At 69.3% G+C, this 53,592-nt stretch carries 38 protein-coding genes and 1 pseudogene; 26 read left to right on the top strand and 13 right to left on the bottom strand.

The window, feature by feature from the left end; all coding sequences use genetic code 11:
- Nucleotides 1-555: 555 nt before the first annotated feature.
- Nucleotides 556-1,737, top strand: a complete 1,182-nt coding sequence (locus IF04_RS0134425) for a hypothetical protein (protein ID WP_051831825.1) — start codon at nucleotides 556-558, stop codon at nucleotides 1,735-1,737.
- Nucleotides 1,738-1,826: 89 nt separating this feature from the next.
- Here the strand turns inward: IF04_RS0134425 and IF04_RS0134420 are convergent, their stop codons facing one another.
- Complete coding sequence (locus tag IF04_RS0134420) at nucleotides 1,827-2,624, bottom strand: hypothetical protein (RefSeq protein WP_030267297.1); 798 nt, start codon at nucleotides 2,622-2,624, stop codon at nucleotides 1,827-1,829.
- A gap of 518 nt (nucleotides 2,625-3,142) precedes the next feature.
- Nucleotides 3,143-4,300: a hypothetical protein gene (locus IF04_RS0134415; protein WP_030267296.1), complete on the bottom strand. Its 1,158-nt coding sequence runs from the start codon at nucleotides 4,298-4,300 to the stop codon at nucleotides 3,143-3,145.
- Between the two features lie 138 nt (nucleotides 4,301-4,438).
- Here IF04_RS0134415 and IF04_RS40200 point away from each other — a divergent pair, with 138 nt between their 5' ends.
- Nucleotides 4,439-4,570 carry a hypothetical protein gene (locus tag IF04_RS40200; RefSeq protein WP_281179746.1) on the top strand — a complete coding sequence of 44 codons (132 nt, stop codon included), beginning with the start codon at nucleotides 4,439-4,441 and terminating at the stop codon, nucleotides 4,568-4,570.
- Between the two features lie 281 nt (nucleotides 4,571-4,851).
- Here the strand turns inward: IF04_RS40200 and IF04_RS0134405 are convergent, their stop codons facing one another.
- On the bottom strand, nucleotides 4,852-5,883 hold the full coding sequence (locus IF04_RS0134405) for a hypothetical protein (RefSeq protein WP_157847756.1): 1,032 nt from the start codon (nucleotides 5,881-5,883) through the stop codon (nucleotides 4,852-4,854).
- Nucleotides 5,884-6,190: 307 nt separating this feature from the next.
- Here IF04_RS0134405 and IF04_RS38960 point away from each other — a divergent pair, with 307 nt between their 5' ends.
- The 11 genes and pseudogenes from IF04_RS38960 to IF04_RS0134355 all read left to right on the top strand — a co-directional run bounded on the left by IF04_RS38960 (nucleotide 6,191) and on the right by IF04_RS0134355 (nucleotide 17,886).
- Complete coding sequence (locus tag IF04_RS38960) at nucleotides 6,191-6,361, top strand: hypothetical protein (RefSeq protein WP_157847755.1); 171 nt, start codon at nucleotides 6,191-6,193, stop codon at nucleotides 6,359-6,361.
- 125 nt (nucleotides 6,362-6,486) lie between these two features.
- Complete coding sequence (locus IF04_RS0134400) at nucleotides 6,487-7,041, top strand: hypothetical protein (RefSeq protein WP_051831824.1); 555 nt, start codon at nucleotides 6,487-6,489, stop codon at nucleotides 7,039-7,041.
- A 51-nt stretch (nucleotides 7,042-7,092) separates the two neighbouring features.
- Nucleotides 7,093-8,700, top strand: coding sequence for a Mu transposase C-terminal domain-containing protein (locus tag IF04_RS0134395; RefSeq protein ID WP_051831823.1), 1,608 nt, complete (start codon nucleotides 7,093-7,095; stop codon nucleotides 8,698-8,700).
- Nucleotides 8,591-9,406: pseudogene (locus IF04_RS40305) on the top strand (AAA family ATPase); the annotation flags it as partial. The gene IF04_RS0134395 and the pseudogene IF04_RS40305, both read left to right, overlap by 110 nt.
- Nucleotides 9,407-9,770: 364 nt before the next feature.
- Nucleotides 9,771-10,544 carry an AAA family ATPase gene (locus IF04_RS0134385; protein WP_051831822.1) on the top strand — a complete coding sequence of 258 codons (774 nt, stop codon included), beginning with the start codon at nucleotides 9,771-9,773 and terminating at the stop codon, nucleotides 10,542-10,544.
- A complete protein-coding gene (locus IF04_RS39190) occupies nucleotides 10,541-11,689 on the top strand; it encodes a hypothetical protein (protein WP_169746165.1) in 1,149 nt (382 codons plus the stop codon). Before IF04_RS0134385 ends, IF04_RS39190 begins: the two co-directional genes overlap by 4 nt.
- Nucleotides 11,690-11,761: 72 nt before the next feature.
- Entirely contained in the window at nucleotides 11,762-12,331 is a 570-nt protein-coding gene (gene tpg / locus IF04_RS0134375; protein ID WP_030267286.1) for a telomere-protecting terminal protein Tpg, read from the top strand.
- Nucleotides 12,332-12,533: 202 nt separating this feature from the next.
- On the top strand, nucleotides 12,534-14,093 hold the full coding sequence (locus IF04_RS38955) for a MerC domain-containing protein (protein WP_063829572.1): 1,560 nt from the start codon (nucleotides 12,534-12,536) through the stop codon (nucleotides 14,091-14,093).
- Nucleotides 14,094-14,275: 182 nt separating this feature from the next.
- Complete coding sequence (locus tag IF04_RS0134365) at nucleotides 14,276-14,866, top strand: helix-turn-helix domain-containing protein (protein WP_030267282.1); 591 nt, start codon at nucleotides 14,276-14,278, stop codon at nucleotides 14,864-14,866.
- A 26-nt stretch (nucleotides 14,867-14,892) separates the two neighbouring features.
- Entirely contained in the window at nucleotides 14,893-17,157 is a 2,265-nt protein-coding gene (locus tag IF04_RS39430) for a coiled-coil domain-containing protein (RefSeq protein ID WP_030267278.1), read from the top strand.
- Nucleotides 17,158-17,886, top strand: coding sequence for a hypothetical protein (locus IF04_RS0134355; protein ID WP_030267274.1), 729 nt, complete (start codon nucleotides 17,158-17,160; stop codon nucleotides 17,884-17,886). It abuts the gene before it with no gap.
- Between the two features lie 135 nt (nucleotides 17,887-18,021).
- Here the strand turns inward: IF04_RS0134355 and IF04_RS0134350 are convergent, their stop codons facing one another.
- Both IF04_RS0134350 and IF04_RS36840 read right to left on the bottom strand, forming a co-directional pair.
- Nucleotides 18,022-18,306 carry an MFS transporter gene (locus tag IF04_RS0134350; RefSeq protein WP_030267269.1) on the bottom strand — a complete coding sequence of 95 codons (285 nt, stop codon included), beginning with the start codon at nucleotides 18,304-18,306 and terminating at the stop codon, nucleotides 18,022-18,024.
- A 2,187-nt stretch (nucleotides 18,307-20,493) separates the two neighbouring features.
- Nucleotides 20,494-20,835 (bottom strand): hypothetical protein, encoded by a 342-nt coding sequence (locus tag IF04_RS36840; RefSeq protein ID WP_051831819.1) that lies wholly within the window; start codon nucleotides 20,833-20,835, stop codon nucleotides 20,494-20,496.
- Nucleotides 20,836-21,138: 303 nt separating this feature from the next.
- On the opposite strand from IF04_RS36840, the gene IF04_RS0134325 reads away from it, so the two are divergent.
- Together IF04_RS0134325 and IF04_RS0134320 are read left to right on the top strand one after the other, a co-directional pair.
- Nucleotides 21,139-22,860: a hypothetical protein gene (locus IF04_RS0134325; protein WP_157847753.1), complete on the top strand. Its 1,722-nt coding sequence runs from the start codon at nucleotides 21,139-21,141 to the stop codon at nucleotides 22,858-22,860.
- A gap of 238 nt (nucleotides 22,861-23,098) precedes the next feature.
- Nucleotides 23,099-24,316 (top strand): hypothetical protein, encoded by a 1,218-nt coding sequence (locus IF04_RS0134320; protein ID WP_030267257.1) that lies wholly within the window; start codon nucleotides 23,099-23,101, stop codon nucleotides 24,314-24,316.
- A 206-nt stretch (nucleotides 24,317-24,522) separates the two neighbouring features.
- Here IF04_RS0134320 and IF04_RS0134315 read toward each other — a convergent pair whose 3' ends face one another.
- The 4 genes from IF04_RS0134315 to IF04_RS0134305 all read right to left on the bottom strand — a co-directional run bounded on the left by IF04_RS0134315 (nucleotide 24,523) and on the right by IF04_RS0134305 (nucleotide 27,101).
- Entirely contained in the window at nucleotides 24,523-24,702 is a 180-nt protein-coding gene (locus IF04_RS0134315) for a hypothetical protein (RefSeq protein WP_157847752.1), read from the bottom strand.
- Nucleotides 24,703-25,396: 694 nt separating this feature from the next.
- Entirely contained in the window at nucleotides 25,397-25,534 is a 138-nt protein-coding gene (locus tag IF04_RS38950) for a hypothetical protein (RefSeq protein ID WP_157847751.1), read from the bottom strand.
- A gap of 73 nt (nucleotides 25,535-25,607) precedes the next feature.
- Nucleotides 25,608-25,766, bottom strand: coding sequence for a cell division protein SepF (sepF, locus tag IF04_RS40470; RefSeq protein ID WP_425428490.1), 159 nt, complete (start codon nucleotides 25,764-25,766; stop codon nucleotides 25,608-25,610).
- 312 nt (nucleotides 25,767-26,078) lie between these two features.
- Nucleotides 26,079-27,101, bottom strand: a complete 1,023-nt coding sequence (locus IF04_RS0134305; RefSeq protein ID WP_030267250.1) for a hypothetical protein — start codon at nucleotides 27,099-27,101, stop codon at nucleotides 26,079-26,081.
- 428 nt (nucleotides 27,102-27,529) lie between these two features.
- Here IF04_RS0134305 and IF04_RS37950 point away from each other — a divergent pair, with 428 nt between their 5' ends.
- Together IF04_RS37950 and IF04_RS40195 are read left to right on the top strand one after the other, a co-directional pair.
- A complete protein-coding gene (locus IF04_RS37950) occupies nucleotides 27,530-28,384 on the top strand; it encodes a DUF6083 domain-containing protein (protein WP_078601172.1) in 855 nt (284 codons plus the stop codon).
- Between the two features lie 1,421 nt (nucleotides 28,385-29,805).
- A complete protein-coding gene (locus tag IF04_RS40195) occupies nucleotides 29,806-29,937 on the top strand; it encodes a hypothetical protein (protein ID WP_281179745.1) in 132 nt (43 codons plus the stop codon).
- Between the two features lie 69 nt (nucleotides 29,938-30,006).
- Here the strand turns inward: IF04_RS40195 and IF04_RS0134295 are convergent, their stop codons facing one another.
- Genes IF04_RS0134295 through IF04_RS0134280 form a run of 4 tightly spaced genes read right to left on the bottom strand, consistent with a single transcriptional unit; the run spans nucleotide 30,007 to nucleotide 34,874 of the window.
- Nucleotides 30,007-31,344, bottom strand: a complete 1,338-nt coding sequence (locus tag IF04_RS0134295; RefSeq protein WP_030267245.1) for an AAA domain-containing protein — start codon at nucleotides 31,342-31,344, stop codon at nucleotides 30,007-30,009.
- On the bottom strand, nucleotides 31,334-32,842 hold the full coding sequence (locus tag IF04_RS39425; protein ID WP_030267243.1) for a hypothetical protein: 1,509 nt from the start codon (nucleotides 32,840-32,842) through the stop codon (nucleotides 31,334-31,336). Before IF04_RS39425 ends, IF04_RS0134295 begins: the two co-directional genes overlap by 11 nt.
- A complete protein-coding gene (locus IF04_RS0134285) occupies nucleotides 32,839-33,996 on the bottom strand; it encodes a hypothetical protein (RefSeq protein WP_030267239.1) in 1,158 nt (385 codons plus the stop codon). Before IF04_RS0134285 ends, IF04_RS39425 begins: the two co-directional genes overlap by 4 nt.
- Before the next feature lie 35 nt (nucleotides 33,997-34,031).
- On the bottom strand, nucleotides 34,032-34,874 hold the full coding sequence (locus tag IF04_RS0134280) for a hypothetical protein (RefSeq protein WP_030267236.1): 843 nt from the start codon (nucleotides 34,872-34,874) through the stop codon (nucleotides 34,032-34,034).
- Nucleotides 34,875-34,971: 97 nt separating this feature from the next.
- Here IF04_RS0134280 and IF04_RS0134275 point away from each other — a divergent pair, with 97 nt between their 5' ends.
- From IF04_RS0134275 to IF04_RS36835, 9 genes are all read left to right on the top strand, one after another.
- Complete coding sequence (locus tag IF04_RS0134275; RefSeq protein ID WP_030267233.1) at nucleotides 34,972-36,294, top strand: metallophosphoesterase family protein; 1,323 nt, start codon at nucleotides 34,972-34,974, stop codon at nucleotides 36,292-36,294.
- Entirely contained in the window at nucleotides 36,291-39,470 is a 3,180-nt protein-coding gene (locus IF04_RS0134270; RefSeq protein WP_030267231.1) for an AAA family ATPase, read from the top strand. Before IF04_RS0134275 ends, IF04_RS0134270 begins: the two co-directional genes overlap by 4 nt.
- 171 nt (nucleotides 39,471-39,641) lie before the next feature.
- Complete coding sequence (locus IF04_RS0134265) at nucleotides 39,642-41,081, top strand: hypothetical protein (protein WP_245654600.1); 1,440 nt, start codon at nucleotides 39,642-39,644, stop codon at nucleotides 41,079-41,081.
- Nucleotides 41,078-41,884: a hypothetical protein gene (locus tag IF04_RS0134260; protein ID WP_030267227.1), complete on the top strand. Its 807-nt coding sequence runs from the start codon at nucleotides 41,078-41,080 to the stop codon at nucleotides 41,882-41,884. The genes IF04_RS0134265 and IF04_RS0134260 overlap by 4 nt, the downstream gene beginning before the upstream one ends.
- A gap of 6 nt (nucleotides 41,885-41,890) precedes the next feature.
- Nucleotides 41,891-46,390, top strand: coding sequence for a coiled-coil domain-containing protein (locus tag IF04_RS0134255; protein ID WP_030267225.1), 4,500 nt, complete (start codon nucleotides 41,891-41,893; stop codon nucleotides 46,388-46,390).
- Nucleotides 46,387-47,469, top strand: a complete 1,083-nt coding sequence (locus tag IF04_RS0134250) for a Wadjet anti-phage system protein JetD domain-containing protein (RefSeq protein ID WP_245654599.1) — start codon at nucleotides 46,387-46,389, stop codon at nucleotides 47,467-47,469. Before IF04_RS0134255 ends, IF04_RS0134250 begins: the two co-directional genes overlap by 4 nt.
- A 166-nt stretch (nucleotides 47,470-47,635) precedes the next feature.
- The gene (locus tag IF04_RS0134245) at nucleotides 47,636-49,879 is read left to right on the top strand and encodes a DEAD/DEAH box helicase (protein ID WP_030267219.1); all 2,244 of its coding nucleotides are present in this window, start codon (nucleotides 47,636-47,638) and stop codon (nucleotides 49,877-49,879) included.
- Between the two features lie 162 nt (nucleotides 49,880-50,041).
- Nucleotides 50,042-51,580 (top strand): AAA family ATPase, encoded by a 1,539-nt coding sequence (locus IF04_RS0134240; protein WP_030267216.1) that lies wholly within the window; start codon nucleotides 50,042-50,044, stop codon nucleotides 51,578-51,580.
- A gap of 62 nt (nucleotides 51,581-51,642) precedes the next feature.
- Nucleotides 51,643-52,458: an HNH endonuclease gene (locus IF04_RS36835; RefSeq protein ID WP_051831818.1), complete on the top strand. Its 816-nt coding sequence runs from the start codon at nucleotides 51,643-51,645 to the stop codon at nucleotides 52,456-52,458.
- Nucleotides 52,459-53,592 lie beyond the last annotated feature (1,134 nt).

Here is a 53,592-nt window from a genome sequence, read left to right as displayed (position 1 = left end):
GCTGTGAAGTGCCACTGGAGTGCCACTAGAAAACCGTCATTTACGTGTCACCTGTGACGACGGTGTGATCGCCCTCTGAGCTGGCACGATGCTGGTTCTGGTGGTGGCGGGTAGTGAGAATTCTCGGTGGCGTCAAATGGCATCCTGGCAGGACAACCTCTGCGACTTCCTATGTGCTTCGATGTGCCGTTTTGGGGTGGTTCGTTTCGTGGGTGTGTGGAAGGGATGGCCGAGGTGCCGAGCAACTGCGTTTAGCCTGCCCACCGTTGACCGTCGAGGGTTCGAGGCCAGTTCCCGGGCATCCGGCCACGATTCCTCCGGTCCGCCGACAAGGGGCCGATGCTGGCGCGGCAGAGTCAAGAGGGTTCGGTGCCCTGCAGACGCATCTCTTCCTTGAGCTCGTCCAGGTCCCGCAGCGCTCCCTCATCGGGCATCCACGTTGTCAGTGCGACCTGCGAGCATGATGAGCTAGGCAGCTGATGAGCAGCATGCCTCGTGTGAGGTAAGGGAGTTGGAGCAGTGAACACCGTGCGGGCTCGGGTATGGCGATTCTCGGTGGAGACGCAGACGGTAAGGGCTCAGTCGATCGGGGAGGGCGCCCTGCCGGTCTCGCTTGCCCGCCTGCTCCACATCAACGCCATGGCCTGCGACCCGCACCGCACGCTCAGCTACTGGACCCGACGGTCCGAGGTGCGCTTGATGGCCAGCTATCTTCACGCGCCAGACGGCGGCAGTCCGCTTCTCGTTGACCACCAAGCGTTCGAGGCCAGCTCCCGGCACATACGCAGCTTCGTCAACGAGGGCTCGGGGCTGGGAATGCTGACGGCGGCGGGGGAGTCCCTGTTCGCCTGGAAGGACGGAGCGCACGACCTCCACAACTTCGACGCGCTGCCCAAACACCTGCTCGGCCACTACCGGCCGACCGGAGTCCGCCCCGACCTGCTGTTCCACCTGCCCGCGGGCCCCGTGGCCGGTGAGGCTCGCGGCAGACACCGCCGTGCCGCGCAGCTGCTGCCCGAACGGCTGCTTGCCGGCCAGAAGCAGCGGCTGCGCGAACTGGCCTCTTGGTCCGCCGCGCACCGTGACCACACCTACTTCATGAGCTGGGTGTGGATCGGCCCCTCCGGCATCGCGGTCGACATCTTCCTGCCCGAAGGCGGCCCGTGGAACGGTGCGCTGGATGCCCAGTGGATGAGGGAGCACGCACAGGAAGGACCGGCGACGCGGTTCCCTTTGCACGAGCCGCGTGAGCAACGGGCGGCACGACGGCGCGCACCACAGGATCCGGGGGCGGCAGAGGAGCGCATCGCTTACGTCGGACAAGCATCGGATGATGGTCCGCGCGAGTTGCGGACGGCACTCAACATCTTCTCCGAGGTCTACCAGACGCACGAGGGCGGTGCCCCGATTCCTCCAGGCTCGCCGCAACAGCAGGCCGCGGGCGTGATGGAGTGGCTCTACGAGACGGCTCCCGCGGGTGACGGGGCCGCGCTGGCCGGCATTCTCGTCCGAGGAACCTGGGCGGCGGCGGACGCTGCGGGCCCGGCCCGGCACGCGGTCCTCCTGGGCGTCCTCGCCGAGCAGCCGCCACGGCAGGCCGCAGTGCGCGATCGCCTGGCCCGCGCCGAGGGCCACTTCGACGCCTGCCTGGACGGCCGCCTGCTCACCGTCGTCCGCCCTGCCGCCTCGCCCGTCCCGTCCTGGCGGGACCTGGAACGGGCGCTGCTGGAGGAGTGAAATGCGGCTTCCACGCCGCCACGACCTCAAGCGGGCGAAGGCGGAGCGGCTCGTGGCCGGTGTCGGTGCCCGGCCGGCCGTGCCGCCGGCTAGGGCGGCGTCGGCCTGTCCGGCCCGACCAGTTCGCTCCAGCCTTCGGGGAAGGGCGCCGCGGCGTCGGCGGGGGGTGGCGTTCCCACCGGAGCCGTGTACACCTTCGCCTCTTGGGCGAAGGTGGTCTCCTTAAGGACCACGGGCTGGTCCAGCGCCGCGGGGCTGAGCTCCAACCTCTGCGCCGCGTGCAGCGCGCGGATGCTGTCCAGCAGCTCGATCGTGGCGAGGGTGGTCCATGCGATCAGCGGCACGGCCGCCCGGAACCGCTCCTGGAGCCCGAAGGGGTCCGCCCCTGCGCGTCTGCCGGCGTCGTGGTGGACAACGTCTCCGTAGATCCACGCGTGCGCGAGGGAGATGTCATTCATCTCCCCCCGCCGGCCTGTCGCCGGGTCGTGCACCGTCACCTGGTAGCCGCCGTCTGCCTCGGCATCAGTCTCCTCGACGCGTCGCCTCCACTGGGCCCGCAGCGCCTTCATCTGAGCTGGGACGGTGCCCTCGCGGACGAAGTACGCGATAGCCGTCAGCGCCTTGTCGTAATGACACTGCTCCCCTTTGAGCAGCAGCGGCCGGACGCGTGCCGCCGCGGACTCCACGACTTCTTCGGGAGGCAGTTCCTGCCGAACAGTGATCTGCTGACTGTCGGAGACGATGCTCCACTCGCTGTTCGCCAGACTCCGCAACGCCTCGCGGTCCTGCACCAGAGAGTGAGCTTCGATACGGCGGGCGCGCACGACAAACGCCTCGAGACGAGCGCGGTGCCTGGCATCTGCCGTCTCGTTGCGATCATTGGCCATCGGGATCCTCAACATTCAGGTCAACGACACAGACACTCACCGCGGGCACGGCGGAAGCGCACAGACGCCCCGAGCCGCAAGACCGGAGCATCGGGCCGCAGGCCATGGCCTCCCCTGTCGGGCGGCGCGATCACCGGCACCCTTTCGCTCTCATCGGACAATCATGACAGATGCCTGAAACCTCCCCAGGCTGCCTGGCCTGCCGCCGGCCGCGCCCGGGCGGCCGGGGAGTGCGTCGACAGCCGGGCCGTGGCTGTGTTCGGTGGGCGGCGTGGCGGAGTCCAGGGCCCGGCGCCCCCGTCGACACGGCGCGCCGGGCGGCGCTGGACTGGTACCGGGTACGCGAACGCCCCAGGCGCCGACGCCGGCCGAGGCACCCCCTCCCGCCGCGGCCGGCGCCCACCGGGCCGCCGGCCGCGGCGGGAATAGGGGCGACCTCGTGGCAGGCCCTGTACGTGTCCCGCCACGCATGTGCGGGACTGCTGCCTGCCCAGCTCGCGTCCAACGGGCGCAGACGATTACCGCTCAGAGCTGGGTGCACAATCCGGGCCCGCGTCCGCCGACGTCGGCGCGAGACGGGCGAGTGCGCGCCGTCCCAGGGCTTGGACATCATCGAGGGCCGGATCCAGGGCGGTCACCTCACCCTGGAAGGCCTCCAGCCTTCCGGGCTCGGTGCAGACGGCGATCAGCAAGGGAATGAACACCTTCCAGGCCTCGGCCGGAGGGCGACGGCTGATGGAAGCAGCGCAGTCCAGGTAGTCGCGCAAGCGCGGGCTTTTTGCCCGGGCCCGTTCGACATGCTGCAGTGCGGGGTCCTGCAGCCCGGTGCGAGAGGCCAGGCGCAGAGGTAGCGCAGACTCCACCAACACGGCGAGCACGTCGCGCACTGTGCAGAGGGTGTCGAAATCCACCTCGTTCAGCCGGCTGGCTCTGGCGGCGGTGAGCCCCCAGGCCGGCAGGGCCCACCCGTCACCGAGACGCTCGTCCTGCACGGCCGCGGCCGTCATCTCAGCGAATGCCTGTGCGGAGAAAAGTGCGTCTTCTTCTGTCCCGTATGAGTTTTGGAGGGACGCCATCAGCACATCCACGCCGAGCTCTTCCGCACTTGAGACTGCGGCTGCCGCGAACATTGCCAGTCCACGTGCGTCGGCACGACTGTGCGGATCAGAGGGATCACGGCGACCATCCGTGCGGCGCCTCACCCGGTGATGCCGCCTCAGGAAATAGGCGTGTGCAGCGGCGAGTGCGGCCTCCGCCCGTCGGTCGGGATCGTCCCCCGCGCCTTCGGCCGCCCGCTCAGCGAAGGCTACGGCACTGCCGCGGTCCTGGCTCACGTACCACAGCAATGCCTTCTGGACTCCGCGTTCAGGAAGCGGGACCCAGGTGGCAACGAAGGCCTCGGCACACCGGGGATGCACGGTGAACACCTGCAGGACAGCCTTCTCAAGACGCTTCTTCCCCGTCGTGACCAAGGCCAGAGCCTCGGCCGCCACAGCCGAATCAGGCGTGAGCCCCGACACCGAACCGGCGCCCCTGCCCAGCCCGCGCGCGGGCTGCCAGGGAAGGGCCCCGAACTCACGCCAGCGCCGGATCTTGGCCCAGCTCACGTCCAGGCCCCGGGCCGACAGCAGGTCCGACAGCGCCCCCTCAGCCGCACTCGGCTCCTTCCACGCCACAAGGCCACCTTAATTAGAACCCCGCGATTTCACCGCCTGGTTGCCGGGACCCGGGATGGCCTACTGGGGCACGCGACCGACGCCCCGCCAACGGCTCGGGAGCGACGCGCTGTCAACTGCCCCTCACCAGGAGGACCCATGCCACGACCTCTGTCCCACACCGGCCGCCGCATGCTGCGTGCCGCAGGCTTCGCAATGCTGCGCGGCGCCGCCTACGCAGCCGGCAGCGCCGTCACGACCGGCGTGCTCGTGTGGCTGGCCTCGCGCTGAAGTCTCCGGCGGGAGACGTTCTCACCGCTCGCCCGCGGTAGGACTTCCTCTCCTACCCGCCGGCCGTAAGGCCAGGCCGCTGCCCGTAACCCGCGGCCCGTCCGACCGCGGGCCGGTGCGGCGCCGCGGGGTCGCGGACGGGCGTTGGGCCATGGCAACGTCACGCGCGGAGGCGTGGCGCACGGTGTCGTGAGGCTGCGGCAGTGGAGTGCAGCGGCCGGTTGCGAAAACGTTGCCGCAACCCGGACAGGAGCGGCGGCGCGCATGAGGCCGCTGCGGTGTCAGTGCAGGTCGTCGAAGAGGGAGCCCTGGGAAGGAGGTGCGTTGCGTGGGCGGGGGAGGGGCTTGCGCTGGTGCGGAGGCGGGGGAGGAGTGCCGGTGGCGCCGTCGGTCAAGGCGTACTGGCAGGCGGCCCGCAGGTCCGGCAAGTGCATCTGCGCACCCATCAGGCCGAGGAAGTCCGCGACGCTCCAGTCGATGAGAGCGCCCTGGCGCGAGAGATAGAGCCCCACGGTGCCGATGCCGTAGCTGTCGCTGTAATCCAGCAGAAGGTAGCCGGCCAACTGGTAGAGCTCGGCGCGACCGAGGCGCTCGGGGCGGATGGTGGCCTTGCAGTCCACCAGCGCTCCGGCCAGGACGAAGTCGGCGTCAGCTCCGCCCACGTGCAGGCTGCCCTCGAAGACCGGTCCGCAGACCCGCTCCGGCGCAGCCAGCTTTCGCAGACGCTCGAACGGGCCGGGCTGCGCCGCCAGTTCCATCTGCCGGCGAATGTCGTCGACGATGTAGGACGGCACGGCACCGACCATGTCCTCCAGGGAGGCGCCGGGCGGGGTCAGGCCCAGGGTGTTGCCGCGTACCCAGCCCGCGTGGCGGAAGATCGCCTCGTAGCTGGAGGCGAGGTGGCACAGCCGAATGAGACGATCCTCGGCCTCGTCCTTAAGAGCCAACGGCTGACCGTCCTCGCTCTCGTACGTGCGCAGCTCTTCCAGCAGCACCGCGCCCGCGGCCTGCACCGTGTCGATGACCTCGCGACTGGGCCACCCGTCATCATCGAGGACCGCCCGCACCACGCCCTCGCTGATCGGTGCGCCGGTGGGTGCTCCGAGACTGATCCTCAGCCGGTGATCAATGGTGTGGCCCAGCATCCGGTACTCCGGACGCTGCCCCGCACCAGCCACCGGCTTCACCGGCGCGGCATAGCGCGCCAGACGCGCACGGTAGTCACTCAACACGTCCTCGGCTAAGGGCAGATGCTCGGCCAGGAATCGGGACATCGCCGAATTGGGGTCCTTGAGACAGGAGGTGAGGCTCATGCGTGCATCGTGCCGCACACCGCCGACACCGCGTCCGACAGTCGCAGAGGGTACTGGAGGGTAGCCGAAACTTTGCGTCATCCCTTCTCAGGTGGCGCCACCCCCGTTGTCAGACCCTGCCCCTACAGTGCCCCGCCCCTGCCGCGCCGCAGGGCAGGCGGACACGAGAACACCTCGACTGACTCACACGCTGACGTGGTAAGACTCTTCAACAGGCGGCGCTGGAACACCACTTCGTGAATGGCCCCGCCCCGGTCACTGGGCGGGCGCTACACGCGTTGCATCCATGCCGGTGCACGACGATCGAATGACCGGAAAGATCATGCAGGGGCCGGTCGCGCCCTACGTTCGAATCGCTCGACGCACCACCCGCGTCCCGCGCATCTGGCCGGACACCGCCTGCAACACCGCCCAGGCGCAGGCCATTTCGCCTCTTGCCGCCGCCCTCACCGGGGCAGCCCGGGGGCGGACCGCCTGACCGTGCTGCGCTCCCCCTCTCGGGCAGCGCCACAAGAACGGAACCCAGTCAGCCCCGGCCCTGTCGGCACACGCGCTGTGCCTGCCATGACGCCGCACGGGCTGCCGGACGAACCAAGGAGGACCATGGGCTTCGGCAAATACGGTGCGCAAGGCGTACACGGCGCCACGGCACTGGCCAGCGCACTGGACAGACGGGTCTTCGCAGGCGACCACTGGAAGACGCCGGAGGAGAAACACCGACGCGCACTGATCTACCTCACCCGCTCAGCGGCCGGCTACCGGGCCATGGAGGACGCAGGCATCACCGCCGATGCCCGCACGCTTCTCGCGTGGCTGTCCCAGACCCGCGCCCCCAGCCGGGACCGGCAGGCCCGCCTGGAGACCGCCTACCAGACGCTGCGGCGACGCAACGTCGCGCCGGCCCTGACCCGGTCGCTGAACGCAGGCGGCGGCACCCGCATCGAGATCTACCCCGTCGATGAGACCGAGGTCCAGATGTGCCACCGGCGCGTCGTGCCGTGGCGCCGCAAGAACATCTACCGCTGGAACACCATCGTGGCCGCGTGGTCGGTGGGGGACCAGATGCGCTTGGCCGCGGCGTGGGAGGACACCATCTGCGACCTGGACTCGGACTGGCGCAAGTACGAGTACGGCTCCTACATCGGCATGCCCATCTGACGCGGCCGGCCCACGCTCACAGCCCTTCTTGTTCTCAGGAGCAGCCCCCTCATGGATGAGCAACCACCCGACAGCGCGTCGGCCGCCCACCCCCAGGCCGCCACACGCCGCCGGGAGCGGCAGATGCTGACCACCCCGGCGATCCGCCACCTGATGACGCTGGACGCCCGCGGTGAGCTCACCACCGCCCACGTCCGGCTGGTGGCCCAGACCCTGGACCTGCACATCCGCACCGTTTGGAAGCGCCTGGCCGACGCCAAAGCCAACGGCACCGCCGAACGCCTCGGCCGCGCCCGCTTCGAGATCACCGAAGACCTCCGCGTCCAACTCGCTTACCATCGAGGCAACATCAAGCGCCTGCACGAGGCACTGCGCGCCGAAGCCGAAGAGAACAACACCACCGCACCCAGCCTGGCCACCCTCTACCGCGCCATTCGCCGCGACCTCGCCCCGGGCGACCTCGCCGGCCTGCGCCAAGGCCTGCCGGCCTCCCGGGGCCACGACCCGCACCTGCGCCGCTCGCCCGTCTGCCGCAACGAGGAGTGGGAGGGCGACCACAAGCAGGTACCCGTCTGGGTGCTGGCCGGCGACCGCCTCCTCAAGCCCTGGGTGACCTGGTTCATCGACTGCTCCACCGCCATGACCATGGGCTGGGCCCTCACCCCGCACTACCCCCACCGCGGGTCCATCCTCGCCGCCCTGCGCTCGGCCATCCTGCGTGATGACACCCACGGACCGGCCGGCGGCCTGCCCCAGCGGCTGCGCATCGACCGCGGCCGCGACTTCCTCGCCCGCGCCGTCCAAGAAGCCCTCGGCGCCTTCGCCGTCGACGTCTACGTCCTGCCCCCCTACACCCCGCACCTCAAAGGCAGCATCGAAAACCTCAACCGCGCAGCCACCAGCATGTTCTTCTCCACCCTGCCCCGCTACACCGGAGCCCAGCGCCTGGATGCCCGTCACCACGCGGGCGAGAACGACCCGCCACTCACCTTCGAAGCCTTCGTCGAGCTGTTCGGGCAGTGGGTGCGCCGCCGCAACGCCGAACACCGCATGACCGCCCGCGGCAACCTCACCCCCCTGGAGCTGTGGAACGAGGACGACACCCCCCTGCGGGAGGCCGCCCCCGAGGACCTGCACGCCTTCCTGCTCGAGGCCGACCGCTCCACCCGCAAGATCCAAGGCCACGGCATCCGCTGGCGCGGTCGCGACTACATCGGCCCCTGGATGACCGGCCGCACCGGAACCGACGTCCGCATCCGCTACCAGCCCCACCACGAGGACACCATCGAAGTCTTCGACCTGCATACCCACCGCCACCTGGGCACCGCCCACCTGTCCGACCAGGCCGACCCCGACCAGATCAACGCCGTCTACCAGGCACGCAACGAACGCGCCCAGCGCCTGCGGCGGGACCTGCGGGCCGCCGAGCGGCTGCGCCGCCGCCGCTTCAAGGCCGCCACCGCCCCCGCACCCGCCCAGGCCGAAGGCGCCATGACCCGCAAGGCGGCCACCGAAGAACTGCGCACACTGCGCGCCCCGGCCCACCCCGATGAGCTGCCCGAGAACTACATGCCGCGCCGGCTCGCCCCTGGCGCCGGATGGGTCATCCCCACCACCCCCTGTAAAACCACCTCCGAAGAGGACTCTTATGAGAGCTGAGCTCCCGCCCGGCACCCACTCCCGGATCCTGCGCCCGAAGGGCATCCACTGGCGCGGCCGGCTCCACCACGCGAGTTGGATCACCGGCCAAGTCACCGCCCAGGTCCTGGTGCGCCCCCGCACCTCCCCGGGAGACGGCATCGACGTCTATCACCCCAGCGGCCGCCTCTTGGGCACCGCCGTGCCCCTCCCCCCTGCCTCAACCGAAGGAGCATCCATGACCGACACCGGCAGCAGCCCTGAGACCGACCCCGGCACCGGCAGTGAGACTGCGCCCGTGGCCGCCGACACAGGCGGAGCCGAGCCCGACTTCTACCTCAACCTGGCCGACGCCCGCGTCGTCGCCACCGAGGCCCTCCTGGAGGCCGGGGAGAACATCGCCGACACCATCGACGCCCGCGCCATGTCCTGCATCTACGGCGACGCCGGCCTGGGCAAGACCTTCTCCGTCCTGGCCGCCTTGAAGGAAGTGGCCGCGGACCTGGTGCTGTTCTTGCAGTTCCGCTCCCGGCCCACCCCGCGTGACATCCGTTTGGAACTGTTCAACCTCCTCAACCTCGACGGCAAGGCACCCACTCACCCCAGCGAGTTCGACACCCTCCTCAAAAACTCCCTCGCCCGCCGCCCCTACGTCCTGGCCTTCGACGAAGCCCAGCAGTTCAGCCGCGAGTGCTTCGAATTCGTCCGCCACCTGTGGGACACCGGTAAGGGAGCCAACCGCCCCGCCGTCCTCTTCATCGGCGGCGAGGAGTGCTACAAGACCCTCTACAACGAACCCGCCCTCGCCTCCCGGATCTACATCTGGCAGGAATTCACCCCGATGGAAGCGGAGGAAGTCCTCAAGAACATCCCGCACTTCCACCCCCTGTGGGCCAACGCCTCACCCGAACTGATCAATTACATCGACCAGGAAGCCGGCGCCGGCACCTTCCGCATGTGGTCCAAGATCACCTACCACATCCTCGAGGGCATGAAGCGCCGCGGCCTGGACGAAGTCGACGAGACCATCGCCGCTGGGCCATCCGCCGGGTCCGGCCCCCCAGGCAGCGCCATCGCCGGGACGAAGGCCGATGACCCCCACCGACCCCACCGGGCACACCACGGCCCGGCACTACCTCAACCTCCCCCAGGCCCGCACCGTGACCACCTCACAGGTGCGGGCCGTCGCCCACGCCCTTGCCGCCGCCGTCGAACAGCAGATCATGATGTGCCTGAGCGGCGCCCCCGGCAGCGGAAAAACCTTCACCCTTCACACCCTGACCGCCCAGCACCCCCACTGGCACACCCTGCCCCTGCTCGTCCGCCCCCAGGCCCGCCCCGAAGACCTGCGCACCCGCCTCTACCGCGCCCTGCGCCTGCCCGGCCACGCGCCCAAGAACCCCGGCATCTGCGACGACCTGATCCGCCACGCCCTGCACCACCCCGCCCGGCTGCTGGCCATCGACGAAGCCCACCAGCTCTCCGCCTCCTGTCTGGAATACCTCCGCTTCCTCCACGACGATCCCCACACCCGCCTCGCCGTGCTCCTGCTGGCCAGCGACCACCGCCTCAAAGCCCTGCGCGCTCAGCCCGTGCTGACCAGCCGCGTCCGCACCTGGCACCACCTCCAGCCGCTGACCGAGTCCGAACTCCTCACCGTGCTGCCCGCCTTCCACCCCCAGTGGCACGACGCCGACCCTCAGCTGATCACCGCACTCGACACCGCCTGGGCGCACGGCAACTTCCGCCGCTGGGCCTCCCTGACCCACCGCCTGGCCAGCCTCGCCCACCGCACCGGCCGCCCCCAGCACGACGCACACCTGCTGCTGAAGCAACTCCAGCCCCGACCCGCGACAAGGCCATGACTCCAACTGCACACCCCACCCCCGCCACACCTCTCGTCGACCCCAAGGCCTGGGAGCCGGTGTGGTCACCCGACGAGACCGACCCCGCCCTGCCGCCCCTCACCCTCATCTTCGACCCACACGACCACGCCGCGCTCACCGCCACCGCCCTGGCCGCCCACCGGCCCTCCGCCGGACGCATCACCCTTCACCCCACCCCCCTGTCCACGACCAGAGCCCTCCTGGCCCACGACCTGCTGCGCGCCTATGGCAAACACCTGCCCGCCCCGGAAGACCTCCACCCCGCACCAGGATGGACCCACCACAACGATGACAGCTGGCGCAACACCGCTGCCTGGACCACCGCACTCGGCATCACCCACCTGATCATCTGCCGCGCCCACCGCCTCAGCTCCGGCGACATCCAACACCTGCTGGCCCTGCGCGAACACGCCCGGCTGAAGCTGACCCTGCTCTGCCACGGCACCTTCACCCACAACGCCCAGCAACTGCTCTCCGCCGTCCGCCACCACGACCTCGACACCCCCGAAGCCGCCCTGCAACACCTCCAGCAGCCCCCACCGCCTCCCGCGGCCGGCACCTACCCGTGGTGGCAGGCACATACCTCCTTCCCCGCCCGACCGGAGGAGACCTGGTTCCGCCTGCCGACCCCGCCCAGCGGCCGCCGCCACCGCTGGGAAGACCGGCACTACGCCATGATCGCCACCCAGCCGCCCCCCGACGCGCACATTCTCCCCCTGCCACCGACCCGCTGGGACCACACCCACCCCCACCTCGCGCTAGCCATCGCACGCATCCACAACCGCATCGCCCACCCCGTGCACGCCGCACGAGTCGCCCTGCACCTCCTGACCGGCACGCCCCCCGACCAGCTCAACCACCTCCCTCACACAGACCTCACCACCGCCAGCCCCGACCACGACCAAGCCCCCTCTGCAGACCTGCCCCCCTGGGTACGGCCCCTGACCCAGGCCGCACTCGCCCTCATCGAGCTGCGCGGCTACGCCCACGCCAACAACCCCCTGTTCATCCCTAAATGGGAAGAGCACGAGGTAAGCCAGGCCCTCGAATACTGCCGCCTCCTCCTGCCGCCACCGACCCCCACCCCCTCTGCCGCGCGCAGACGACCAGCCAAACGGCGCTGACCACCGGCCGCACAAGGCCTCCACGGTCACCCCGACCGGCCATCACCCCATCCACCCCGACCAGGAGCCGACATGCACCCCGCCTTCGACCCCGAATCCATCACCGACGCCCTCGACCGCGCTGACATGGACCTATGGACACGCCAACCACCCCGCTCAGACAGCGTCCGCCTGCGCTTCCTCCTCTCCCGTCACACCGGCCACAATGCCCTGGCCGCCCGCCTGCACATCTCACCCGCCGAACTACAGGCAGCACTTCCCGGACGGCGGCGAGCCCCCAGCGAGCAACTGCACCACGCCATCACGCGGGAGGTGGCCCGGCTGTGGCAGCCGCGAGTGCGTAGCGAAGCCCACTCTGTGCTCTCCGTACAAGGCGGCATGACGGTGCACTTCCGAGGATGGTTCGGATTCACCGGAGCCGCCGGCACCTCCGACGCCGGCCGCTTCCGCCTCCTCACCCAACAACTGCCCACCCCCTACATCGGCCGACTGTTCCGGGCGCGGGAGCGTGAGGAGGATGAGGAGACCCTCCGCGGCATCGTCGCGGATGCGGTCGGTGAGGCCTACTTCCGCGTCTCACCCACAGGAGGGCTGCGCATGGTGGAGCTCAAGGGCATCGACTACATCGAGTTCGCCTACTGAGCCCGCCGCCGGTCCGGTCGTTGTCAGTGGGAGCTGGCACGATCACGGGCATGACACCGTTGCTTCTCGCCGACATTGAACGCACTGTGCGCAGCAGTGCGGGTGCCCCGACGTGCACGCCCGGGTTCCGGTCGTACTGGACCAGGGGCCATCCGGCCCGGGACGGAGAAGGCCGCGGGGAGTCGGAGCAAGGGGACGCTGCGTGACGCGGGTGGGATATGACCAGCGGGTCCTGACGCTTGTCGAGGTTCGTGGTGGTGAGGTGGACTGGGCCGAGGCCGAGGAACATTTCGAGGCGCACGGATGGCCCGTGCGAGGCCATCACCTTTGTGGAGAAGGCCCCTGGGAGGAGGTGTTGGAGTCTGATCCGTCCTCGCGTGTGTACGAGGTCGAGGTGCGCTTGTTCGGCTCGGCGCGAGGCTGTGATCGGGGCGCCGCCCAGCGCGTGCGGAAGGCGATGCGGGCTGCACGGCTGGAGGCCTACGTACGCTACGCACAGCCCCTGGTCCGCGACCGGGAGATGATGACGCAGTGGCGCGCCTACGACGCGCGCTGGCGGCATCAGGCGCAGGACCCCGGGACGCGGGACGAGTGGCGCTACCGCATCAAGAGCTGGGCCGCCCGTGGCGGATGGTGGGACACCCGCATCCGAGTCTCCGGCACGCCGAGAGAGGCACTGCACCTGGCCCGTCGCGGCGCCCCGGCTGCCGACCGCACCTCCCATACCACCCTCGCCGTGCGCCCCTTGGACGGACGGTGGCGGAGCCCGGAGAAATTTCGGCCCGAGGATGAGACCAATCGCCGTATCGCCCTGCACTGCGTGGGGCTGTTCGCGTCGATGGCGGCTGCCGTGTTCGCCTTTAGCAGCACCGGCAGCGGATGGTGGGTCTGGGGCACCGTGACGGTGGTGGCCATGGCCGCGGGGCTCTGGACCGGAATCCGGATCCATCGGGAGGGGTGGTGGGCGGGGGCGCTGGGCTCGGTCGCGGCGCTGGTCTTCTTCCTGGCACTCGGCCTGGGACACCTGGGCGAGGACGGGCAGGGGTGGAGCCGCCAACAGGTCTTCTTCACGGGCCTGATCGCGGCGGTCCTCGTCGGCTTGTGGCTGCTCGTGCGCCAGTGGACGTGGGGCGAGTGGGTGGCCTGGGCCGTGCCGCTCGTGGCTTCGCTGGTCGCCTCGTCCTTCATCGCTGCCGGGTCCGTCCTGCACGCCATCTACGCCGATACCCTGGGCCTCTCGCCGGACGACCTCGAGGTGCCGCCCATCTGGCAGGTCGCTGCGGCAGTGAAACTGCTGTCGCTGCTGAGTGTGATCATGCTGCTTCCCGCTTGGTGGGGCTTCGCCAGGCATTGGCATCACCCGTATGCCAGCCCCGGAGAGCGCTTCAATGGCGCCCTGTATGTGCTGTTGCTGCTGGTTTTCGTCCTCGTGGCTGCGGTTCGTGCCACGCATTCCGCGGAGGCGGCCGTCGACAAGACGGTGGCTGCGGCGCAACGAGGCGAGAACCCGCCGGCGTACTTCGGTGTCGAACCGGCGTGGACCTGCGTCGAGAGGACGGTAGCGGCGGGACGACTGTCAGGGGAGGGGCCGCGCCTCACCCCGTCGCGCCCCTATCTCTCCTTCGGCGTCGCCCACGGCACTGCCATCTTGTGGGATCCCAAGACACGCGAACCGGTAAAGCTGTCGGCAAGCCAGGTCCGCCTGCTCCCCGCGCACTCTGGATCGGCGAAGTGCCATGCCGATGGGGGTGAACGCGCTTAAGCCGGTACGCACGGGCGGAGACGCCCCGGGCGACTGCGACCGCACCTCTTGCGCCCGACAGACCCATAAACCTGCAGAGTGCGACAAGGCGCCTGGTCCAGATGCTTTGACGGCGCAGGGAGTACCGGTTAGTGTCGGTCCCTGATCAGATATCAGGTTGCGCTTGAGTGGGGGGTGGGTGTGTGCTGCTGACGACCGGGCAGGCCGCCGAAGCCCTGGGCTGTGCCATCACCACCTTCCGCCGCCTCATCCGCGCCGAGCTGGTGCCGGGCCTGTCCCGCCGCGGTGTACGCGTCATGATCCCGCTGGAGAGCGTCCAGGCGCTCGCCGCCCGCGAGGCGGCTCCGCTGCACCGTCTGCCGGTGCGGGAGATCGCGGTGCTGCGGGTGGATGCGGCAAAGGCGGTGCAGGGGAGCGACCGCGACTGGATCGGCTTCTCCGCCGCATTGCCGCCCGAAGACCTGCGGAAGGCGTTGCGTGGCTGGTGGCGGTGTGATCCGGTGAGCGTGGCGGCCGGGGGAGTGCTGCCGGTGACGCTGTCCGGCTATGTGGTGGCGGTCCTGACCGGTCTGGAGACGTGGGAGAAGGACGACCGCGGCCGCCACGCCTTCCTCGGGGCACGCCTGGCCGGCCACGTCACCGACCTCGCTGCCCCCACCACCCATCTGGCACCCGGGCCCGCGGCCGACCGCGCGCTCGCGGAGCTGCTTCTTGGCACCCGCCTGCCCTCGGACTCCGGCGGTGCCATCGCCTACCGTTCCACCACCCGCTGACCGCACCGTCTTCTTTAGGAACCGACATGGATGCCAAGGCCTACGCCAACGCCCTGGGCGAACTGCGCGCGGTGCGGGATGAGATCAAGAAGGCCCGGGCCGCGCTGGCCAAGCTGGAGGCCGACCGCGACAAGCGGGTCGCCCAGCTGGCGGGCCATGCGAAGGCCAAGGCGGAGCGGATCGCCCCGGCCGCCGGGCTGAGCTTGGCCGAAGTCGTCGCCCTCGCCCCGGAACTGGCCCCCGATCACCTCACCGCCATCCCCGCGGCGTCGCAAGAGCTCGCACCGCAGACTCCCACCGAGGACGTGGTGAACGCCCCCGCCCCGGCGCCCGCGCCGGAGGTTCCGGTTGCCGGAGCTGTGGCCCCGACAATGTATCCCGCCGCTCCTGCCGCCGGCCCAGCAACCGGGAGCGTGCCGCCCCAGACGCCCGGGTCCCTCCCGTCGCCGACGAGCGCCCCGGCCCAGCAGACGCCCCCGGCCGCGCAGGCTTCTGTTCCTGTGCCACCGCCCGCCGCGGCAGCCACCTCGCAGGCCCCCACCATGGCCCCTGCCTCCGAGCCGTCACCGCCGCCTGCCACAGCGCCGCAGGCCCTGGGTGGGCCGCGCACGCTGCCCTCCATTCCCCAAGGCGAGGAGGGGGAGCGGTGGTTCGCCCACACCCCGAACCTGGCCTCCACCCGGCCGAACTTCACTCAGCAGGCCCGCTCCACCGTCTTCCTGGACGCCGCCACCGGACGGATGGTGCACCGCAATCAGACCCACCAGCTGACCCTGCCCACCGCCTCCGCGGCCGAGATCCTCACCGCCGTCTTCCACACCCTGCCTGATGGCGTGGAGCGGATCTACATCACTGCCGGTGATCCCTGGCACCGTGACGCGCACCGTTACCCCTATCTGCGCGATGCGGTCGCCGCTTGGTTGAACGCCCCCACGCCCGGCTGGCGCACCGACACCGGCCGGGGCAAGGACCGGATGGCCGGGCACTTCGTCCACCCCCGCAACCCCGTGGGCCGCTACCAGCGGGAGAACGGCGAGGGCCACGTGGAGATCCGGTCGGTGGGGGAGTGGTTCGACACCGGCGGCGCCGACCCCGAGACCATCCGCGACGCCTTCGTCCTGCTGTGGCAGGCCCTGCGCCACCACTGGAACGACGCCGTGATCATGGGCTCGCCCTCCCAGACCGGCCGGGATCTGTGGACCCGCACCATCCCCCAGCGCGGCCAGTGGGCCGACGGCTACCCGGTCCTCTCCGAGGAACTGCGCGGCCTGCTGCACGCCACCGCCGGCCAGGGCCGCAACGAACTGCTCACCCCGCCCCGCGTCCCCGACCAGCTCCCCGCCCTGTTCGAGTACGACCGCACCTTCGCCTACGCCAAGCACACCTGGAAATCCCCCGTCGGCACCCCCCACCGCATCACCGCAACCACCTTCGCCTCCTGGTCGGAGAAGGAGCAGACCCGCGCCCTGTACGGCTGCGGACACTGGCACGTCCGGGTCACCGTCCCCCACGGCTGGAACCACGTCGGCCTCCTCCCGGCCCCCGCCCCGGGCGAACGCGCCTGGCACTACCCTCACGCCCCCGGCACTACCTTCACCACTTGGGCCGGCGGCGCCGAACTTCACACGGCCCTCACCAACCCCCTCGCCCCCTGGAAGATCGAAATCCTCGACGGCATCCTGTGGGAGGACGGCAAACCCCTGGACGACTGGTCCAAGAAACTCAAGGAAGCCTGGGCAGGCCTGGCCGCCCAGGCCGACCTCGCCGGCACACCCGCCCAGCGCACCGCCGCCCACCTCGCCTCCCGCGCGGTACGGTCCCTGCTGCTCTACGGCATCGGCTCCTTCGCCCAGCGCCCCCGCACCGTCACCGGCACCACGCCCCGCAGCGCCGAACGCGACGTCCCCCCGGACGCCGAGATCATCGGCTTCGACGAGGAGACCATCACCTGGCAACGCGCCACCGGCTTCAGCCGCGACCCCCACGCCCACCCCGAATGGTCCGCCGGGATCTGGTCCGCCGCTCGCGCCGCCCTCCTCACCCAACGCCACCGCGAAGACAACGCCTTCGCCGGGGCCCTGCACACCCCGCCCGGCACCGTCGTCGCCTTCCGCACCGACGCCCTCTACCTCACCCAGCCCCAGAACTGGCCCCACCACGGCAACCCCGGTGACTACCTGCACAAGGGCCACCTCCCCGGCCCCGTGCCCGCCCCCGCCAGCGAAGAGGACCTGCTCTCCCTGCGCGACGCCGGCCGCACTTCCCTCGCCCAAGCCCGCGGGGAGGCTTAAATGCCGCCCCGCTCCCGACGGCGCCCGGCCCGCGGCCGGAAGAAGCCTGAGCTGAACGAAGCCGCGCGCCTGACCGACCAACTCACCGCCGCCGGCTTCACCAAGCGCGACGTCGCCCGCATGCTCGGCCGCGACCCCTCCCTGGTCAGCCAGTTCTACACACGCAACAAAGGCGCCGCCTTCGTCCCCGCCCTCACCCACGTCCTGGCCGCCGTCCAAACCGCCGGCATCATCGAGGTCAGCGAACTCGCAGCCCTGGCCGCACCGCACATCACCCGCCGCACCACCGCCGCCGGCACCCGCGCCCGCGTCCGCTCCAAGGCCGTGCTGGTCACCCCCACCGGCACCGGAACGGGCCGCGTCGGCGCCCAGGCCATCGCCTCCGGCTCCACCCGCCTGCGCCCCCTGATCGCCGAAGCCGCCCGCCAAAACCTCCGCCTGGCCTTCACCGTCCGGATGAACAAGACCGGCTACCTGCACACCTCCGGCAGCCGCACCGACTCACCAGGCATCCGCCGCGACGTCATCCAGCGCACCGACCACACCGAAGAACGCTCCTACGGCTCCGCCGCCACCGGCGGCTTCGCCGCCACCGACGTCGCCGCCCGCGTCGACGCCGCCGGCGGCGACGTCACCGCCGCCATCCACCAATGGCTGACCGAGACCGGCCGCATCGACCCCACCGCGCACATCACCCACCTGGAAATCCGCACCTGGCGCCCTCGCTGACAGCGAGCACGCATCCGCCCACGGCGACGCCTTGGTTGAGAGCCCATAGGCCGGGGCTCACCAGCGCGTAGAGCAGAACGAGGACGTACAGCACGGTGAAGGCCCCGAGGGCGGCACGCATCCCGGCCGCCGGAATCAGCCAGCCGGTGGGCAGGGTCCGAAGGGCGCAGCGGCGTACCCCAGGGTGCTGAAGGTGCCGAACGCCCGGCCCCGCAACTGCTCAGGGGCCACCTCCTGCACGGTGGCGGTGATGAGCGGGTTGAGCGGCCCCGACGCCAGGCCGATCACGAAGGCGACCAGAACCATGGGGACCAAACCCGGCAGCAGCACCATGACGGCGCGCACGGCCAGGACCAGGCTGAAGCAGCCGAGGAAGGTGCCCGGGGGTCGGCGAGCAGCCGTCCGCTCAGCGGCGCGCACAGGAAGGTACCGCCCGCGGCTACGCCGAGACAGCCCGGAAGCAGCCCGGGGAGCTGTGGCCCGGCTGCCTTCCACTGCGCCGCCCCCCCGCTGGACGGATCGCCATACCCGACGTGTTCGCGGGTGCCTGTACACCAGGTCCAGGTGGCACCGCCATGTCACCGGGGGTGCCATCTGCCGGTCATCTCCACGTCTCACATGACCTCGGGGTGTCATCAGAGGTGCCTTCTGCGCGGAGGGCGTTGCGCCCGGCCGCGTCCGAGGTGTCCCCTTCTTCCAGGCCGCGCTGGCGGATCGGATCCGTACAGGTGCGGGCGGCTGGGCGGACGTGGGATCGCGCGTGCCGCCGGACTGCCCTGGGAGAGGAGTCACATGGTGAGCGACACGCCGCCGCGCTCGCCGCTGGCGGGAGCTGAGGCGCGGCAGGGGCCGTGACCTGCGAATTCGAGAAAGGCCGATGGCGGTTTGGAAAACGAACTTTGGTGGTTACCCCCAAACTCTCATGAAAACATGGGCCATTCGCCGACCTCGGCGGGAGCAGGACCAAAAGCGCGCGGTTTCCTGGTGTATATTTTCAGCACCTCCCCGGAGTTGTTGGGGCGGCGTTCAGTCGGCGCCTAGTTGCGAAGGGGGGTGAGGGACAGGTGTGCTCCGGCGATGAAGCCCAGCGGGCGGCAGAGCCGGTGAGGACAAAGCCTCGGCGGTACGCGGACGCGTTACTGCCGGCGGTCCGGGTCGTGCAGATCACGTACTACGTGATCAGGATCTGGCTGCTCGGGCTCTAGGAACCGCCGATGGGCCCGGTCCCTGGCAGGACCGGACCCATCTTGTCCACTCACCGACACGGGCCCCGTGCCTTCTTCGCTGACCGGCGGGAGAGGTGCGGGGCCCTCTTCGTTGTGTGGACCGTCATGCGGGGCGAACGCTTCGTCCGCTCGTTGGTTGCGGTGTCAGACTACACCAGCCCAGTAATTCCGTGAAACAACTCTTTCCCAAACGAGTGCGTTAACTAATTCAGGATCTACCGCGTTCTTCAGTCTTGTTTGAGTTGGCGGTTGTGTTGTGCGTTATGAAGGTAACCGGGCAACTGCTGGTTACTTGATTCGTTTGTCTTTGGTTGAAGAGTCTTGTGTCACTAGAATTACGTAAGTGTTGAGCTGACTGCGGCCCTCGTTCGACGAGCATCCGACAGCGAGTTGACCAGCCCGTTGACCGTTCCGGCAGACGTTGAGCAGTCCTGCTGGCCGCACTCTGTGTCGCACCGTGCTTCGGGCTTGTGTCAACTCGTACCCCCGGCCCGTGCCGCTCTACTCCGCGCGTGTGTCAACCCGTGCCTCCTGTCCGTGCCGCTCGCTCTGCTTCGCGCCTGTGCCGAGCGGCCAGATCGGACCTGGGACGAGCACACACGGTTGAACGGTCAAGGGCGGTCAACGCAGTCAACTGTCCGGTCAACTCTCTGTCCGGTGCTCACGAGACAGAGCTGTGCACCACGCGTCACCTCGCTTGCGCTTCTAGCGACACGAGAGCAATGAAGACTGCCAGCGCGGCGGTAGAAAAGATGGCAAGCAAGCGTTGAGAGGCAGAGAGTTACATTCGCTGCCTCTGGCATTCGGGATGATCGAGGCGCCTCGTGATCGATTTCGGGGCAGGCTCGGACAGGCAACTCGCGCGGTGGTTTGAAGCCGAGACGGGCTCTGCGGGAGCCACATCACCGCTATCAACGACACATGATCAAGAAGCACTGCGGGCTGCCGCCCTGAGCACTCGCGCAACGGTGCCGCTCCTCCTCCTTGCCGCCGCCCGATCCCGCCCCCCCCGCGGGGAGTCGATGACGCCAGCGGACGGTGTGGCGGCACTCCCACCGGCCGTGGAGAACCACGGAAGGTGCCAGCGCACCTCCTTCCACGGGCGGATGGCCGGCCGTCGAGCTGAGCCGGTACCCGCCGCTGCAGCCGCTTGAGATCCCAAGCCCGCCATATGCGGCTGCGGCACGGCAGGTAGCCACCTCGGGTTGCACCTGACCGCAGCTCCCGGCGGCAGCGTCGTTCGGGCTGCCGGGACGGCGGCTTGAAGGCGATGCCGGGCGTATCTACCAGACCTCACGGCCGGCTCCGTAAACCTGCGCCTGCAGCAGGCAGATGCTCGCCCGCGAGCCCTGTACCGGGGGCTCCACCGGCCGCGCCGTCCTCAAGGGGGCGGTTCATGCGGCGGTGAGGGTGCATCGTGCCCCGGTGCAGCGGCGTCGCCGGAGCGCCGTTGCCGATCCGCCTCCTGCGCTGCTGTCAGGGTCTTCCGGTAGGCGCGTTCCTGGGCCAGCAGCTTCTCCAGGTTTCGATTCGCCGCGCCCGCCTCCGCCTCGAAGATCTCCAACCACGCCTGGGCACGCAACCACGGCGGCACGTACCCCAGGACGGCGCAGATGCTGCGCGGCACCGGCCGCAGGGTGAGCAGATGCTCCGCCCAGCCCTGAGGCACGTCTTGCAGAAAGGGATCCGGGCCGCGGTAGGGGGCTTGCCGATCCTCAGCCATCCATCTCTCCTCTCGCGCCTGCACCACGGCATGAGGGATGTCGGGCCGGCTCCGTCTGCCCTGTCCGATCACCAGCGCGCAGTGCGCGGCCGCGTGGCCACCAGCATGCTCTCGTCGGTGGCTCGCTCGGCCGTCGCCCGCAAATGACAGCCGATGGCCTTCTCGCGAACGGCCCTTTGCGCGTGCCGGCCCACGATCTGTTCGTCTGCCGACGGCTCTTGCCGCCGAGCCAGGCGGGAGCAAGAAACATGGGGCATACCCATATATCCCTCAGGTGTCAGCGAGCATCCCTAATATGAACACATGACCGCCCCCTCGCCCTCTCCGGACGACATCGAGCAGGCCAGAGCCCTCCTCGTACGCGAAGGCCACACCCGGCAGCCGGAGCCCCCCGGGCTTGTCCCCCTGGCCGCCGCTCTGCAGGCCCTGCGACGAGCCAAGGAGGCAGGTGAGGGGATCACCGACGAGGAACTGCTCGCCGCGCACGATGCCTTGCACGCCGCCAAGTCCTTCGCCCGGGATGAAGAGACCCTGAGGGCGTTGGCGCAGGCTCTGGTGGAGCGGGGCGTGGTGCCCGCGTCGGAGGACTACGAGGGCCGGTGGTACTTCTGGTGGCCCAAGTACGCGCACGGCCCCTGCCGCGACTGCCGGCAGCCACGCGCCCTGACCCGGTACTCGGGCTTCTACGGCGATGAATACCGCTACCTGTGCGCGCGGTGCCGCCGCGAGGAGCGGGAGGGCAACGCCTGGCTCGCCGCCCGCCAGGAAGCACCGGCTGCGGCACGGGACACCGCCCCGGCCGCACCGGCCCCGCCCAGCGATGACCAGTGGAGCATCTACGCCACAGAACTGCACGAGATGCTCGCCTCACTGGAGTGGGCGGGCTGGGCGCTGCCGGAAGCCTGGGACAGCGAGTGGGACGCCACCGTCGGCCCGCTGTTGTTCGAGACCGTCTGGCGCGGCGATGCCGCCGTCAACGTGGAGTACCGGCCCGGTGAGCAGGTGCTGGAGCTGCAGCCGTGGGAGGACGTCACCGGCGACTTCCCCGAGGCCTTCACCGTGCTGGAAGAGACGGTCTCCCTCCAGACCGCCGATACCCCGGAGGCCGCACAGGTTCGCCTTGCGGAGCGGGCGGGGGAACTGGGCCTGCTGGATGCCACCCGGGTGCGCCCGGCCGAGACCGCCCCCGAGGACGCTCAGGAGTGCTTCGCCCTCCGCCGCCTGGGCCGGCTGTTCCAGCCGGCCGCCGACTACCGGCAGCTCCCGCTGGGCGAGGTCCTTAAAGAGGTCGCTCAGCACCCGCGGTTGAGTGCCTACCTGAACTGGGTGGTCGGCCGCGCCGGCTGGGACGTGCAGCCCGATGTGGTCCCCGACGCCGCCGCTGTGGGGGTGGCGGCCTGGTGCTGGCGCAACGACACCGCGGTGGAAGAACACCACCTGGCTACCGACGTCCTGATGGCCCGGGTCAACATCGCCGTCACCCGGGCGATCCAGCCGCACATCAACCCCGTTGAGGGCATCGACTGGGACGGTATCGAGCAGGCCCTCACCGATCCGCAATGGGCCCTGCCCGATGGCAGCACCATCGCCTCCCTGTTCGGCACCTCCTGGCCGCACGTCCGTAGCACCGTCGTGGCGCAACTGGCCAAGTGGCGGCGCGTGGAGGACGAGCTGCTCGGCCCCGAGACCACCCTGGCCCTGCTGACGATCGGCGGCTCCACCGACTACACCCACAGCTGGTGGGGCCAGGGCCGCTGGCAGACGATCTGCCGACGCATCGTCGACGACGCCCTCCACGGCCAGATCACATTGCCGCAGCCCTACAACTACCAGGGCCCCGAGGCGCTGGTGCGCGACCTGGCCCGCCCCGATCTGCTCTCGGACGAGGTGCTGCGCTGGCTGATCGACATGCCCGAAGGCGGTGCGGGCGGACCGCGCGGCCTGCGTTTCCACCCCATCACCAGCCCGCCGGTCCATGTCTGGGACCCGGGCTGGTGGGAGCCGGACATCGACGCCGCCGGCTGACCGCCGCCGGCTGCTGCCCGGACCGGGGCAGCAGCGGCCCTCCGCGGAATGCCGCGCTCCAGATCTCGGCGCCGAAAACTCTGACCGACTACACACACTTCCTGGGCGAGGGAATGTCCGGCAGCGAGGCCGCTGCCTTCTGCCGGGCCGGGGAACAGCGTGAGACGCAGCGACCGCTGGACGCGCCGCGGACACTCCGGCCAGACCGTCGCCGTAGGAGTCACTACAGGAGCGGGCAATGGATAACGAGATTCAGCTGATCAGCGACGGCGACGGACTTGCGGTCATCGGGAATCCGAGGGATGTCGAGGGCTTCCTCGCCTCAAACAGACTGCTGTCGTTGTCGGAGGATCTCGGACCGCCCCGGCTCGGGCCCGCCCTCCGAACTGGGGCCGCAGTCGCACGGGCAGGTTCTGAGATGGCTGCCAACTCAGGTCGCTGGGTGAAGCTGACCGAGGAGTCCGCAGGGGCCATCAAAAAGTTCGGGTTGAGGGAAAGCTCGAAGACGGGGCTCAGCACCGGAGTGATCAAGGGGAACAAGGGCCAGATCGGGGGATACGTCGAATTCGTGAAGGGGCCCGGAGCGCTGCTGACCAACCCGGCGATGCTTGCCGGTGCCGCAGGAATCATGGCGCAGCTCGCGCGACAGCACGAAATGAACGAGATCAAGAGCTACCTCGCCACGATCGACGAGAAGATCGACGACGTGATCCACCGCCAGAGCGACGCCGAGTTGGCGAGAGTGATCGGAACAGGCCTCGACATCCAGTCCGCCATGATCGTTCGAAAGCGGACGGGGCGGGTCGACGAGCACACGTGGTCGACGGTGCAGGGCAGGACCCACACGATCACAGATGCCCTGGGGTGGGCGTTGCTTCGACTGGGCGCACTGGCAGAGCGGATGGAGAACACGACCACTATCGGTGATCTCGCCAAGGTGGCCGAGGCGGCAGAGTCTCAGGCCCGGGAGCTGCTCGCCGTGCTGGCTCGTTGCTTCGAACTGCAGGACGCGCTCGACGTGCTGCGACTGGACCGGGTGCTGGACGCGTCTCCGGACGAACTGGACGGCCATCGCCTCGCGCTGAATGCTGTCCGGCAGGACCGGCGGGAGCGCATCTCACGGGAGACCGAGCACCTGATGGCCCGCCTGGATGCGGCTGCCGGCACGGCCAACTCCAAGGTGCTGCTGCACTCGACCACGTCCCGGGCTGTTGTGGGCTCGATCAACCGTGTCGGGAGCGCCGTCGATGACTTCCATAGGCCGCTGGGAATCGAGTGCGGGCGACGTTCACTGGAGGCGACACGATGGTGGGACGCTGCCCGGGACCCGCGGCAATTGAAGACCGCGGCCGCGGAGGCGGTGCCCAAAGCGCTCGCCGCAGCGAGCGTGGCAGGCGCGGCGGGACTGGGGGTCCTGGTGGCCTTGGCTAAGAAGGGCGACGAAGAGAGCGAGTGAGCGCCGGCCACCAGCCGTGCGGACACCCGGGTTGGACTGGACGCGTGGGTCTCTCCCGCTGGGCCTGCGGAGAATCTTCCTGGCCAAGCGCCGGAGGCGCGGGCAGAGCACGCTGCCCGGTGGAGTGCAGATAGCGCCGGCTAGACGCGGGCGGGTACCCCGGCCAGACCGTCCCCGTCCTCCCCGTCCCCCCCGGCCGTTTGCGGTCACGGCGGCCCGCCGCCTGGTTGAGCGAAGGTGGCCCATCGAAGACCGTAACCGATCAGGGACGTCAGCAGCGCGACCGTCTCGATGCTGGCCTCTCCGCTCAGCACCGCGATGTCCGTGGTCGCCGGGAACCACGGCTTCTCTCCAGCTTGGGCGGAGGTTTCCTCAGAGGTGTGCACTTGGCGTGTGTACGCCGGGGGCGACCCCCTCAGCGGGATACCGCTCACCTGGGCTCCCCAGCCGGACACGCCGAACCTCCCGTTTTTTCTTTCCCCCCTAAGTGACCATCCCACGTTGGCCCTCCAGGTGGCTGAACCGCAGTTCAGACCGGGTGAGCACGAAGAGCTCGGCGCCGGGTGGCAGGCATAGGCACGTCGGGGTGCATCCGCTCCATGGCGATGATGCCTGCGGGCCGTTCTCCCGCACGGCGCTGAGGACGGCGGGAGAGCCGCTCATCCCGCAGTGCGGCGGGCGTGGGAGCGAGCGACCGAGCATGTCGGGTCTGAGAGTTCGGTTCGGGGCACCGGGCGAGACCGCCGTGGGCCGCATCAGTCTGCGCTCGGAGGCCTCCGAGCCAGACAGGTCGCCAAACGGGGACGGAGATCCCGCTCACAGTCACGGGGCAACGCCGGCTGCGTCAAAAGGCTGGTCACGGTCGTCCCTGCACTGTGCGGCGGGGGGGGCACCCACGGGATTCGGGCGCATGGGGGAGGCGGGAGCAGCGTCGCGGTATCGGCCGGCGCGGCGTCGGGGCTTAGGCTGGTGCACAGGAAGGCCCTGCCGACGCGACAACGACAGACAGGGCCAACCCGCTCGGGAGAAACCCCGCGGCCTCACGGCCCTGGCGTCCTACCGCCGGGGCCGTGCTTGTTCTCAGGCGCCGAACAGGTGCCTGATCGTCAGGTCGATCACCAGCGCTGTCACCAGCGCCAGAAACTGACCGACCGGACCGAGCCTGCTACGGGGTTCCCGGTCGACCGGACTGCTGTCGTGCTGGTCGGGGCCGGGCATCGTCTCTCTCCTCTCCGGGGTTTCATGAGCCCCCTGAGAACCCCATGCAGTGGCAGTGGGATCCCCAGCGAACTCACGCTCCCGGCAAGGGAAGAGCCGTCGTTCTCCGTGATTCGACGTTAGCAGCAGACAACAGGAACACCTTCTGCGTCACCCGCTCAGTGCCCCCGCGAAGGGCGAAGACCAACCCCGCGGCAAAGTCGACATGTTGCCTTACATCAGTGTCGTCCATCTCCGTCAGATTCAAGATCGCCGGAGCGCCTTGGCGGAAGTGTTTCCTGACGGTACGGGGCTTCCTTGCGGCTCGGCCAGACGGAAGCACGGGGTCTGGTCGGCCCGTTCGGGTGCAACCTTGGGCATGATCACCGGCTCGTTCTTCTCCACCGCATGGCGTTCAGGTGTGATGGAAGCCATGCGGACGATTTGGGCCGGTGTTGCGATGCCGCATATGTGGCGAGAGACGCGAGGTGTGCGCGACGTGACGGGTGCCCGGCTCCTTCGCCTGCCGGCCCACAACGTGTCCTCGCGCCCGGGCTGGAGACCGTCACTCGGTCTCCAGCCCGTTCCCGGGGAGTTGCCAGCGCAGTTCGCCGGCCTCTGCTGCGCGATGCCAGCCCGCCAACACGGTCGCGTGCAGGAGGCGGTCGAGGAGGTCCTCGACCTGCGCGAGGGAGAGCCCGCACAGGCGGGTGAGCAGGTCCGCCTCGGCGCTGCCTGACTGTCCCGCGGTGTGCGTGGCCAGCACCAGCGCGGTGAGCTGCAGTGCGGGCGGCGCCTCCCGCGTGGCGCCTAGCGGGGCCGGGTGCAGTGCCCAGTGGGCGGCCTGGGCCCGGTCGCCGCGGGCGGGGGACTGGGCAAGGACGCCGACGTCCAGCAGCTGCGCCGCCACGCCGCCGTGTGCCCCCTGGACGCCGGAGAAGGAGCAGCGCAGCCAGCCGGCGTGCACCAGTTCGTGCCAGGGAGCCGCATACCCGGCCAGGCGCATGCCGCGCAGCAGGCCGCCGGGCAGACGCACCCGGCCACCGCAGTCGGCACGCAGCGCGCACTGCAGGGCGAGCAGGCGGGCGGCGGCGGAGGAGAAGCGGGGAAGCGCGGCAGCGAGGTAGGTGAGCATCTCCCGCACCCGGGCCCGTTCCCCAGGGCCAGGTGCGCGAGACATCCGGCTGCGGCTGCAGCACGCCGGGGGCGCGGTGAGCAAGGTGGCGGGGACGACGGCGGCCTGGTCGGTGGCGGCCGCGCAGGCGGCGCAGGCATCGGCCAGCCGCCACCGCCGCCCGCCGCGGTCACGAGCCAAAACTAGCAGAACGGACCCGCTGCAGCCGCGGTGGCGGGGGTGCCAGGGGCAGCCACGGGCCTGGCACTCGCAGGTGCGCACGTGCTCGGGCACGGCGTCCTCGCGGACGTGCCGGGCCAGATGGGCCAGGGCGGCCGTCCGCGCCGATCCGGCCGCCACCGGGTACGGGCGGCGCGGGCACCGGGAGCAGGCCAGCACCGGCCCGCCCGGCTGGGGGCTGAGTTCCACGGTCCAGACGCGCCGCACCGCGGCATGGGTGGGGGAGAGCCTCATTGGGCCCGCTGTCCTCCTGCTCGATTCGCACCGGTTGATCACGCCCCGCCCCGAGTCGGCCGGGGGCGGAGGTCGGCCGCACCGTAGTGCAGACCCATGCCCCCTCGCAGAGAAGAAAGCCCCGCGCGCAGTGGCCTGTTCCGCCTCCCAGCCAACGCCGATCGCGTCACCGGACCCGTCATGAGAAGGCACTCCCCGCCCGAGGCCCAGGCCTCCGCCCCTCTTGCCGTCTGCCTGCCCGCCTCGCTGTCTCCGTCGGAGCGTCAGCCGCCCCGCGTCCACGCCGCGTGAGCATCACACCAACCAGCGACTCGATATCGAGTATGCGATCGGCCTTCGCTCGAATATCCCGGCGCATTGAGCCGCCCGTGCGAACCGCTCGGGCGCCACTCCGTCCTCCCGGCGCGGTGGCTGGCACGGTCACCGCCATGCACTCCACCCGCGCGACCGGGAACCGTCACTGGGACGGCAGCCCCCGCCACCTCCACCCCCGCCGACCCCTGCGCGTCGCTGCCGACAGCCCCAGCCGCCTGCTGCGCGCCGGCCAGGGCGGCAACTGCCAGCACTGCAGTCATGGCCTGGAATGGTTCCACACCAGCACCGAGGAGCCGATTGCCCTGCACCCTGCCGAAGTCCCCGTCGCGCTCGTCCCCGCCTCCTCCCGCTGGCACCTGAGCTGCGGCACCGCCTACGTGGGCGACGACGGCAGCGCCTGGTGCCGCATCCCGCACCGCCTCCTGTGCCCCCACCACCCCGCCCCCGCTGTGTTGAGCGCCGCCTTGCAAGCGGCACGTCGCCAGCTCGCCATTCGCACCCGCCGTCGCCTGGATGCCGGCACCTTCACCCCGCCACCTCCCGCATCCCCCCGCTCCCAACAGCCCCTACAACCCTGCCGGCCGGCCCGCCCGGTCGTGCAGATCCTCTACACCCGCTACCTCGCTCCCCAGCCCCTGGAAAAGCTGCGTTGCGTGGCCCAGACCCGCCACCGTCACCGTTGTCCCCACTCCGTCCTCGGCGCCCTGCCCGGCATCTGGGTCCTGGTGCCCACTGGCCCCGTACGTGGCCAGCTCGCTCTTCCTCAACAGCTGATGGCTGTCTACAACCTCAGCCACCTGCCCTACGCCGAGCAGCTGCGCTGGCGCAGCCAGCGCTGTCCCGCTCATGTGGTCGCCCTCGGTGCCGCCGACGTCGCCCTGCCCGGCTGGGAGATCTTCGACCCGCTCCTCCACCACGCTCACATTCACAACCGGCTGCCGAACGTTGCCCGGCACCGCACCCACTGACGACATGGAGCCGGCCACTGCACCACCGAGCTGCTAAAGCTGGGCAAGCGTCGGCACAAAGGAGCGAAAGCCTGCTTCTGATCAGAAGCGGCCCGCAAACACAGCTGTCTCGCACACCACGACATGCAGGAGCCGCTGGCCTGCCTGGAAGGCCAACCGCTCGACCTGGTAACTGGCCTTGGTCAATCACCACGCGGAACGCCACTCGCGCAGCCCAGCATGCACTGCGGCCAAGCGGTACTCGCCCTGCCTCCACCACTCAACCCACCCACTCACCGGACGGCCGAAGCGGCAAGAGGCGGAGGCACTCGTCCTCTGTGAGCAGGTTCACACGATGCGCATGCGCTGCGGCTGGGGACAGCGAAGGAAGAACGATCCCCAAATCCAACAGGGGCGAGTTGGTGATTAGTTCAGCCGCTGCCAGCAGCGTTCCGAGGCTGCCAGAGGAGGCGGCGATGGGGATCCGGGCGGCCGTTGTTTGTGGGCGACCAGGAGAGCCTCGCCGGAGGCGGCCAGCCCACTGCCTCGATGAGACCAGTGTCTTCAGCACTTCCTCGAGGTGCTCAGACAGCATGTGTTCTGCGCAGCACAGTTGGTGGGGAGGCAGGGTGAGTTCGGCTGTCTCAGCCTCAGGAGGCGTCGCCGCTTGTGAGCTCACCCCGGGAAGCCCGCTAGAAGAACCGGCGTCCTTCTCCAACCACCACGTATGAAGCCTTGCGGCCGGCGTGGTGCTTCGGCAAGCCCAGCAGTTTGTCCGCCGGCAACTGCTGCCCGCAGGGGGGAGGCGCCTTTCGTTCACGGAGTCCGTCAAGTCTCCTCGGCGTCGTTTGGAGGGCTCTCACGTGGTGTCGTGTGCTTCAGGTATGCAGAGGGACGACGTCCCTCGCGGGCACCTACGACATCGAACCGTATGTCGGCATTGCCGAAGACGAGGCTGAAGCAGGTTTGGCTGACAAGTTGATCTGCCACGTCCCTCGGCCGAGTGTGAACAACTCTGCGAGTAGGAAGCCACTGTGATGGGCCGTCTGTCGTGAGCGCTATGCCGTCGATGCCGTAGTAGTCGCCGAAGTCGGGGTCGTGGCCCCAGTCATCGTCGTGGCCGGGAGCGCGCGGGGAGAGGTCGACGCCGTGGGACAGGGTGTTGGTGGTGATGACGAGGCCGGGTGGGGTAGTGCCGTTGCGGTGTGCTTCCCGGCTGGCCGACTGGAACATGAGGGCGAGGGCATTCGCGAGCGCCTGGACGCCTGCGGACAGCGCGACGGGGGGCGTTGCGGACGTCCGGGTCTGCGGCGAAGACTTCGAGAGTCGGGAGAACAGCCGTTGCTAGACGGTTGGTGTCGTAAAGGGCGCTCTGTGCCGTGAGGGCTTCGATGGCCGGCTCGACCGCGGCGGCCATCCGCTCGATGTCGTAGGCACCACCGGTGCCCGGTCGTCCCGTGCACGGCAGGATCGGCCGTGCCGCCCATCTCACCGGCTGGGGCGAGCAGCGGGTCAAGGAGATCGCCACCCCGGGCCTCGCCGAACGGCGTCGGGCCAGGCGGACCGCTGGCTGACCAAGGGGCTGGCCCTGCCTGGTGGCCGGAGCCAGCGCCTGCGGGCCCGGCTTTCCCCTCCGTGTTCGTCTAGGCGGCGACGCGGTGCTGGGCGAGTTTCGCCAGCATGACGTGGTTGGCTTCCCATCCGTCGGGGAATTTGGCCGGCACGGACAGGTGTACGGGGTCGGTCGAGGGATGGGTGTCGAGGAGGTCGGCGATACCTTCACGGGCGACGACGATGCAGGCCTGCCGGTGGCGGGAGGCCAGCACGCACAGTCTTCCGGCCTCGAGGTGGAATGCGGTGGCGTCGCGGCGGCCGGACAACGGGTGGACGACGATGACGACTTCGAACTCGCGGCCCTGCAGCCGGTTCGCGGTGTCGACCGCCACGCCCGGCGCGCTGGGGTGACCGGTGCGGGCGAGGGCGGCGCGGACCAGGTCGGCCTGGTCGCGGTGGGCAACACCGATGGCGATGTCTGCTGCGGACAGGGCGTGGCCGTCGGGGTTGTGTTCGCAGGTGGCGACCGCACCTCGGGTCAGCAGCCGTTCGGCGAGGTCCGCGGCGGTCTGGACCGTTTCGGTGTCGGTGCGCGGGACGTGGCGGCGGGGCAGTTCGTGCAGGGCCCAACCGGTGCTGAATGCCTTGGCGAGGGTTTCGTCGAGGCGTGTGCTGCCGAATCTTGTGGTGCTGAAATCCAGTGACCGGGTGCCTGTACCGGTTCCGGCGGTGAAGTCGGTGAAGGGGTAGAAGGCCTGAGAGATGGTGGGGGCGGCGGAGGCCGGCAGGCGCCAGGACACCGGCAGCCGGTGCACGGGGATGTGGGGATTGTGTTCCAGCATGACGCTGACGCCGTTTTGTGTCGGGTCGTGCGGCAGTCCGATCCAGCGTTCGGTGCCGACGATCGTGAACGGGTCCAGCTGGCCGGGGTCGCCGACGAATAGGCCGCGGTCGAAGCGCTCGACGATCTGCAGCAGCATGTCCGAGCGCATCTGGTAGGCCTCGTCCAGGATTGCCCAGCCGAACGTGGTGTCGGGGACGGTGGCCCACTTGGCGGCGGTGCCGACGATGATCTGGCAGCCGGTCAGGTCTGCCAGGGTGCGTCCGATGGTGGTGTTCGCCAGTGTGCTCAGGGCCGGTGGTGGGCTGTAGTCGCCGGAGCTCAGGCGGCCGAGGGGGATGTCGGGGTGGGTGTTGGCGAGGCGTTCGATCAGGTCGTCGACCTGGTTGTTGGTCTGGGCGACGATGATCGGGCGTTCGCCGCCTGCGGTGAGCTCCTGGGCGGCGCGGACCACGAGGGTGCTCTTGCCGGCGCCGGGAGGGGAGTCGACGACGACGGCTCTGTGGCGGGTGTCGGCGAGGTCGGACAGGATCGCTGCGGTGGCAGCGTTCGCGGCGGCGCCGGGGGTGTCGTTGTCAGTTGTCATGGCCCCACTCCTCGGCGGCGGCGTTCTCGGGTACGGCTGAGTCGTCCGGCCCGTCGGGGTCGGCACTGTGTGTCCACGGGGTGTGGTCGGAGTCCGGGAAGGTCGGGTTCGGACGCCACCCTGGATCGGGAAGGTAGTCGATGTCCTTGTCCAGGTCCGGTACGGAGCCCGCCTTGGGGGTGCGGCCGCGTCCCATGCCGGCGGTGACCTCCACTGTGACGAGGGTCGTGTCGCCGTCGGGCAGGACGGAGACGATGACGGCCTTGTGGCCCTTCGGCATGGTCGGGCTGATCAATTTGGTGCCGGCGGCCAGGCGCAGGGGATCGCTGGTGCGGACGGTGACCCGCGGACGTGGCACTGTCGTGTTCTTGGCCGTGATCGCCGTCCGGTTGGGCTGGCTCTCCACGACCGTTCCGGTGAACGCCTCTCCGCCGCTGCGCCGGTCGGCCAGGACGAACGGGTCGTCAAAGGCCATGGCGGCCTCGAAGTCGGCCAGTGCCCGCTCGAGTTGACTCAGGCGCCGTGCGGCACTGATAGCGGTGTCACGCTTGCGCTGGGGGAGGCCCCCGGCGTCCCGGTAGTCGGAGTGGTTGGTGAAGAGTCGGCAGTCTCGGTCGAGGCGCCGCGCGGTCTGCGGTGCTTTGGGGATAGAACGCAGTATCGAGATGGCCGCCCACATCAGGCGCCAGGTGGGCTTGACTTGCCCGGCGATCAGTTCCGTCAGCTCGGTCTGGGCCGCGGCCAGTGTGTGCGGGTCACCGAGCGCATGGGCGGTGTCGAACCGCTTGATCGCCGGCGCCAGGTCACGATTGTCGAACTCCGGGGACGTCGACGGTCCTGCCGGCGGGCACACGTCCGGGTTCTCCGCCTCTTCCAGCGCCTGAGCGATGCTCACACCGCGCGGGGGAGCGATCCAGGCCATGAGCGAGGCCAAGTTCTGGTCCTCCAGCGTGCTTTGGCCGGTGGCCCAGTGCTCGGTGAGCAGCGCGGTGAGGGGCAGCAACATGGAGGTGCCGGCCATCTCAGCCGTGTCGACCAGGAAGGTCAACCACATGCCGAACTCGGGAACGACCTCCGGAACGGCATAGGGCCCGGTCGTCGAGCGGAAGCGGCACATGCGCCCGAGGTCGGCCAGCGCGTTGACGCCTCCCTGGTTGGGGACGATGATCTGCGGCACGTCGGTGTACTGCGAGCGTTCGCCTTCCCCGCGGCGGTCCTGCCGGTAGGAGTCGATGTAGTCCATCACGACCCGGCCCAGATCCGCCGCGAACGCGAAACGCTGGTCCCGGTTGCGGGGCTGGGGCACGACCAGCAGGGTCATGTCCCTCCTAGCGGTGCCGGCCATGACCGCCAGTGGAGCTCCGGCTTCTCCGGCCATCGTCAGCGGAATGATGACCAGGGGACGGTCCGACAGGCGGTGGTGGCGGAACGCGGTCAGGCGGACCGCTGTCATGTTCTGCATCGCCTCCACATGTGCCAGCGCGGACAGCATGCTCATGCGGCACCTCCGTAGGCTTCGGTCAACTCGTCGCGCAGCCGGGCAGCGTGCCGCAGTGCGGCGGCCATGTCGCTCTGATCCCCTGTCGGTGTCAGCTGGCCACGGGCCAGCCCCAGGGCCATGGTGGCGGTATCGATACCGCCGAGCTGCTCGCGCACCGCCGGGCCGAGCACGTCCAGCGAGGCCTCCGCCCGGGCATGGGCGCGGCAGTGAAAGGCCATCTCGCAGTGGTTCAGGCAGTCCGGGCGGTACGTCGCGGGCACCCGTGCCACCGCCGCGGCCAGTTCTTCGGCCGGGCGGCGGGGCCGTTGTTCCTTCTTAGGGAGGGTGAGGTCGAGGTCGAGGTCGAAGGTCAGGTCTTCGGGTAGCAGGTCCACGAGGTCGCTGACGCGCTCGATACGGGACAACTGGCGGGTCAGGGCAGCAACCTGCTTGCGGGCGTCCACGAACGCCGCGGTCGGCCGGTTGGTGAAGTCCTTCGGCGCGACCAACACGATGGTGTCGGACACGGCCCCCGTGTCCATCCCGTGATGCGCGAGGAGGGCGCGCAACGCGATGATGTAGGCAGATGCCTGGGTCGTGGCTGCCCGCACCTGGGCCGGGTCGGCCTGCCCGTCGATGATCGGGAAGCTCTTGATCTCAACAATGTAGAAGCGGCCGTCGATGCGGAAGGCGACCAGGTCCGGTTCCAGGAATGCGCCCTCGCCGCCGACCTGTAGGTGCAGCAGCGGGTGGTCGAACAGGGTGCCCTCGCCGTTTCCCCGGGCCGCCTCCAGCAGGACTTCGGTGGTGCGACGGTGGCGGGCGTCGTTGTCGCCGGCGCCGCCGACCTCGTTCAGGTCCAGGTAGGCCACCTCGGGAAGCGTCAGCTTGAGGGTCTCGCGCAGAACGCGCAGGAGTTCGGCGCATCCGTTGTCCTTCACCATTGCCTCGAAGGCGTTGCCGCGGGCGAAGGCGAAGGAGGACTGGCCGAAGGGAGACGGGTAGCCGATGTGCGCGGCGATTGCGGCCTTGTCGGATCCGGAGGCGTCCAGCAGGGCCCGCAGCGTGCAGCGCGGGTTGTTCTCCAGAGCGGCCAGCGACCGGGCGTTGTAGGACAGCCGCGGCGAAGATCCACGCAGTGCGTCCAAGCGGCCGTCGACGGGTGGTTTCACGGTGGTGGAGATCCTTGCGGGGGAGGGGACGGGGGTCAGGCCCGGGCCCGCAGAGGCGTTACGTTCTGCGGGGGTGCACCGAACAGTTGTTGGGCTTCGTCCAACGCGCGGGCCCGTCGTGAGGCTTCGGAGCGGACTGCATGGTCGGCATCGAGGTGTACGGCCAGCTCGGCCCGGGCAGCGTCGATCACCTGCTGCGTATCCAGCACACTCTCCCGCTCCGGGGTACGCGAGGGCATCGCCTCGGGAATGTTCGCGGCAAAACGCCACAGCAGGCGCAGGGCCGCAGCACTGGGCTCGCCTCCAGCCGACGTCTCGGCGGCGTGGACAGCCTCCGCGATGCGGATGGCTCCGGTGAGGAAGTCGACGCGAGGGGACAACGGGCCGATGATGCGCTGTTCCAGCGGCCAGGTGCTGATGGTGAGTAGCGCCCGCACCGGAGTCAGCAGGTCGTGGGCCAGTGCCGAGCAGAGGTAGTAGGGCCGGGCCCCAGGGCTGGACTGATAGGACCGCGCCTCGTCCCGGCGCAGGCTGGACAGCTTGGACGCGGACAGCTCGCCGGGGAAGAACGCCTCATGCACCCCCACGATCAGCTTGGGAGCGGCCGGAGTACCGAGCAGCATCAGCGCACGGTGAACGTGCTCGCGTGCCGGAAGCTGTGAGCCGAAGGCGGCCGGCGGTGTGTCCGGCACGGTGCGGGGCGGCGGCGCGGGGGCCGGCTCGCCGGTGTCGATCAGGGCGTCCCAGGCGCGCTCGGCGCGGCGTAGCTGCGCCCGCAGCTCGCCGGCGCGCTCGCTGTCGCCTGCGGCGGAGGCGTCGCGGATCGCGCGGCGCAGGGTGCTGATGCTGTGCTCCAGGGCGTCCAGAGGATCACTCATGACTTAGACGTTACCAGACTTCCAGAGTTTCCAGACTTCTTCCTGCGAATGCGTGTACAGTCGGCGCCATCGAACCCCGGCCCTCCTGGAGGCACCCGTGACAGGACGCATCTTCCACACCTCCGACTGGCACCTGGGCCGCCAGCTCGGCCGCCACCGACGCGACACCGAAGTAGACGCCGTCCTGGACGAAATCATCGACATCGCCGACGACTTCGCCCCCGACCTGATCGTGCACAGCGGCGACCTGTTCGACGCCTCTCGACCCGGCCTGGACGACCTGCGCCGCGCCGCGCAGGCGCTGCGCCGCCTCGGCGAGATCGCCCCTGTGGTCGTTGTCGCCGGCAACCACGACACCCGCAACGTCCTGGCCTTCCTGGAATTCATCCTGAACGGCACGGACATCGACACAGGCGAACAAGCCCGGGTCCGCTTCGCCACCGACGCCCGCCCCGAGGGCCTCCTGGTCGCCGACTATCCGACCCGGGACGGGGAGCTGACACTGCGCATCGGCGCACTGCCCTACCTGCACCCCAACCGGTTCGCCTACGACTTCACCGACCCCGCGCTGACGACCGCGGCCTACGCCGAACGGTTGCGTACCGTCCAGACCGACGTCTACCGCCGCCTCGCCGCAGGACGCGGCGCCCGCGACGTTCTGGTCTTCGCCGCCCACCTGTTCGTCGAGGGAGCCATCCCCTCTTATTCGGAACGCAAGCTCTCCATCGCCGACGACTACGCGACGGCCGCCGCCGACCTGCCCGCCGTCGCCTACGGCGCGCTCGGCCACATCCACAAACCACAACGTGTCCAGCGCGCCGGATACCCGGCCCACTACGCCGGCAGCCCTCTGCAGATGGACTTCGGCGAGAGCGGCGACACCAAGAGCGTGGTCCTGGCCGAGGTCGGCCCGACCGGCACGCCCTGCATCGAACTCGTGCCCCTGACCTCCGGGCGCCGCCTGGTCCGCCTGGAGGGCACCCTGGAAGAAATCGCCCAGCGTGCCGGCCGCATCCACGACGCCTGGGTGAAGGCGGTGGTGGACGTCGAGGTCCCCGACCCGTTCCTGCCGGACACCCTCGCCAAGCTGCTGCCGCGGGCGACGCTCGTCGCCATCGACGAGCGCCGTGCCGGGGCCACCGGGAGCGTGCCAGAGCAGCGCGAGGCCCCCACCGAACTGCCCGGCATCGAAGAGCTGCTGCGCGACTACCTGCCCGGCCGAGGAACCACTGGCCTGGCCCTGGATCACGCCATGACCGCTCTCGCGCATCTGCAGGCCGAACCCGACCTGGACGACCCGGCACCGTGCTGCGAGGAGAACCTGCTGACCGCGGCCATCGAGAGCCGCCCCCTCGATGGCCTCGACCGCTCAGGCCTGCTGTCCGGCACCGACACCACCGCAGCGGAGACGACGCGATGAAACCCCTGACGCTCACCCTCAACGGATTCCGCAGCTACCCCGGCGAAGTCACCCTCGACTTCACCGGTCGGGGCCTGATCGGCGTCCTCGGCGACACCGGGGCTGGCAAGAGCAGCCTGCTCGACGGCATCACCTATGCCCTGTTCCGTAAGAGCTCCTGGAACGCCAGCAGTCCGGGGCAGCTCATCGCCGACGGAGCAAAGGCCATGAGCGTCGACCTCACGTTTCTGCACGAGGGACAGCGCTGGCACGTCCACCGCACCATGCATGTCACCAACGCGAACGCCGGCCGTCACCACCTGAAGAACCTCGACACCGGCGAGGAGATAGACAACGCAGGTCACGTCGACGACCGCCTCAAAGCGGTGCTGCAGATGAGCTACGAGACGTTCCTGCGCGTGGGGCTGCTCCCGCAGGGCAAGTTCGACCAGCTCCTCGTCGCGGCCCCCAAAGAACGCGGCAGACTGCTGCGCGAACTGTTCGGGGCGGAGTCGCTGGAGTCCATCCAGCGCACGGCGGCCCGCCAGCGTGAGTCCCTCAACGGCCTGCTGGCGCGCGCTGAGGCCAAGCGCTCGTCCATGCCGGACGACCCCGAGCAGGCCGCCGAAGAAGCCGGTGCGGCCGCTGGGCAGGCTGAAGCCCGCGCCGAACGCCTGAAAGAGGCCATCGACCGCATCACCCAGCTGCGGAAGGAAGCAGCCACGGCCCAGGCGGCGACCGAGGGTGCCACGGCTGCCGCGCGCACGCTCTCCGAGCGTGCCGTGGCCGACGCGGGCGCCGCTCTCGAGGCGCTCGAACCGGTCGCCGCCGACATCACCGCGCGAGGCGAGGCCCTGACCCTTGAGGCCGCCCAGGCCGCAGAGCAGGAGCGCAGCCTAAAAGACGCGATCGAGCGGGCGGACGCGGAGGGGGAAGGTCAAGACGCCCTCAGCAAAGCCGTGGTGGTTCTTGAAGCCCTCGCGGCGGACGCCGAAGAACTCCGAGGCGAACGCGGCCGGCTTGCCCAGCAGAGAGAACTGCTCGCCGGTGAAGGCGAGACCATCGCCCGTACCGACGCGGAGCTGACTGAACGCGCCGCGCAGGTGGACCTGTTGGTACAGCAGGCGCATGCCGCCACACAAGCGGCCAAGGACGTGCGCCAGAAGGCCGCCATCGCCCGCACCGAGCTGACCGCGGCCCTCGCATCGGTCGGTCGCGTCGCCAGCGCCGTCCGTGAGCAGGCTGACGCGACGAGCCGGTACCAGGCTGCTCGAGACGGCTGTGGCGTCATGGAAGAGGCACACGCCGCAGCAGAAGAGAGGCTTGACGCCGCCCGGGTGCGCATGGACATGTTGCAACAACGTGACCAGGCCGCCGCGCTCGCCGCCGAGCTGCATGAAGGCGACGACTGTCCCGTCTGCTGCCGGCAACTCCCGGACGGCTTCGAGCCGGTATCCGGGGCCGACGCCGCCGAGCTGACCGAGGCAAGAATCCAACTCACCGAGGCGAACAGCGCTGAGAGGACCGCCACCGCCCAGCTTGTCCAGGCCCGCACCAACCTGACGGCGGCCGAAACAGCCATCAGCGAACGGGAGGCGGACCACCGCGAGGCACAGCAGGCCGTGCGCGAAGCTGCGGCCAAAGCGGAGCGAGCCTTCGGCGACCTCGCGACCACGGCCGCCGGTTACGGCTTCGATGACGAGGCGGCGTCGGCGACACTGACCGCCATCACCACCACCGCCCACGGAGCCGACCACGGCGAGGACTGCCTCGAGCGGGACGCCGCACCGGTCACCGACGCGATCACTGCATGTGAGCAGGCAGCCGAGGCTCATGCCGAGCAGCTACAGGCCGATGTGCACCGGCGCAGGTCCCGGATCGAAACGGACCGCGCGACGCTCGCAGAACGCAAGAACTCCCACCAACGCGCCACCGTCGACCAGCAGGCCGCTCTTGTCGCACACACCCGCGCCCTGGGCAAGACCACCCGCGCCGTGGCCGCGCTGCCCCCGCAGGTACGGGCCACGCTGCCCGAAGATGCGATCGATGTGACCGGGGACGCGGCATCCGCTGCACTCGCCGCCGTGGCCGCCCGGCAGGCCGCACTCCAGGACCTGCTCGACCAGCGGGAAACGGCACGGCAGAAACAGTCTGCCGTGCTCGGCCAGCAGCGCGGCCTCGACGAGGAAGCCCGCACCCGTGTGGAGCGCCCGCTGAGCGAACTGCGCGGCCATCTGGATGCCTGGGCACAAGCCGTCACCGACGCGGTCACACATCTCGAGGCTGCCACCGCGCGCCCCGCGCCCCAAACCCCTGCCGCGTCGGATATTGCTGCTCTCCGCCAGTTCGCCGCCGAACTGGCCACGGCCACCGAGGAGTTGCACAGCCTGCTCGCCGCGCGAGTCGACACCGCTGCCCAGCGCGCAGTGGCTGCGACGGAGAGGTTGCGTGACCAGACGGCCCAGCTCCTCGACGTCGAAGGGTTCGACCCCGCCGCCGCCCTGGCGGCCGCAGACGCCCTGCACCCCCTCGTCAAGGCCGCGGCGCAGGCGGAATCGGAGGCCAAGGAACAGCGTCAGAAGCAACACAGCGCACAGGACATGATCAAGCCGGCCGCCGACCTGGACTTCGCCATCACCGCCGGCCGCGCCCGCTCCGAGGCGCTGGACGTGCTGCGCCGCGAACTGGTCGACGCCAAATTTCTGGGCCACCTCACGGTGCTGCGCACCCGCGCGCTGCGCGACGTCGCCAGTGAGCTGCTCGGCCAGATGTCCGACGGACGATTTGGCTTCGCCGACAGCTTCGAGATCATCAGCCGAACCTCAGGGGTCGTCCACCCCCCGAACCGGCTGTCCGGCGGGGAAAAGTTCCAGGCCTCGCTCGCTCTGGCGCTGGCCCTGGCCGAACTGCACTCCCGCAGTGGATCGAGCCTGGGCTCCCTGTTCCTCGACGAAGGATTCGCAGCACTCGATGCGGCCGCGCTGGACGCGGCTCTGGAGGTGCTGCGCGCGCGGGCCGGCAGCGACCGCCTCGTCATGGTGATCAGCCATCTGCACGCCGTCGCCGAGGCCGTCGACGAGGTGCTGTGGGTGGAACGGACCACCGCCGGGTCCAGTGCCCGCTGGCTGACTCCGGCCGAGCGCGACGATCTGGTGCAGGCGGATCTGGCCAACGGCCTGCAGACCCTGGCGCAGTAGCGGTGCCAGTGGGGTGGGTGGTGTGGGAACGGCGCAAGGCCCCCTGGTCCGCAGGCCTCCTGAGGGGCCACCCTCATCTTGATCGCGTGACGGCAGTTCATGGGGCGGGAAGGAAACTGGATGTCTGAAGCGGGACCTCACGGGCGCGACACGCTGGGACTGGCAACCCGTGTGAAGGCACTTGCGGTCGCCGACCCGGTCCTCGACCTGGAACGCCGTAAGTCCCTGCTCGCCTCGCGCGAGTGGACCGGCTACCAGATGGAGGAACTGGCGCTCACCGCCATCGACACCGTCACCCTGAAGATGGACTTCGACGACGGTGCACGCCACGAGGACATCGTGGCCGCCATGGCACGCGTCGCAGGGCTGCAGATGCCGCAGCGCGACCGCGACGAACACACTGCCGTGGCCCGCTGGGTCCTCGACAGCCTGCTGAACGTCGGCACCGTCGACCGAGACTTCAGCCATGACTACGGCATCGTCCTCCACGGCAGCTACACCACGCAGACCTTTCCCTTCAAGCTGCTGCGCGAAGTCCCCGGACCCGACGGGCGGCCACGACTGCGCGCCTCCAACGAAGCGATCTCTGTCCTCGTCGGAGCCGTCGACCTCGACATCGCCTCCGAACAGGTCGCCGCCGACGCCAAACTGGAGGCCCTGGTACGCCGAGGACGGCTGACCGACGCCCACCGTGCCGCGGAAATGGCGCTGCGCCGCACCGTGCAATACACCGAACACATCCGCTCCCGCCTGGAAGGCATGCGCCGGGACATCCGCTCGGTGGACTGGGTCCGTGACGTGCAGAGCATGCAGACCGAAGCACTCGAGCACATCGAGGACCGCATCAACGCCGAAAACACCATCAAGGACAACCTCGTCCGCATGATGGAGAACAGCACCGAAGACACCACCCCGGCCCAGGCCGCCGAGCTGATCGCAATCCTGGAGGAGTGCCTGCGCAGACACGCCTCACTCCAGGCCAACCTGCAGGAAGTCGGCGAACGGTTCCGTGCCGAACAAGAACGCCAGAGCTTCGTGCCGCCCCCCAGCCGAGCCCACGTCGCCCTCGAACGCCAACTCCTCGAACCGGCCCTGCAACTGCCGGTACGGCAGGCGTACCCGCTCCTTGACACGTTCGCCACCGCAGCGACCCCACCACACCGACCGGCGATCATCTACCTCCCCGACCTGATCACCGGCCTGATGACACCGCCGACCGAACCCGACGGCGATGACGGCCTGATCATCGAGCCCGAATTCGGCGAGGCACCAGACGACTCCGCCTTCTCCGACGAGCAGTACACGGCCGTCACAGCACTGCTTCAGCACACCGACACCGACGGCACCCGCCTGTCCGAACTCCTGGACGCAGCCCGCCGGCACGGCATTCCCACCGGGCAGGGCAACCTCGACCACCTGCTGGCCCTGCACGTACTCGGCCTGTTCGGCGCCCCGCACCACGACCCCGAGCACGGCACCGTCCTGGCAGCCCTCGCCGACGACCACGAACTGGACGACGCCCGGTTCGCCGGCCACGACCTGCTCGTCGTCCACGGCCCAGCCACCGCTATCCCGCCGACCGACAACAGCCTCCAGGAGGGCGCTGCATGAACAACCCCGACGACACCGCAGCCGTCAACCGGCTGCTCGCCTTCGGCTTCCAACCGGGGCTGACACCCCGCCGCAACGCCGAGTACGCCACGCTCGTAGACCGCTGCCGCACCGACCAAGACTTTGCGCGGCTGCTGCACGCCGCCGCACGCGGCTTCGACCTCACAGTGATCGCCGTCGACCCCCGGGCTGGACTGGTGCTCGGGGCGACCGCCGAAACCCAGTTCGCGGTCAGCGTCACCGACCACATCACCAGACCCGCCGACCGGCCGATCGCGGCACTGGCCCACCTGGCCATCGCCGCGCTCGCCTACTACCGCCCCGAAGACCTGGACGACCCCTCCCATGTCGGCCGCATCACGGTCCGCCACGTCGACGAGATGGTCGAGCGGGCCACCAAGGAACTGGAACGCCAAGCCGCCGAGGCCGACACCGACGACGGAGTCCCGGCCGACCACCCGGACCTGATGCAGCTATGGCGCTACTACCAGCGGCGCAATCCCGTCTCCTCCACCGGGGACGACCGCGCCCACTCCAAGAGCAGGCACGCCCTCATCAAGCGGGTCGCCGAATACCTCGCGGACAACGGGATGCTGCGCCGCGCCGGCAAGGAGAACGGCGGAACCTACACCACCACGGCCCGCTACCAGATCCAGGTACGGGAGCTGGCCGGGCAACAGATGCTCGGCCAGCTGGCCGAGCTCGGCATCACCGTGGGCCCCGACGGGTCCCCCGCTTTCAGTAGCCCCGAAATCACCACCGCCCTCACAACGCCGCCGCCCTCAGCCGAGCGAGGAGAGTGACCCGACATGTACGAGCTGAACCGCATCCGCCTGTACAACATCGGCCCGAGCGCGGCCCGCTACAACGATGTCCTGCTGGACCTGTCCGAGGGCGGCTCGCCGATCCCCGTCACCACCTTGATCCCCACAGCAGGCCAACTGCTCCAGCGTCCCGCACCGGCAACCCTGCTCGTGCTGGAGAACGGAGGCGGGAAGTCCGTGCTGATCCGGATGCTGCTGTCCACCGTGCTGCCCGAGCGGCAGTCCCGCAAAGGCCGCGAGGCGCTGCGCGCCTATGTGGTGTCCGCGGCAGCCCCCTCGCACGTGGCCCTGGAATGGGTCCATGTCCGCACCGGCGAAACGCTGGTGACCGGACAGGTGTTGACCCCGGCCGCAGACGGCACGGTGGAGCGGACGTTCTACTCGCTCAACCCCAACGCCGAAACGACCTTGGTCACGCTGCCGTTCGCCGAGGCCGGGCGCAGGCTGCGGATGAACGCCTACCAGGACGCGCTTCGGCGGCTGGACGCCGATGACAAGACGCTCCGCCTGGAGGTTGAAAAGCGGCAGGGGGAGTGGGAGAAGCACCTGCGGCGGCTCGGCCTGGAACCAGACCTGTTCGCGGTCCAGCAGGCCATGAACGTCGACGAGGGGGACGCGGCCGAAGCATTCAAGACCACCACCGGCCGGCAGTTCGTTCACTGGCTGCTGAGCAAGGCGATGGACGCCGAGAACTTCACCGAGCTGGGCGACGCCTTCGCTGCCTACGCCAAAAACATCGGCCGTCGCGAGCAACTCTTGCTGGACCGCGACTTCTCCACCGCCATGGCCACAGCCGCCGACTATCTGGCCCGCCGGCGCACCGAGCAGAAAACACAGGCGGCGGCCGCCCAACACGCCGCGACGACATTGGGACAGCTCGCAGTACAAGTGGGTGCCTGCGTCCAGCACGCGGACACGGAATTGGCCACGCTCCGCAAGGAATACGCAGCAGCGAAGTCGGACGCCGAGCAACAGCAGCAGGCCCGCAACGAGGCCGAACTGCTCCACAAGGAAGTGCGCCGCCAGACCCGGGTGCTGCGCCTCGACGCGGCCAGCTCCGAGTTGTCCCGGACGGAGGAACAGCTGACTGCCGAACGCGACGAGCTGGCTGCCTGGGCGGTCGTTCCCAAGGTCCTGAAAGCAGCCGCCGCACGCGAGAAGTACCGGGTCGCCAGCGAACTCCTGGACGATGCCGAACAGGCTGCTGGAACTGCCCGGCTCCACCGTGACCAGGCCGGCGCCCTGTTCGCCGGAGCCCTGCACAGCAGCAGGCAGCAGTGCGTGGAGCAGGCCGACCACATGGACGACGAGGTCTCGACCTGCAAGAACGAAGCAGCCACGGCACAAGGCGATGCGGCCGAGCGGCAGGGACAGGCCACCGCGTGCACCGTCCGAGCCGAACTGCTCGGCCAACACATCGAGCAGGTGGACGCGCGCCTCGAAGAAGCCCGTCAGACCGGCCTTTTGGCCCAAGACGAAACCGTCGCCGAAGCCGATGTCCGCCTGCAGGCCAAGGCCACCGAAAGCGAGAACGCAGCAACGCAGCAACGCGAGCACTACCAGCAGCTTGAGCAGGAGACCCGCCAGCTCGACGCGGCCGCGAACAAGCTGATCGAGCCCGAAGTCAAAGCCCGCCAAGCAGCGCAGACCGCGCAACAAGCGGTCGAAGACACCCACAAGGACGCAGCGGAACTCGTCGCCCGACCCCTGCTGCGTGAACTCGCCGAACTCGACGGTGACGAGGACGTACCCGGCAGCGACCCCGCACAGTGGCTGGAAGAGAACGCCCCCACACTGCGCAACCTGGCCGCCGCAGCACAAGCATCGGCCACACGTCACCTGGATGTGCTGCGGGCCGAAGAACAGGCAGACCAGCGACTCCTCGCCGCTCTCAGCGTCGAGGGCGAAGCACTGATGCCGCCGCGCCCACAGGTCGAAGACCTCCTCAAGCTGCTGGACGAGCACCAGATCACCGCCACCGCGGGCTGGAACGCACTGCAGCAGCTGGTCAACCCTCACCGGCATGCGGCAACGATCCAAGCCCACCCCGCAGTCGCCGACGGCATCGTAGTGCCCGACCACGAAACACTCGACAAGGCACGGACCCTCCTCGCACAGATGCCGCAGCTGCCGGACGCAGCCGTGCTCGTCTCCACCCCCGAACCACTGGAGACAGAACTTCCCCAGCCCAGCAGCGGATTCGTCGTCGAACCGACCCCCGCCCTCCATGACGTCCAAGCTGCCGCCGAGCTGCGAGAACAAGCCGAAACCCGCATCGAAGACCGCCGCCGCGCCCAGCACACATACACCGAACGACAAACAGCCGCCTTTCAACTAGAAGGCCGGCTCACCACCTGGCTGCGCGACCACCCGGCAGGACACATCGGGCAACTGCGCTCCGTCGCGACCGCCCGAGAGGCCGAGGCCACCAACGCCACGTCCGCACTCGACACCGCCCGCGAAACCTACCGGCACGCCGCCAGCACCCTGGCGGAACTAGCCCCCACCATCGCGGACGCCGAACAGATCGCTGGGGACACCGCCCGCGACGCCGAATCCATCCGTCACCTCGCCGACGACGCCGCCGAGGCCGACACAAACCGCACAAAGATCCGAACACTGAATGCCGAGGCCGAACAACACCGCACAGCAGCTGCGGAGCTGTGCGAGCAAGCTGACCGACTCCGCGACCGCGCCACGGAATACGCCGTGCAGGCAGAGTCGCTGCGCCGCGATGCCACAGCCTATGAAGCCCGGCTGGCCCAGGTCGTCCACGGAGACCAACCCCTCACCCCCGATCCCGGCGAGTACGACCTGGCCACGCTGGAGATCTCCTACCAGGAAGCTGCCGAGGGCTTCCGCGCCGTGGAAGTCGGCGAGGACCTACGCCGCCGAGTCGAGAGGGCACAGAAGGAAACCACGGACTGCGAAGCCGAACTGCGCGGCGCTTCGGCCCAGACAGTGGCCCGAGCCGAAGCATTGGCCGCCTCCGCACAGGCAGGCAGCACCGAAACCATCGAGGCCACCAAGCGGCGCCTCGGCCGCAACGTAAGAGACCTGGAGACCCAGTTCCGCAACCTGGACAAGCGCAGCGGCCAGCTGGAAGCGGAAGCAGCAGCTGCCAGCCAGCGCAACGGAAAACCGTGGACCAGCCTCAACGAGGACTGGGTGCCTCCAACCCCGGCCGAAGGCACGCTTCTCACCGAACGGGCAGCTTCCGCTCTGAGAGAAGCAGAAGCCCTGCTCACCACAGCGATGGAGACACAGCGGTCCACCGAGCGCAAAGTCCGCGCCAACGAAGCTGCCGCACGTGAGATGGGCGTCGTCAACCGTAGCCTTGCCACCGCGACCCGCAGACTGAAACTGCCCGCCTCCGCCAGCCCGTTCACCGGAACCGCCGACGCAGCACAGCAGGCTGCCGACGAAGCCATCCACGCCCACAGCACCGCAACCGACCTACTGCACGAAGCGAATCAGGGCGTCAACGAGGCCGTCCTGGAATTCCGCGAAACGGCCAACCAGGGCCGATTCACCAAGCTCAAGGCGCCGATCTACCAGCAGCTCACGGAGATCGACACCACGTCCCTGATCGAACGCGCCGACCGGTGGACAGCCGAGCTCGGCGGTCGGGCTGCCAGTTTGACCACCGACCTGGAAGACTCCGAACGCCACCGCAACCTGCTGATCGACCAGCTCAAACACCACACCGGCCAGGCGCTGGCCCTACTGGAAAAGGCCGAGCGGCTCTCGCGCCTGCCCGAAGGCGCGGGAGTATGGGCCAAACAGAGAATTCTGAAGATCGGCTTCAGCGCTCCCGAACCACAGGTCCTGGCCGTACGGATCGCCGAGAGCCTCGACGAGAACGCCCGCACCCAGCCCCACCTACCCGGCCGCGACCTGGTCCTGCGGTGCGTGAGAGCAGCGGTCCCACGCGACTTCAAGGTAGAGATCCTCAAGCCCGACGCCACAGGCCGCGCCGAGTACGCCTCCATCAGCGACATGAGCAAAGTGTTCTCCGGCGGCCAGGAACTCACCGGCGCGATCATGCTGTACTGCACACTCGCCGCACTACGCGGCAGCACCCGGACCGGAGCCCGCAGCGCCAGCCGCCTGGGAGGAATGCTGGTCCTCGACAACCCGATCGGCAAGGCGAACGCCAGCTACCTGCTGAGCCTGCAAATGAACATGGCCGCCGCCCTCGGCGTCCAACTGATCTACACCACAGGCAACATGGAAGACCGCGTACTGGCCACCTTCCCCCTGTGCATCCGCCTACGCAACGACACCGACCAACGCAGCGGGACACGCCACCTGCACGTGACCGACCACCTCGCCCGCGACACACCGGCCGACGACAACAGCGCCACCGGCCAACTCCTTGCCGCACGCCTGCTGGTGAAACCCCGCACCCCCAACACACCATTCAAGGACACCCGCACCACGCAGCAGGAAAACCACCACGACCAGATGGCCAGCGACCAATGAGCGACAACCAGACCAGCGCGGACACCGACCAGCACCCGCTGTCACCACCAGCAGCCTGCCTGGCCACCACCCTGACCTCAAGAACGGAACACCGCATCGAGCAGGCCACGATCCTCGAGGCCTTCACACATGCCTGCCCCGAGACAGCCGGCACCACCCAAGGCCGGCCCGCCCTGTCCGCCCTGCTCGACGAACTCGCAGACCACCATCTGATCGAACTCCCACGCACCCGCGACGGATGGGACCACGCCCAGCCACCCCTGCCACGCTGGCTCCGCCTGCCCACACCCCCCAAAGCCACAGAACCCAGGCCCGTCCGCGCAGCACCTCTCATGTGGCGCCGGGAGCTGGCCTGGGCGAATACCACCAAACTCACCACCGCCCAAATCGAAACCCTCAAGACGGTCAACCGCTGGCTCCGCGACACCGACGAGAACACCCAGCGGACCACCATCCCCATGCGCGAACGTTCCCTGGAAATCTTCGGCGACGAAAAGCGCCTCGACGCACTGATCACCACCACGCTCTTCGCCCCGGAACGCCTCACCCTGCCCACCCTGTTCGCCAAGAGGGTCCCACCACCCCTGGCCTACGAACGCACCGGTGACGGCGGAATCATCCTCGTGATCGAGAACAGCGACACCTACGCAACCATCAGCACACTCCTCGCCGAGAACCCGGGACACGTCGGCTACGTGGCATTCGGCGGAGGCCACGCCTTCGAAGCGTCCGTCACCCGCATCGCAAACCTCAAAGACGTCACAGACATCGCCTACTACGGCGACCTCGACGATGACGGACTCACCATCCCACAGCGAGCCAACGCATCAGGCACAGCAGCGGGACTCCCACCCATCCGCCCAGCCCTGGGCCTCTACCAGCTCCTATTCCAACAAGACATCCGAGGCCCGGCCCCGACACGAGCCGACCCCCTGGCCGCCGAACGACGTGCCGCATGGCTGCCCGAACCCCTGCGCCACCGAGCGACCAACATCCTCACCGCCGGGAACCGGCTGGCCCAAGAAGCTACCGGAACGACACTCCTGCAAAAGGACCACTCATGGCGCGACGACCTATGAAAGCCCCCCTCCCACCCGCGCACTCCCGACCGGCGCCAGACACGGACGCCTGGCGAGCCACAAACACCCCCGCCAGACACCCGTAACCGCGCCTACACTCCCCACGCTGCACACCCACCGCACTCGTCGATAGCGCCGCCACACCAAAGAGGACGCGACCACACCCATGGCCCCCGCCGAGCTCCAACTGCGCCCGCACCAGAAGGACGCCGTCGCGGCCGTCACCCGCGCCCTGCGCACCCGCCCGCGGGCCAGCGTCATCGCCGCCTGCGGCACCGGCAAGACGCTCATCGCCGCGCGCACCGCCGCCCGCGTCGCGCCCCGCGGCCGCGTCCTGGTCCTCCTGCCTACCCTGGACCTGCTCTCCCAGACCGTCCGCTCCTGGCGCCAGGCCGGCCGCAAAGGCTCCGCCATCGCGGTCTGTTCCGCCCGCCAGGTCCTCGACCACCACCCCCTCGGCGCCGACGTCCCTCTCACCACGAACCCCGACGAACTGGCCGCCCTCACCGCACAAGCTGGCCCCGGACCGCTCACCGTCTACGCCACCTACGCCTCCCTGCCCGCCGTCGTCGCCGCCCACCGCGACAACCAGATGCCCGCCTGGGACCTGACGGTCGTCGACGAGGCCCACCGCACCGCCGGACGCCTCGGCAAGGCCTGGGCCGCCGTCCACCACGACGATCAGCTCCCCGCTGCCCGCCGCCTCTACCTCACCGCCACGCCCCGCATCTGGGACGACACCACCGACACCAGCAGCAACGGGAACGGCGGGGGAGAGGGGGCCGCCTCCATGGACGACGAAACCCTCTTCGGACCCGTCGCCTACCGCCTCACCCTCTCCGACGCCATCGACCTCGGCCTGCTCGCCGACTACCAGATCCTCGTCCCCGTCATCACCGACACCGACCTGCGCGACTGGCTCGCCACCGCCCCCGGCGCCGGCATCGACGGACTACGCCTGGCCGGCCGCCAGGTCGCCGCCCTGCGCGCCATCCATGACCACCACCTGCGCCGCGTACTGACCTTCCACCACCGCGTCGCCGACGCCCGCGCCTTCGCCACCACCCTCACCACCACCGCCGCCACCCTCCCCACCAGCCTGCGCCCCACCCACCTGTGGGCCGACTGGATCAGCGGCACCCACCCACCTCAAGTACGCCGCCGCCTCCTCCTCGAATTCGCCTCCCACACCGCCGACACCCCGGCCGTCCTGTCCAACGCCCGCGTCCTGGGCGAAGGCATCGACGTCCCCGCCATCGACGCCGTCGTCTTCGCCGACCCCAAGAACAGCCCCGTCGACACCGTCCAGGCCGTCGGCCGCGCCCTGCGCCAACAACCCGGCGCCGGCAAGAAGGCCACCCTCGTCGTCCCCGTCTACCTCACCCCCGACGAAGACCCCGACGACCTCCTCGGCGCCGACGCCTACACCCCCCTGTGGCACACCATCCAGGCCCTGCGCGCCCACGACGACCGCCTCGAAGCCCGCCTCGCCGACCCCCGCACCCACCGCCCCACCGCACCCCCCGAGGACCCCGAAGCCTGGCTCCGCTTCGACCGCCCCACCCAGACAGAAGAAGTCGCCCTCGCCCTCTCCCTGCGAGTGCTCGCCCCCAAGAGCGCCGAATGGCGCCGCGGGCTGACCGCCGCCCGCCGCTACCACCGCACCCACCACCACCTCGACGTCCCCACCGATTACGAAGACCCCCACGGCTACCCCCTGGGACGCTGGCTCGCCTGGCAACGCCACCTCCACACCACCGGAACCCTCGACCCGGCCCGCACCCGCGCCCTCAACCGCCTGGACATCATCTGGAACCCCCGCCAGCAGGCCTTCGACCGCGGCCTCGCCCACGCCACCGCCTACGCCGCCGCCCACGGCCACCTAGCCGCACCGGTCGACACCATCCACGACGGCTTTCCCCTCGGCCGCTGGCTCGCCGACCAACGCGCCCGCACCCCCGGCCCCGACCGCGCCGCTGCCCTCACCGCCCTGGACCCGTGGTGGAACCCGCCCTGGCCGATCACCTGGCAACGCGCCTACCACGCCGCCCGACAGCATATGGACGACAACAGCGCCACCACGAACACGAGCTGGCTCGCCGCCCAGCAGATCCGCACCAATCGTCTCCACCCCTCCCAGCACCGCCTTCTCAAGGACCTGGGCCTCGACCTACCGGACTCCCGTCCCGCCGCCAACGCCGCATCACACCGGGAACACACCTTCCAACGCGGCCTGGCCGCCGCGCGGGCCTTCCGCGAGCGCGAAGGCCATCTCAAGGTGCCGCAGCGGCATGTCGAGGAGATCAACGGCGAGACGGTGCGCCTCGGGCAGTGGCTCAGCAACATCAAACGGCGCCGCTCCAATCTCAGCGAGCAGCGTCAAGCCGCCCTGGCCGAGCTGGGCCTGTGAAATCTGTGTCCCGCGCAGGAGACAGGCCGGCCCAGAGCAGCCCGAGCGCGCTTGTGCGTGAACCCAGGCGCCCGCCCGCGGAGGCATCCATTGCCGGGTGTCTAAGCTGAGACGCAAAGCAGAATCGTTTCGGTCCCGAGACCGCTGGAGAATGAGGGCACCGTGCTGTTCACCGTCCTGGAGTTCCGGGAGCATCCGACGCCGAACCAGGACGGCGCATTCCTGATCAAGGACAGCTGGGACGACTACAGCCATGTGACCACGTTCGAGCTGTACGTCCGCAGGGATGACGGGCGCCTGCTCCAGGTCGGGTTCGTGCGGATCGCGCACACCGACATGGAGACCGATCCGGACTTCCGCGCCACGGCCAGCCGGATGCCCTCACGGTTCGAGACGCTGCCGGAGGGCTACTTCAGCCTTGCCCACCAGGACACCTACTACGAGGTGCTCAACACGCTGCCGGAGTCCGCACGCCGTGACGTACTGACGGGCCTGCGGGACATTGCCTACCAGCCCGAACTGATCCCGGAAGTGGAGAACCTGAGGGTGTTCCGGCAGTCCCTGACGAGGGGCACCGGCCGGACCGAGCTGGAGAGGCTTTGCGAGATTGCCGGCGGACGCCAGCGCATCCTGCCCTACGAGTGGTCCTACACGGCACCCGCCACCGACCCGGACTCGGCGCCGCCCACATTGGAGTTCCGGGCGGAGCCCGGCTCCCGGCCGTCGACCAACCTGCACGCCCTGATCGGCCGCAACGGTGTCGGCAAGTCCAGTCTGCTGCGCGACCTGGCCCACCGCGTCGCTGCGGGGGAGATCGAAGTGAGTCGGTCAGCCGACACCGGTGACCTCACGAACTGCGTGGCTGTCTCCTTCAGCCCGTTCGACAAGCTCTACGCCCAGCAGCCGGCCAGCCCTACCGCCCTGCCTTTCACCTATATCGGGCTGCAGGTCCTGGACGACCCCTCACCGGATTCCGAGGACGCCCCCGCCGGGCAGGTTCGTCTGAAGACCGAGGACGAACTGGCCATGGAGTTCGTCCGCAGCTTCTTCGTCTGCCGCATCGGCGCGCGCGGGCAGCGATGGCAGCAAGCCATCGCAACGCTCAGCTACTCCGCCTCCGGCTTCCTCGACGAGCACCGCGACCGCATCGATTCCCTGATCCGCTCGGCCGACCAGGTACATGTGACCGAGACACTCCTCGATATCTTCTTCTCGCTGAGCTCCGGCCACCGGATCGCCTTGCTGATCGTGACTCGGCTGATCGAGACCGTCACCGAGAAGACCCTCGTCCTCATCGACGAACCCGAGATTCACCTCCATCCGCCCCTGCTCAGTGCCCTCATTCGCACGCTTACTGATCTACTCACCGATCGCAACGGCATGGCTGTCATGGCCACTCACTCGCCCGTGGTCCTGCAGGAGATCCCCGCTTCCTGCGTGTACAAGCTGCGCCGTTACGGCAACGTTCTGACCGCCGAGCGCCCCGAGCGCGAGACCTACGGCGAAAACGTCGGCGAGCTGACCCACGAGGCCTTCGGTCTGGAAGCGACCGCCACCGGCTACCACGCCACTCTCACCGAGCTCGTTGAACAGGACCTGTCCTACGAGGAGATCGTTGCCGAGTTCACTGGACTGGGCTCCGAAGCCCGGGCGGTGCTGCGCGCCATGACGGTCATGCGCAGCCGTGAACGGCAGGCCTGATGCACTGGCCCCGACGCCCCGAGACGACTGTCACGCAGGCCCTGGACGTCTGCTGCACTGGTATGCGCGACGACGCGGAAGAAACGCGCCTGCGCGACCGGCTGGTGGACATGCAGACCGCGGAGGCCAGCTATCAGCGCCGAGCCGAGGACGGAGACCTGCACGGGCTGCTGACCGAGCCGGGCCTGCGCAGACACACCAACGACAACCCGGATCCCGACAAGCAAGCTCTGTTGCGCATCTACGATCTGGGGATGGTCACCCGCAAGGAAGGCCGTGCCCTCTACGATCGCATCAAGGCGCGGGCGCTGTACGGTAATTGCCCGCTGTGTGGCATAGGCGAGGTCGACACGCTCGACCACTACCTGCCCAAGGCCCACTTCCCGCTGTGTTCCATCATGCCGATCAACCTCGTCCCGGCGTGCATGCACTGCAACCACGACAAGGGGCCGGCCGTTCCCGGCTCGCCCGACACCCAGCCGCTGCATCCCTACTTCGACCAGCTCGGCCAGGGACGCTGGCTCGTCGCCGAGATCCTGCCCACGACCCCCGTCGCAGTGCGCTTCAGCGTCCAGGCGCTCCCGGAGTGGTCCGACGAGTTGGCAGTCCGCGTGAAACACCACTTCATCGAGTACGACCTGGACAGGCGGTATGGGCTGAAGGCCGCTGTGCACCTTGCCGGCAGACGCCACCGGCACAGACAACTGCTCGACATGGGTGCGGAACTGTTGCGTGAGACGCTGCGCGAAGATGCCGAAAGCTGGATGCAGAGCAACCCCAACGCCTGGGAGACGGCCCTGCACTTCGCTCTGGCCGACAGCGACTGGTACCTCACCAAAGGACTGGACGAGGAACAGACGCTCCACCCCGATGTGTGATCGCAATCCCAGTCAGGTCGGGCCGAGCTGTCATGCTGCACAGCATCCTGCTCCACCCCCGTGCGCAACCGATGCTCAAGCACGTCGTCAATGATCCGTACAGCCTGCTCGTAGTGCGCCCGACTCCTGGCCCGCAGCACGCATCGCGTCCTCGGGATGGCACAGGAGGCCCCCCCGGGAATCTGCCGCAGATCGATCTCCACGCCATGCCGCGCATACGACTCCAAGAACAGTGGGAACCGGTGCTGTCCCTGTCAGATGCCGGATCCGATCCTCGTGCTCCTGCTTCAACCGACGCAGCCGCTCCACGGTAAAGACGTCCAAAGCCCCCTGAGCATCGATCTCACCGTGCTGATTGGCACAGAGCAGCATGAGGTTGTCGGCCTCGTCCCGCAGACCGGGATCCAGCGGATACCCACCCCGAGGCGACCGTGCACCGACACCCTGCCCGACGATGTGCGCCAACTCGCCCAGGTGCAACGTCCGCGCCGACATCGGGCCCTCAAGCAGATACGCATTGCACAGCACACACCGGCCCCCGCTCCGCACCCACGCCTCCAAGCGTGTCTGCGCTGAGAGTTACCTCCGCTGCCTGCCCGCCGTGCTGCCCCCGCTCACCTGTCCTGGCCTCCACCGCAAACTTTCCGATCTTTCCTCCCGACACTAGACAGTAACTGCCCATTCAACGAAGGGGCTTGACACCACCGAGGACATCAGAGGCTCTGCCGCGTGACAGCCGCGTGCAGGAAAACCTTCCCCCGCTTTGCACCAGGAGAGTTCCCCCGACAGGGGAGCGAACCCGAAACTTTGCGTAACACCACGGTTTTGACATCACCGGCGCCGATAGGCGCCGGCACCAGGAACCCGCTAGGGGGAGGGGAGAGGCCCAACTACCTGTCGTGCCGTCAGGCGCGACGACAGCACCCCTGACGGGCCGTCAGGCCCCCTCCTGCCGCCAGGCAGGAGGACACACCCCTTAGCCAGCGCAGGCCGCCAGGCCTGCCAATCCCCAAGGAAACCAGAGGAGTTGGCCCGCCAGGGCCAACACCCGAACTCGACATACTGTCGTGCCGTCAGGCACGACGACAGTACCCCTGACGGGCCGTCAGGCCCGTCCAACGGCCCGTCAGGGCC

This window comes from Streptomyces violens (assembly GCF_000717745.1).
Taxonomy (GTDB): Bacteria; Actinomycetota; Actinomycetes; order Streptomycetales; family Streptomycetaceae; genus Streptomyces; species Streptomyces violens.
This window is presented reverse-complemented; position numbering and strand designations above follow the sequence as displayed.

What these genes read in the sequence shown, in the direction of transcription:
- IF04_RS0134305 (WP_030267250.1), bottom strand. Translation starts at nt 27,101, where the DNA reads ATGAGGCTCTCCCCCACCCATGCCGCGGTGCGGCGCGTCTGGACCGTG.
- IF04_RS39190 (WP_169746165.1), top strand. Translation starts at nt 10,541, where the DNA reads ATGACTCCAACTGCACACCCCACCCCCGCCACACCTCTCGTCGACCCC.
- IF04_RS0134250 (WP_245654599.1), top strand. Translation starts at nt 46,387, where the DNA reads ATGAGCGACAACCAGACCAGCGCGGACACCGACCAGCACCCGCTGTCA.
- IF04_RS0134420 (WP_030267297.1), bottom strand. Translation starts at nt 2,624, where the DNA reads ATGGCCAATGATCGCAACGAGACGGCAGATGCCAGGCACCGCGCTCGT.
- IF04_RS39425 (WP_030267243.1), bottom strand. Translation starts at nt 32,842, where the DNA reads ATGAGCATGCTGTCCGCGCTGGCACATGTGGAGGCGATGCAGAACATG.
- IF04_RS0134295 (WP_030267245.1), bottom strand. Translation starts at nt 31,344, where the DNA reads ATGACAACTGACAACGACACCCCCGGCGCCGCCGCGAACGCTGCCACC.
- sepF (WP_425428490.1), bottom strand. Translation starts at nt 25,766, where the DNA reads ATGGACGACACTGATGTAAGGCAACATGTCGACTTTGCCGCGGGGTTG.
- IF04_RS0134400 (WP_051831824.1), top strand. Translation starts at nt 6,487, where the DNA reads ATGGGCTTCGGCAAATACGGTGCGCAAGGCGTACACGGCGCCACGGCA.
- IF04_RS0134270 (WP_030267231.1), top strand. Translation starts at nt 36,291, where the DNA reads ATGAAACCCCTGACGCTCACCCTCAACGGATTCCGCAGCTACCCCGGC.
- IF04_RS0134395 (WP_051831823.1), top strand. Translation starts at nt 7,093, where the DNA reads ATGGATGAGCAACCACCCGACAGCGCGTCGGCCGCCCACCCCCAGGCC.
- tpg (WP_030267286.1), top strand. Translation starts at nt 11,762, where the DNA reads ATGCACCCCGCCTTCGACCCCGAATCCATCACCGACGCCCTCGACCGC.
- IF04_RS0134320 (WP_030267257.1), top strand. Translation starts at nt 23,099, where the DNA reads ATGGATAACGAGATTCAGCTGATCAGCGACGGCGACGGACTTGCGGTC.
- IF04_RS38960 (WP_157847755.1), top strand. Translation starts at nt 6,191, where the DNA reads ATGACCGGAAAGATCATGCAGGGGCCGGTCGCGCCCTACGTTCGAATC.
- IF04_RS0134385 (WP_051831822.1), top strand. Translation starts at nt 9,771, where the DNA reads ATGACCCCCACCGACCCCACCGGGCACACCACGGCCCGGCACTACCTC.
- IF04_RS0134355 (WP_030267274.1), top strand. Translation starts at nt 17,158, where the DNA reads ATGCCGCCCCGCTCCCGACGGCGCCCGGCCCGCGGCCGGAAGAAGCCT.
- IF04_RS38950 (WP_157847751.1), bottom strand. Translation starts at nt 25,534, where the DNA reads ATGCCCGGCCCCGACCAGCACGACAGCAGTCCGGTCGACCGGGAACCC.
- IF04_RS36835 (WP_051831818.1), top strand. Translation starts at nt 51,643, where the DNA reads ATGCGCGACGACGCGGAAGAAACGCGCCTGCGCGACCGGCTGGTGGAC.
- IF04_RS0134260 (WP_030267227.1), top strand. Translation starts at nt 41,078, where the DNA reads ATGAACAACCCCGACGACACCGCAGCCGTCAACCGGCTGCTCGCCTTC.
- IF04_RS39430 (WP_030267278.1), top strand. Translation starts at nt 14,893, where the DNA reads ATGGATGCCAAGGCCTACGCCAACGCCCTGGGCGAACTGCGCGCGGTG.
- IF04_RS0134255 (WP_030267225.1), top strand. Translation starts at nt 41,891, where the DNA reads ATGTACGAGCTGAACCGCATCCGCCTGTACAACATCGGCCCGAGCGCG.
- IF04_RS0134280 (WP_030267236.1), bottom strand. Translation starts at nt 34,874, where the DNA reads ATGAGTGATCCTCTGGACGCCCTGGAGCACAGCATCAGCACCCTGCGC.
- IF04_RS40200 (WP_281179746.1), top strand. Translation starts at nt 4,439, where the DNA reads ATGCCACGACCTCTGTCCCACACCGGCCGCCGCATGCTGCGTGCCGCA.
- IF04_RS0134325 (WP_157847753.1), top strand. Translation starts at nt 21,139, where the DNA reads ATGACCGCCCCCTCGCCCTCTCCGGACGACATCGAGCAGGCCAGAGCC.
- IF04_RS36840 (WP_051831819.1), bottom strand. Translation starts at nt 20,835, where the DNA reads ATGGCTGAGGATCGGCAAGCCCCCTACCGCGGCCCGGATCCCTTTCTG.
- IF04_RS37950 (WP_078601172.1), top strand. Translation starts at nt 27,530, where the DNA reads ATGCACTCCACCCGCGCGACCGGGAACCGTCACTGGGACGGCAGCCCC.
- IF04_RS0134245 (WP_030267219.1), top strand. Translation starts at nt 47,636, where the DNA reads ATGGCCCCCGCCGAGCTCCAACTGCGCCCGCACCAGAAGGACGCCGTC.
- IF04_RS0134405 (WP_157847756.1), bottom strand. Translation starts at nt 5,883, where the DNA reads ATGAGCCTCACCTCCTGTCTCAAGGACCCCAATTCGGCGATGTCCCGA.